Source organism: Kitasatospora sp. NPDC004272, from assembly GCF_053603035.1.
On the sequence record NZ_JBSGET010000058.1, the window covers coordinates 1 to 45,896 of the forward strand.

Genomic DNA, 45,896 nt, shown 5'->3' on the forward strand with positions numbered 1-45,896 from the left:
GGGGCCCCCGGAGCGGGAACCCGCTCCGGGGGCACCGTGCCGTCCCCCGCTACGCCGGCGCGCCGGCCCCCTCCCCGATCCCCTCCCCGGTCCCCTCCTCGGCCCCCTCCGGGGTCAGCCACTGGACGAACTGCACGACGATCCCGTTCGGGTCGGTGACCTGGAACAGCCGCTCGCCCCACGGCTCGTCCAGCAGCGGCATGGTGATCGCCACCCCCGCCGCCTTCAGCCGGGCCTCGGCGGCGGCCGCGTCGTCCACGGTGAAGGCCAGGATCAGCCCGGCCGCGTGCTGCTCGCGGAGGCCCTCCGGCAGCACCTCCAGGCCGCGGCGGAGCAGGACGACGTTCATTCCGGCGCTCGGGTGGCCGAGCGAGGCGAAGCCGTCGGCGGACATCTCCTCGCGGAAGCCGAGGTGGGTGGAGAGGAAGGCGGCGGAGGCCGTGACGTCCTCGACGTTCAGGGACACGGCGGAGCGGTTGATCTTCAAGGGGGGTCCTTCCGGGTCAGGAGGGTCGGGCTGCACCAGAATCTCCGTACGCCGTACACTATACACAGTACGGAGATTTTCGCGTGGAAGAATCCCCCGCATGGCCAGCAACCGGAGCAGCGCCGGAGACCCGGCGCACACCCTCGCCCTGCTCTGGGGCGTCCCCACCGCCCCCGCCACCGGACGGCGCGGGCCCCGGCAGGCCCAGTCACCCGCCGCGATCGCCGCCGCCGCGATCCGGGTCGCCGACGCCGAAGGGCTGGACGCCGTCACCATGCGCCGGGTCGCCCAGGAACTCGGCCTCTCCCCGATGGCGCTCTACACCTACGTCCCGGGCAAGGCCGAACTGCTCGACCTGATGCTCGACACCCTCTACGCCGCGATGCCCCGCAGCACCCCCGCCGACCCGGGCTGGCGCGCCCGCGCCGCCGCCGTCGCCGACGACAACCGCGCCCTCTACGCCGCCCACCCCTGGACCGCCGCCGTCCCCACCACCCGCCCGCCGCTCGGCCCCGGCCTGATGGCCAAGTACGAGTACGAGCTGCGCGCCCTGGAGGACACCGGCCTCGACGACGTCCGCCTCGACGCCGCCCTCACCCACCTGCTCGGCTTCGTCCACACCTGCGCCCGGATGGCCGCCGACGCCCGCGCCGCCCAGCAGGACAGCGCCATGAACGACCAGCAGTGGTGGGAAGCCAACGCCGACCTCCTCGCCCGCGTCCTCGACCCCGCCCGCTACCCCGTCGCCACCCGCGTGGGCACCGCCGCCGGCCAGGCCCAGGGCGCCGCCCACGACGCCGACCACGCCTACGAGTTCGGCCTCCCCCGCATCCTCGACGGCCTCGCCGCCCTGATCGAGCGGACCCCGCCGCGGTGAACCGCCCCGGCGGGCGGCACGGGGGGCGCGAACACGAGGAAGGCCCCGGAGCTGCTGCTCCGGGGCCTTCCTCACCAGCTGTGGCCAGGGCCGGGGTCGAACCGGCGACCTTCCGCTTTTCAGGCCAAGCCGGGGTGGTGAGATGCCCTGGTTTAGGTGATTCTGCCGTCCGTGGAAGGCTGCCGTCGGACGCCATCGTTCGGGCCGGTTGGCGTCAGCGTTGGCGTCAACCGGGGCGGGCTGGAAGCGCCAACAGGTAACAGACCGCTCCTTGATTCACACGAATCTCCGTGTCGGTGCCGCTGAAGAGGCGAGACTGGGTGGCATCTCTCGGGAGGGGACTGATGGGGATCAAGATCGTGCCGGCGTCCGGTACGCAGGAGGAACTGATCGAGGCGGCGATCGCGCTGGGGAATCGCTACACCAAGACACTGGGCCTGTTGACTCCACCCGTCTACCAGAACGCCGCAGACGAGGGGGGCCTGCTGATCGCTGTCGATGGTGACGAGGTGATCGGCTACGCGCTTTGCGGACTTCCCAAGCGGAGCCCACATGTCCGGTTGACTCACCTGTGTGTCGCCGAGGAACGCCGCGGTGAAGGTGTGGCCCGCCTGCTGGTGGAGACCATCCGGACCAGGTACTCGCAGCGACTCGGGATCAAGGTCAAGTGCCGACGCGACTATGGGCTCACGGAGATGTGGACGAGTCTCGGCTTCGTCCCGCGTGGCGAGGTGCGGGGCCGCAGCAAGAACGGCGATGACCTGGACGGATGGTGGCTTGACCACAGTCATCCGGACCTCTTCACCGACGTCGAGAGCGATGCGCTGACCATCGTGGTTGACCATGGAGTGTTTGCGGACCTGCGCGGGCTGACTCCTTCACCCGGAGCGCTGGAGTCAGAGGCACTGGAAGCCGGCTGGCTGGCGGATCTCGTGGAGCTGGCCTTCACCCCTCAGTTGTTCCGTGACGTCCGTGAGATCGCTGACGCGGCGGAGCGCAAGCATCAGCGGGCTGCCCTGTCTGGGCTGCGCCAGATCACTCCTGCTTCGGAACCCGTGGCTGCCAGAAGCCGTGAGTTGCTCGAGGCGGCCCGCGGCGCCGGGGTCGACCTGTCCGCAGGGTCCGAACTGGAGCGGTGCGTAAGGTACGTGGCCGAGACTTCGTGTGCGGGACTCCAGGTACTCGTCACACGTGATCCGCTGCTCACCGGGTTGGCGGATGTGGCATGGGACATCGCCGGAGTGCGGGTCGTCCATCCGTCGGTCGTCACGCTTCACGTGGACGAACTGCACCAGGCCCAGGTCTACAGGCCGGCTGATCTCATGGGCACCGAGTTTCGCGTTGGAGAGGTTCCTCCGGGCACCGAGGGCGAACTAGTCGCCTTCTTCGACCAGTCGAGCAGCGACAACGGCTCGGTGTTCGCACGGCGCCTTCGGGCGCTCGCCGAGGATGCTGTCGTGTGGCGCCGGGAGCTCCTCCGTGACGGAGACGGCAGACCGGTCGCTCTGTACGCATGGGCCATGGACGGCCGAACGTTGACCGTGCCCCTCCTGCGGACGGCTTCTCACCGGTTGGAGCAGACCCTGGCCCGACAGTTGCTCTTCGGGCTGAAGCGCCTGGGCCGTGAGCGGGGCGCTCGAGCCGTACACATCTCGGACGAATTCATCTCGCCCGTCGCAAAGGCTGCTGCCGGCAGTGATGGGTTCTTCGAGCACCAAGGAGGCCAAGCGGCCCTGCTCGTCGACGTGATCGGGACGGCCGATGCAGTCACGAAGTCCGCTGCGGAGGCCGCTCGTGCCCTGGGGCGTAACGCGACAGTCCTCCAGGCAGGGCTGTCGGCCGAGGTGACGGGAGCCGTGGAGCGGGCCTGGTGGCCGGCCAAGGTCACGGACTCTCTGATGCCCTCCTTCATGGCGCCCATCAAACCGCGGTGGTCCACGGAGCTGTTCAACGTTCCCGCGATGCTGCTGCCGCGGAGCAGCGAGTTGGGAATCAGTCGCGAGCATGTCTACTACCGGTCACCCGGGCACCGGAACGAGAGCGTCCCGGGCCGCCTGCTCTGGTACGTCAGCGAGGGATTGCCCGGCCAGGACGGGCAGATGGTGATCGGTTGTTCGCGCTTGGACGAGGTGGTGATCGACACAGCTGACACCCTGTTCGCTAGATTCGAACACCTGGGCGTATATGGTCGAGCCGAGGTCCGCGAGATCGCCCACGAGGGCTCAGGTCGAGCGATGGCCTTGCGATTCTCGGACACTGAGATCTTCCCCAAACCGGTGACGCTGCGACAGCTGAAGTCGTTTGCCGGTGACCTGGGCCTACCGTTGTCCCTGATCTCGCTGACGAAGATCGACAACAGGCTGTTCCAAGCGATCTACGAAGAAGGGCATCGAAGGACGTGAACGAGCCGGAGCGCGCGATGCTGCTGTCCGTCCACCCCCGTTTCGCCACCGCTATTCTCGCCGGCAGTAAGACCGTGGAGGTGCGTCGACAGCGCGTCGCCGTCCCGCCGGGCACGCCCGTCGTGCTCTACGCCACTGCTCCCACCATGGCCCTAGTCGGAGCGGCTCTGGTCGCTGCTGTCCATGTCGGCTCTCCTCGGGAGGTCTGGTCAGCACACCGCGCGCAAACGGGCATCAGCAGGCGCGAGTTCGACGAGTACATGAGCGGCGCTTCGCAGGCAAGCGGTCTCACACTTACGGAACCGGTTACCTTCGAGGAACCGGTTCCGCTCAGCGCGCTTCGGGCTGCCGGACCGTTCCACCCGCCGCAGAGCTACCGCTACCTCCACGGTGAGTCGCTCCGGCAGATGGTGGAAGCATCGTCTGCCGCAGGGGCTGTCCTGCAGGGCGTTTTGGGTACCCCGGTCCCTGTGTAACTCAAGCCTAAGCACTAGTGACGTGCACGATTCGGCGAGACCGGCGGATCAAACGCGCTCGTAGAGCTGGTCTTCGACCCGATAAATCGCTCGCTCGACGGACTCGGTCAGATTGGGGTTGTCGATGAGGACTCCGAACTCGACGTTGCCGTACTCCGCGCTCCAGGAGAAGTTGGCGCTGGTGACCAGGAGGAACCGGTGGTCGATAGCGAGGAACTTAGCGTGGTTGCGCACTGGTCCTCCATCGAACTCCCTCGTGCGTAGGACGATCCCTGGGCGAAGGTGCGCGGCCACCTCTGCTGTGGTCGGGGACCCGGGTTTGGAGTGCCGGTCGGCTGCTTGGGAATCGAGATAGACCCGCACATCGATCTCTGGACGGGTGGCCGCTCGGCGTAGTGCTCCCCAGAGCTCTGAGGACCGTTGGAAGTTGAAGGTCGAACAGGTGACGGATTGGCGGGCGCTGTCGACGAGGTGTGCGACGGAACTGGTCAGCGGACCGGACTGCGCGAGATGGCCGGGCATGGTCCAGAGCGGGTCGAGGGCGGTAGTGATCGACCGCGCTCCCTCCACGGCTCGGAGCACGGCCACGACCTGGCCTGTGCCGAGCGATCTTGGTCCAGAACCCCGTTCCAGCAGCGCTCGTATCTCGGGCCGGCGTCCGGCGGCGATCACCTTGAGGGCCGCCGTCAGGGTGTCGCCGTCGGTGAGCCGGTCGGCGAGCTCCCGGGCTTCGGTGCCGGTTAGGAGCCGCCCGAGCTGCCTTGCTGCTGCCGGGTCAATCGGCGTGGTCGAAGAAGCCAAGGTTGCTCCCAGGTAGGTCGACGAGGAAGCGCCGATCAAGAAAGCGGTTGGCCCGTTCGCAGGAGGTCTCGGAGGCCATGCCGCAGCAGTGGCAAGCGGCGCCGTGGAGGAAGTCCTCGGGGTCCTGCGGCGTGCGCGTGGCGCAGATCGGGTCGGAGGAGCACCGGGCGGCTCGATAAAGGGCGCGGGAGACGACCCCCTGCAGGCGCATGGGCTCGCTCAGCTGCACCAAGCCGCCGAGCGTGCCGTCGCTGTCCGAGGCGGTGGTGCAGATCAGCAGGCCAGCGGCGGCAGCCCGTCCCTCGGATGCCGGCCAGGCGTACAGGCGCTCGCTCAGGCTGGCTGCGGAGTAACCGCAGGTCATGGCCAGTTCGCGGATCAGCACGTGGGCGAGGGTGTGGACGAGCCAGTAGCGCGGCGGCCTCAGCCGGGTGTCGGGGTCGACCTCGACGGCCGTCTCGGAGAAACGACGGTGGAAGTTGCGCCGATGGGCGTCACGGTGCGCCCGCCAGATATCGCTGGTCGCGATCCGCTCCTCCCACGCAGCGACCGCTTGGTCGTCCAACTGCAGGAAGATGCCCTCCCCGCGGTCCTCGGTGGCGACGGTCCAGGCCGGATGGGCACTACGGGTCAATGGGACGAGCCGACGCGGCAGGTCCCCGACCCGGTCCATGGCGTCGATCCGGGTGAAGCCGATCAGGGCGTTGACCTTGCGCAGCTTTTCGACCGCGAGCACGCGGGCGATCTGCGGCGGCAGGCTGGGATCGCACTCTCGTTTCGAGAGCGTCAGCCCGCTGGCCGGGTCCTCAACCCCGGGTCCGAGCACGTCCTTTTGCAGGTAGAGCCATTCGGGAACGAGGAGGTCTACGGGATCCCAGCTGCGGATGCGCTCTTCCTGCTCCGCCTCGGAGGCCGCCGGCGCGTCAGCCGCCGCCACCGCCTCCGCCAGTTCGGCGTCCGACAGGTCGGTGACGTCGACCTTGCCGTCCAGCACGTCCCGCAGGGTCTCCAGGTCGTCGCGGTACTTCGCGAGCTTCTCGCCCAGAGCAGTGCGGACCTGGTCGGCGAGGTCGCTCTTACGCTCTTCCGAGGACTCCGGCATCACGATGATCGAGTGCGTCGCCGGGAACCACAGGTTGGAGGCACCGACGAGCATCAGCCGGGTGTCGTTTCCGCATCCGCTCGGCTCGAACGCGTCCAGGTGCGGGTGGCGCCCGCGGCAGCGCGGCAGCTTGGACCGTCCGGCTTCGCCCTGGGCCTCGTTCATCGGCCGCCGTGCGCCACAGGACTCGCAGTGGATCACGGCCGAGGCACCCTTGCCGGCCGTGCGGTCTACCATCTTCAGCGCCGGGAACTCTGCCTTGTCGCATTGCTGGCCCTGATGGACCCAACGCTCGTAGGGGAACTCGTCGAGATGACCGTCGACGCAGGCAAGCAGGTAGCGGGCCGGCACCGCCGGGCGCCGGGTCGGCCTGCGCATGCGGTCACCAGCTCGGCCGGTGCACCGGGTGTGCTCGAAGCAGGCCAGGTCGGTGCGGTAGGGGTGGGTGTTGCGGTAGTCGAACTGCGCGAGGCTGCCGAGCATGTCGCAGCCGGTGCATCGCAGCCACTGCGGGAACACGCGGGCTGGCACACCCAGGTCGTTGCCCTCGGTGGACAGGCTCATCTTCTTCGCCTGCCAGGGGAAGGGCCGCAGCTGGATATCCCGTGAGCGCAACAGCATCGCCACGGCCTGACGCAGCCGAGGTGCACGGATCTGCGGGACGCCGTCGCGGCGACGCCAGATCCGGTCCCAGTCGTCGAGTCCGGAAGGCATGACCGTGAACTGGGGAAGGTCCATGATCGCGCCCGGACCGTACGTGTACAGCAGGGAGGACGGGCGGCCCGAGCCGACCTTGGCCCTGTTGTGCTTGCGGCCCTCGTCTGACTCCCGCTCGGCGTCGCCCAGCGGGTCGACGGCGTTGGACGCGTCGTAGAGGAACCGTGTCTCGGCAAGGGGTGCGGTGGTCACGAGTCCTCCTTGGGCGGAGCGAAGTTCCAGCTTGGGCTGCCGGGCGGTTCCACGAAGATCAGGTTCTCCTTGATCGGGCTCACCAAGAGGTTGATCTCCGGCTGCACCTCGCGCATCGAGTTGGCCACGACGAATGGTGGAGCGTCCTTCTTGTCCGCCCCGGAGCGGGCGTTCTCGGCACTGATCATGAGTGGTCCGAAGTGGGCTTCGTCCGAAGTCCGCTCGTAGACCAGGCCCTTGCGCAAGCGCGCCAGCTGCGTGCGCCGGTTTTCCCACTGGTCGAGCCGGTTGCGCAGACGCTGACGCGCCCGTTCGGCTGCGTTCTCGTCGGATGCGCGCTGCACCCGCGCCACCAGCGCGTCGATCAGCGCCTCCGCGAAGTCGCGCTCGGCCGCGATCCGGCCCGCGTGTTGCTCGGGCGACAAGCCGTCAGGTCGGACGGCGTCGAGGACCCGGGCCGCACTGACCAGAACGCCGTCCAGTCCGCGCTCCAGTGAGGTGACCGAGAACGGTGTGACCGACAGCGCCTCCACCCGGGCGTAGAAGGTCTCGTGGTAGTGCCGGAACTGCTCGAAGTGCGCGAGATCGCGCGGCCGGGCCCAGTTGCCCAGCGTAACCACAAGCCCCGGCTTGTCTCCGGAACGTCCCACGCGCGAGGACGCCTGGATGTACTCCGCCGTGTTCTTCGGCTGTCCGACCACGAGCATCAGCCCGAGCCGGGTCACGTCCACGCCCACCTGCAGCATCGAGGTGGCCAGGATCGCGTCGTACGGGCTTACCTCGCGGGTAGGCATCGGCTTGCCCGCCTCGCGCAGCGCGCGCAACTCCCGCTTACCGGAGACGGAGTCGAAGGCCGGGTCGAACGGCACTGCCATCTGGTCCAGCGTGGTGGTGATGTCGGCACTGGCCACACGGGAGGTGAGCTCCGCGGTGTTGAGCGTTCCGTAGGCCGTGCCGGTGCGGCGGGGCAGCTTCGACCATGGTCGCCGCTTGAAGAGAGCGGTTTGGATGTCGTCGCCCATGTAGCGGGCCATGCCGGCCAGTTCGCGGGTGGCGCTGAAGTAGCCGACTAGGGTCATGTAGGGATCGGCGGCCGGTCCGGACCGGTCGAGCAGCAGCTGCGCGCCGGCCATGAGGACCTCGGCGACCCGGATCTCCGCCGTGGTCAACCGAACCCCGGTGGTGCTGATCCCCACGTAGCGCCGGCCGGGGAAGTGCTCCGAGACGGGCTCCTCCTTGGAGAAGAACGTCTTCCCGGCGTCGAGCACCTGTGGCGGGAAGATCGTCACATCCCGCCCGTAGAGGGCGCGCACCTGATCGGCCGCGTTGCGGGCAGTGGCGGTGGAGGCGACCAACAGCGGCCGGACCGCCCGGCCCTGCGCGTCTCGCCAGCCCGCCATGACGTCGATTGCCACCTCGAACAGGCCCACCGTGGTGCCGAGCGCCCCGGTGATCAGGTGCAGCTCGTCCTGGATGATCAGGTCCGGCGGGCGCAGCCGCCCCGCCGGGCGGAGCCCTGCGGCAGGCAGACCGTCCTTGGCCGGATGCCTGCCGTTGTCGGTCAGCTCGCAGTACCGGGAGTCCGGGTGCACGTAACCATGCCGCCCACAGAACCGGGATACGTAGCCGAACAGGGAGGCGGCCTCCCCTTCCCGTGCGAGCCGGGCGAACTTGTCTACGGTGGCGATGACGAATGCCGGGGTGAGCCGGTAGATCTCCTCATCCACGGTCAGCACCGGCAGCCCCTCGGTCACCTCACCACCCTCGGCGAACGGGCAACCCGCAAGCTCGTCCCCGCAGTACACGTGTACCCGACGGGACGCCTTGACCGCCTTGACCTCCCGTGCATCGATCTTGCTTCCGCACCAGGGGCACCGCTGGATCTGCAACACCGTCAGCCGGTAGCCCGACCGGTTGTTGGCCTTCTCCAGCTGCGTCGCCGCCTCCTCGAACCGCTTCGGGCTCACATCCGTGCCCACCCACAGCCCAATCCGGAACGGCTCCTCCCCCCACGTCTGCGGCTCCGCCTTGCGCGCCAACTCAGCCGCGCACACCAACGCCGTCGCCCGCTGGAACTGCTGCGCCGTCAGCAGCCGCAGCGTGTAACGCATCAGCACGGACACACCTGTACCACCGTCCAGCGCGCCGTCCGGAGTCACGACGGCGCCCTGGCGCCGCCGGATCGCGAAGGTGTAGGCAGCCAGACCCAAATACGCCTCGGTCTTGCCACCACCGGTCGGGAAGAACAGCAGCTGCGCCTTCGCCAGATCGCCGGAGCGCTTCTCCGCCGCCGGAACGGTGAGCAACGGCAGCTGCATGAGAATGAAGGCCAGCTGGAAAGTGCGCCACGAGTGCGCCTTTGCTCCCTTGTCCGCCAGCACGGCGGCGCGAGCCTGCTCGATGCTCACCTGCGGGTGCTTGGCTCGGTGCTCGGCCACCTGAGTATGGATGCGCTGGTTCGCCATCACTCGGTTCATGAACTGGAAGCAGCGCAACGCCTCGTCGTCGCCGAGGAGGTGCTCCAAGCCATCGGCGAGCTGGCGCTGGACCTTGCGCGCCTCGCTGACCGCATCGAGACCCTCGCCCCGCAGGTGCTCCGGCAGAGCCTCGGCACGACGCTCCTCGCCATCCAGCCAGGCCGCGTACTCGCGGACGATCGGCTCCAGGCCGGCCCGCAGCTCCTCCCCGCTCGCCGCGGCGAGCGCGGTCATGTCCAGCAGCGCCTTGCCGATCTCCTCTGCCGTGGTCTGTGGCGTCTGACAGGTCGGCAGCCAGGTCGTCCACACTTCGCTGGCCCGGCGCGCACCCGCCGCCATCTGCCAATCCACCGAACATGTACGCCCGACGGCGAACTCCAGCCTGTCCCGGTATTGGAGATTCAGCCGCCGCAGCTCGTCGTCCCGCTCGTGACGGGTGTCCTCCACGGGATCCGCGACTGGGAGGAACACCTCGGCGCCACCGGCGTCCACGATCAGCTTGGTCTGGTAAAGCCACGCCTCGACCGGGATCTTGCGCGGCGTCTCCCGGTCATTGCACAACGCCACCTCGACGATCAGGCAGCCCCGCGCCTCGTCATCGTGCCGGTCGACGCGCAGCACGACCTTGTCCTTCAGCGGGAACTTCGTCGTTGCCGCTGCTTTGAGGTCGGCGACGGCGACCTTCGTGACGATCTCGATGGGCGTGCGCTTGTAGCGGCGGACGCGCCCGCCATCAGTGGCCTCGGACTCCACCTTGACCGGCTCGTACAGCCCCCAGGAGGCGGTGACCGTGAACGAGTCGAGATCGGACGGGACCTGGCAGCGCAGACCCATTGACGCGGGGATCATCAGTCCGCGCTGCTGCGGCTGGTCCTCGACGCCGGCGTCCTCGTCGGCGCCCGAGCCGCTCTCATCGACGGCCGTGACGGGCACACCGCGGCCCTGGTCCGCGTCCACGGCGTCACCGACATCGGTGGCCGCCTCGTTCGCGTCGACGTCCTGCGGGTCGTCGCGGCTGACGGTCAGCTTGAATGGGGCGATCCGGCCGATGAGGTACGCAGCGTCCGGCGCCGCGTCCAGCACCTCCTCCGGACCGCCTGCTGGGCCGAGCAGCTCCCGTTCGAGGATGTCGACCAGGTTCTCCCGCGCAGTCCACGACCGTCCGTCAGGCTCACGCACGAGCCGGTACTCCGCCTGGTCCTCGGCCTTGGCAGCGGGTGGCGTCGCGGCCGGCTTCGAGCTGGGCTTGCTCACTCGTCCTCACCCTCGATCTCATCTTCGCCCTCAGACGGGGACGGTGTCTCACTCTGTCCAGCAGCGCGGCGGTGATTTTCCTCCAGCAACCGATCCAAAATCTCCAACCGCGCTGCCGGGCTGACCGTCCAGCGCTCCATCTGCCGGTACGTATGGAACCCATGGTTCAGCGGAATATCACCCCAGCCGTAGGCCTCCATGACTGCCTCGTCCAGCGCAACGTGGATTTGTCGCAGCTGCGCCACGTCTGGGTCCGCCGAATCGGCGATATCCGGGTCATTGACGCGGTTGTACAGTTTAGTCAGTCCGAGATTGCGGCGCACCATGATTTCCCGCCGCCTAATGTCGAGATCCGCGCCTACCTTGGCGAGGCGGTCTGTGAACTTTGGCTGCGGCAACGTCACGAACGAGTCCGATGGCGTATAGCTCAGGTCTTTGCGTAGAGATGAAGAGTACCTACGTGCCCACAAATAATGAACGGAAGAACTGAGAATAGCATGCAGGGCGAATGAATCGGTTGCGAAGACCACGGTCTTCTGGTCGAAGATTTGTCGAGCGGGCACAAGAACTGGCTGCAGAGTATTGCTGGTCTGGGCCATGGCGATTACCTTGTCAAGCCCAAAAATTGCCTTGCGCATGGCCGGGCGAGGGCGCAGGAAGAGCCACCACGGAGCCTCTCGCACTGCTTTCGCTTTCGTTGCGCGTTCGGGCTTTACCCGCTCAAGCAAACGCCTGTATGGCAGCTCGTAATTCTCGGCCTGGTATTCCGATCGATTATAAAAGTCGATGATCCATCGGGATGGCGTGGAGTCGGGGCGAGAGTTAAGATCTTCGCCGTTGAGATAGGGGAAGAGCACCTCTGAATTCCTGGGATCAGCCTTAAGCCAGGCATCGGCCTCTTCGATCCCTAGTACAAAGCCCATGCCTTGAACGAAGCATCCCTTGAAGGCGATACCCGAATTCTCGGCGAGGCGCACTGGAGGCCCATCCACGCGACCAGCAGGCTCCAAGAGCGTGAGTACTTGCTGCGCTTCGACGCCATCGGCCACTCGCGGCACATCCGAGGCGATCGCGCTGCGAGTTCCCCACACGGCGGCATATTCAAGATTTGCACTAGTTGCGGGCCAGGGTCGGCTCTGAATCGACCGTGCGATGGTAAAGTTGTTGGCGACCATCTGGTCCAGGCCGACTTCCCGAGTGTCGCCTTGGGCAACGGTGTTCGTCGCGATGAGGCCAAGATTTCCCGTCCCTGCCAGCAGGGACATAGCGCGCAGGAAGAAGAAGGCAACGAGGTCGGCATTTCCCCGTCGCCCGGAGGCAAGAACGTTGACGAACCAGTCACGCACATTGGTGCCCATTGCGCCGGTAATCTTCGAACCACCCAAAAACGGCGGGTTGCCGATGATCGCGTCGAAGCCACCTCGTTCCATCACATCTGGTACGGCGAGGATCCAGTGCAGCGGCTTCCATCGCGCGTAATCAGTCTCAACCGAAGGCGTAAGCCCAGTCGTGAGGATGCCGTCGAACATGGCCCGGTTGGGCCTGGCGCCGTCTGCGGGGTAGGCCAGGCCGACTGCGATGCGAAGCTTCTCGTAGGCCTCGGTCAGCACCTTGCCGGGCTTGCCGCCGAGTCGCAGTCCGGCGGCGATCACGCCGTCGGCGACTTCCGCGAGTTGGCGGGTCAAGTCCTGGTACTCGCGCCACTGTCGCCGCTTCGTGGCCGCCGAGCGCTGCGGGTCGTCGTCGTTGACCTCGCTCGCCAGGCTTCGACGCAGCCTCGTAGCGCGCGTGAGGACGCCCTCGATGTCGAGGTGGCGGATCGTTGTGGTTCCTTCGCCGATGTCGAAAAGCGGTGTCGCGGCTGCCTTGACCGGGGTGATGTGGAGCGCGCGGAGCTGCTCGGCATCGGTAAGGCCAAGTAGGGAGTTGCCGTGCAGCACCTTGTCGTCGACGAAGGAAAACGGCAGTTTGGGGTCGAGGGAGACCAGCCACAGCGAAAGCTTGCACATCTCCACGGCCATGGCGTTGATGTCCGCGCCATAGAGACACCTCGCGACCACCGTCCTTATCGCATGGACGTATAGGTCATGGGCGGTCCCGGTCGCCACGCCCTCTCGGCGCCATGCCTCAACCAGCCGGGCGGCCAGGTACCGCGCGGCAGCGACGAGGAACGCGCCCGAGCCGCAGGCGATATCGGCGATCTTGAGATCGAGGATGTCGTCGGACGACGCTGGTCGCCAGGCGTCGTGGTCGGCGGTCTGGTATGGCCCAGGGTTGAAGACCAGCGGCTCCAGGGCGTGCTGGACGACCTCTTCCGCCAGTTTGCGCGGAGTGTAATGGGCGCCTGCCGTGGCGCGGGACGGGGTTTCGATGAGCAGGACGCCGCCGGGCTCGACGACGAAGGGCCGGTTGCGCAGGTCCCGTCGGATGATGCCGATGAGGGGCCGCAGCCGGTCGCGTAGTGTCCCGTCGGTGGTGACGGCGCGCAGGGCGCGTTCGGCGTCCTCGACTTCTCCGCTGCCGCGGATCGCCTTGGCCAGCGCGGCCTTGGACGGCGGTTTGGCCGCGGGCTGGTCGTCCTTCACCCAGGCCAGGATGGCGTCGGCCAGCTTCGTGGGGTCACGGTACCGGGCGGCCATGTCCTCCAGCTCGGCCAGTGGCATCTCCGGCTCCTCACCGGACTTGCCGATGAGGCCGACGGTGACCTCGTTCGTCTCCTCGCTGGAGTAGCCGAGCAGGCCCTCGTAGATGTAGCCGATCTGCTCGACGTCGATGTCGCGGAAGGAGATTCGCCGGGCTGGTTCGCCACGCAGCTCGGCCATCTGTACTGCGCGCAGCACCTCCAGCATGACCCGATCGCTGACCGTGATGGCCAGGGTGCCGCGCGGGCTGTGGGCGGTGAGGAACGGGAACCGGTCGGGGTCGAACAGCGAGCCACCGTACGAGGGCAGTCGCAAGTCCTCGAACGACGCGCCGCGCGATAGTGCCTGAGATGTCGCCAGCAGCCGGTGCCAGGTCAGGTGGGTTCCGTCGAGGGTTTCGCTGCCCTCTTCGCGCTCGCGACGGTCGAGGGCGTCCAGCTCGTCGCTGATGCCGTAGCCCATGGCGAACAGCCGGCTCTGCGGAAGCAGGCCGCGTTCCTCGGCGAAGAGCAGGAAGACCACGCGCATCATCACCGTCACGGCGGCCTCGTAGACCTCCTCGCGGTCCGCCGGCAGAGGGTCGGGCTCGCCGTGGCGGACGGCGTCCAGGCCGGCCTCGGACAGGGCCTGGACGAGCAGCTCGACCGCGCGCCGCACCTGGACGCCGAGCGCTTCGGTGATCTCCTCGGCGGCGGCGACCGACTCGCCGAACAGCTCGGTCAGGCGGTCCTCTGGGCGTCCGCCGAGTAGCCGCCGTAGCCGGAGCAGTTCGACGAAGGCGTTGCGAGTCTGGGGTTCCTCGATCCAGGTCTGGGCGTCGATGATGCCGGAGGCGACCATGGTGTCCTTGCGGGCGCTAACGACGGCCCACCAGCGTCCGTCGGTGACGACGCCGATGGGGACCTTTCCGTGCCGCAGCAGTTCTTCCATGCGGTCGATCGGGCTGGTCGCCCAACCGTCGTCCAGCGGATCGCGTAGCGAGTCCACCGGGTCGACGACGAGGACGAGCGCGCCGATCGTCTCGCCGTGGGCGATCGCTCCGGTGGGCGTCACCGTCACGGTGTAGTTGGGCGACCGCACGCCGCCGGCGGCCTCGGCGAACAGCGCCCCAGTCAGATCGCTGGTGTAGTGGTCGCCCCAGCCGAGGATGTTCCGCAGAACCAGTTCGACCCAGGCGTCGCGGGCCTCGCGGTAGCGGTCGAGCGCGGACGGGTCGTCTCGGCGCAGGTCCCAGCCTTCCCATGCCTTCTCGAATGCCGGCTTGGCGTCCTTGAGCAGGGCCGCCTGGTCGGCACCGAGCTGGGGCATCCCCTGCTGCCAGACGCGCTTGAGGGCGGGAACGGACAGGAACGGCCCGTCGGCGTCCACCAGCTCCAGCCACGCGCGGTGGAGGTCGGCGGTGGAACGTGCTGACCCGGCGGACTTGCGCCTCATGACTGCGCCCTTCCTGCTTCAGCGTCGGCCGGGGTCAGTGCGAAGACCACGGCTGCGGCGGACACGTGCGGTTTGACATCGGCATACCGTTCACCGATCGCGGCGATCTCGCGCTGCTCCTCCTCATGGAGGTTTGCCAGCCGGTCCTCCATGGCCAGCAGGTCACGGCGGCGCTGTGCCTGCTGGTCGTCGGTGAACAGCAGTTCCTCCTGGGCCTGGATCTCCAGAGCCAGCCGCTGGCGGGACTCCTCCAGGTTGATCCGGAAGGCCCCGAAGATCTCCCGGGCACGGGAGACGTCGGACTCCTGGCGGGTGCGCAGCGCCTCCGTGACTCGCTCCTGGTGGGACTCGGCCCTGCGCGCCACGGTATTGAGTAGGCGGGTTCGCAGCCGGGAGTCCTCCGCGTCCCACAGCTGGGCGAGCGTGGCGCGCACGCCCTCGTCGGCCAGGATCAGGTGCTCCGCGTCGAGGGCCTGGTCGAGCACCTCCTCCACCTTGGCCTCGGCCATGGCCTGGCCCCGCAGACGCACGCCGGTGAGGAAGACCTCCTCGTGCAGCCGCAAGCCCCCGCGCCCGACGAGGACCAGCCGGGACACGGCGGCCACGCACGACTGCGGCAGGTCCTCGACCACGACTGCGGTAACCCGGTGCACTGGGGAGTCGACGCTGAACAGTGCGCTGCGCAGCAGCCGGGCCGAGCGTTGCATCAGCGCGTGGCCGAGGTGCACGTGCACCAGATCGGTGCGGTCCTGAGCAGCCTTGTCATCGAAGGTGATCAGGCGCAGGGCACCAGGGTTCAGGCGGGTGTCGAGCCCTTCGAGGGCGTGCTGCCACGCAGACCCGAGCGAGGGGATCTCGAACACCTTGGCGTCGGTGCGGTCGTCGCCGATCTCGATCAGCGGTGGCTGTGCAGTGAGCGCCAGAGCCGTGTCCACCACGCGACGGGCATTGCCTGGCGTCAGGTGCATCTCCAGCTTGCGCTGGTCGTAGGTGCGGGACAGCTCGGTGAGGCGGCGGTTTAGCTCGATGCCGCCCGCCAGTGCTCGGGTGATGATCGCGTCGCCGCTTTCGCGGTCGGTGGACCGGCTCTTGCGGGTGGCCGTGGTCGGGCTGAAATGCTCCTGCAGTTCGCCGTCGATGATCTGGTTGACCGAGCCGAGATCGTGGGCGACGTTGCCGACCTTCTCCGCGATGCGGCGCATGAAGTCCATGTCCGCGGCGTAGGTCGCCGAGGTCGAGTCGGGCGCGAAGTGGTAGATCTCGGGCGTGTGGTGCTGGCCGTAGCGGTCGATGCGCCCGATTCGCTGCTCCAACCGGGAGGGGTTGAACGGGACGTCGAAGTTGACCAGTCGGTGGCAGTACGTCTGCAGGTCGATGCCCTCGCCAGCCGAGTCGGTGGCGACGAGCACCCGCACGCGCTCCTTGCTCGGGTCCTCGGTGAAGCGGGCGCGGATCTCCTCCCGCTCCTCAGTGGGCGTGGATCCCTGGATAGTGGCCAGCACTTCGCCGTAGCCGCGTTGCGTGAGCACGTCGGCGATCCAGTCCAAGGTGGCGGCGTACTCGGTGAACACCACCACCCGCTCATTCGTCCAGGTCCTGCCGTCCGGACGGCAGATCGCGTCGAGGAAGCCGATCAGCGCCTTCAGACGCGAGTCCGGCCGGTGCTCGAAGCGCCGGCCCCATGAGACCAGGGCGGAAATCTCCTGGGGGCTCGCGGCTACCAGCGGATCGGAGCCCTTGCTCTGCCGCAGTGCGGTGAACTCCGGATGGTCTTCCCGGCCCTCCTCCTCGTCCGACTGCTGGCTGCCGAGGATCTCCTCGTAGTAGTCGTCCTCGTCATCCAGATCCGGCAGGCGACCCGTTGCGGCGGCCTGCTCGTAGAGCTCCAGCGTGCGGGCGAACGACCAGGGGCTGGACAGGAACCGCTTCTTCAGCAGCATCGCCACGATGTCGCCCGAGCGTTTCTTGCCGTTGGCGCGGGCGCTCTCGGCGAGGAGGCGCTCCAGAACCGCGAACTGCTGCTGCTCGTCGTCGTCCGGCGTGAACGGGATGGTCTTCAGCTGCCGGGTCTTGAAGCCCTTGTCCTTCAGCTCAGTCTTCAGCCGACGCACCGTCACCTCGCGCAGCGCTCGCTCGTCAAGGAGGGCGCCGCGGCTGAACCGCCGACCGTCGATCATCTCCAGTAGCGCGGTGAACGACTCCGGGTAGCCGTTGTGCGGGGTAGCGGACAGGAACAGGCGGTGCTCGCACCGCTCCGCCAGCTCGCGGGTGGCCACCGTGCGCTGGCTATCCACGGCGTACCCGCGGTGGCCGTCCGCTGCGCTCGGGCCGGCGGGCGCAACATGGTGGGCTTCATCGACGACGAGCACATCGAACGCGAACCGCCGGGCAGTGGCCGTGTCCCGGGCGTCGGCGTAGATCGAGCGCAGCAGACGCTGTGCGCGCACCGTCGGCAGCCACGACAGGCTCACGATGACCCGCGGGAAGAGCCGGAACGGATTCGCGTTCAGCCCGTGGCTGCGCCGCACCTGCGACATCAGCTCGCTGTTGACGATCACGAAGTCCAGGCCGAACTTCTCCCGCATCTCGTCCTGCCACTTCAGTGCAAGGCTCGGCGGGCAGACGATGACGACCGAGCGCGCCCGGTGCCGCAGCAGCAGCTCCTGGATTACCAGGCCGGCCTCGATGGTCTTGCCCAGGCCCACGTCGTCGGCAAGCAGCAGGTTGGTGCGGGAAGACTGCAGGGCGCGGCGCAGTGGCTCCAGCTGGTATGCCTCGACGTTGGCGCCGCTACGGAACGGTGCCTGGTACGAGTCGGCGTCAGCGGAGGTGACCGCACCCCAACGTACGGCGTCAACGAATGCCGCGAGCGTGTTCGGGTCGTCGAAGCCATCCACTGCGATGGTCTCTGGCAGCCCCTGATCGGGCGCGACGGTGTGCCCGACCTCCAGCTCCCAGACCACCGCGAGCTCCTCGCCCAGGCGGTCCTCTTCGAGGGACTGGAGACTGACCACGTGGGTGAGCTGCGCAGTGCCCTCGTCGGCGGGGCTGCGCGGCAAGCCCTGCTGGCGCACATCGGTCACAGCCCAGGTGGAGCCCCGGACATTGACGACCTGCCCCGGTTCGGGGACCTGCGGCAGGGCCGCAGGCTGCACGGTGCGCGGGCCCCGCTGCACCTGCTCGTCAGATACAACCGCCATCGGGTGCCCCTTCGCTACCACCGCTGCTTGCCACCTGATCATGCCCGAGCCGGGACCATCTCTGGAGCAAACCAGCGGAAGAGTACGACGGCCCATGTGTCCCATCATCCTCGCGCTGTTTTTCGATTTTCGCAAACGGCCCTGCTAGCATGGCTTGCATGCCGAACACCCCCGACCGCGTACGCGAGCTGATCCAGGCATCGGGGCTGAGTCAACGCGATTTCGGCCTCCGAATCGGGCTCGACGACTCCAAGCTGTCCAAGTCCCTGAGCGGCAGTCGCCGCTTCTCGTCGCTTGACCTGGCGCGTATCGCCGAGCTGTGCACCGTGACAGTCGACTGGCTGATCACCGGGGAGGAGCCTCCGCTGGCTCTGGCAGCGCGGACCACCGGCGGTAGCGCCGGCGAGGCGATCCGCGCCGCGAGGCGATACAGCACGCTCAGATCAGACATGGCAGCTGTTGGTTTCCCGCAGCCGTGGCAGCCTGTGCTCCAGGGGCCCGCTGCAGGGAACTGGACGGAGCGGGGTCGCCGTCTGGCCACGAACGCACTGGGTGCTGTAGCTCGCCGCGGCCTGTCTGTACAACAGGAGGACCTCCCGAAGCTGGTGGAGGAGGTGTTCGGAGTCGACGTGGCGGTCGTCGAGGTGGGCCCCGACTTCGACGGGCTTGCTGCCGCGTCAAGCGAGGCGAAGATCATTGTGCTCGCTACCTGCCACCTCCCCTCTCGGCAGCGGTTCACTCTGGCCCACGAACTTGGTCACTTGCTGGCAGGTGACAACCAAGAGCTGCACCTCGACAACGACGTATTCGACAAGGCGTACGCGAAGGAGCCGAGCGAGATCCAAGCCAACGCCTTCGCTGCAGCCTTCCTCACGCCAGAAGAGGACATGCGCCAGGCTGTCGGCACGACCGGTCTCACCGAGGCATCTTTTGCCGCTCTAGCCTGCGACTGGATGGTGACCCCTTCGGCTCTCGCGTATCGGTTGCTGAACCTTCGTCTGATCGATGCCGGCGCCTGCGAGCGCTACAAGGCCATCACCTCGGCCAATGCGGCTGCCCTGGCTGGCCGTGGTGAGGAGCTCGCCCGACGGACCGTCATCACAAGCAGCTCTCGACCCCCAGGACTCCTCGTGCGCGACACCTATGCAGCCTACGAGGCGGGCGAGGCCACGCTCCGCCCGTACGCTGGCCTTCTTGGCAGGGACGTTGACGCGCTGAGGCGCGATCTGGAAACGGGAAGCGAGGCTTCCAGCTCCTCGTGAACGCCTACTTCTTCCCTGACAACACGGTGCTGTGCAATTTTGCCTCGGTGGAGCGACTCGATCTGCTCAAGGCAGTACTCGACGATCGCGGACGGTGGACCGCCGCAGTCGCCTACGAAGCGCACCGGTCAGCATCCGTCCTGCCCTCCCTCGGCAACGTCGCAGCTGACGGCTGGCTCGGCGAGCCAATCGAGATCACCAGTGACGTCGATGTCCAACAGATCAACCGCATCCGCCGCACGGTCTTCGGCGGCACCGACGACGAGCCGCTGAAGCACCTCGGCGAAGCGGAGACCTGCCACGTCATTCTGAACCTCGGGGAGTTCGCGGGCTCGTGGTGGATCTCGGATGACAACGAGGCGCTCAGATACGCACGACTCAAGGGCATCACCACCCGCGAGACAATTGATCTCATGGCCATCGCGGCTGTGAACGGGGATATCAGTGCACAGGACGCCTACGCGTTAATGCGGGCAATGGCCGCCCAGGGGCGGCATTTGCGGCTGCCCTCGTCCGCGGCTGACCTTCTGAACTGACGACCGGCACGTGTACCTGGCTCGTATGCGGGCCTGGCCCAGCGGGTGGTGGCGTGGCCAGCGGGTCCTGGGACGCCACTCTTGGCATCGTGGTGTTCGGGGCCGCACTTGCGTTTCGCGTGGCGCTTCGGCGGAGCAGCGCTGTACTTGTCAGGTGCGGGTCGGTAGCCAGGGCGCTCAAGAAGTGTTCGCCAGGAGAAGTCAGGCTGTTGGAGGCCGAGTTGGGCATTCTGAGGACGCCCCGGGCACCTGGTCAGAGGCGAGGCGTTCCGTGCTCCAGGTAGGAGGTCGCCGAGCGAGATCGGGCGTCAAGGCCGGCGTGGACCCGCCGGGCCAGACGAGGGATGAGGAGCTCGTCGATCTGGTCGGCGGTGTGGAAGGCGTACTCGCCGATCTCCACCCCGTCCAGGTTGATCTGAGCTCGCTCCTCTGCGGGGAGGATGCCACCGTCGAAGACGAAGAGCAGCTTGTCGCCCTCGGTCGGGTGGGGTGCCCAGTCCGCGACGAGGAGGCGGCCGATGGGCGGGGTGATACCGAGCTCCTCCTTGACCTCTCGGGCCGCGCCCTCGCTCGGGGTCTCGCCGGGGTGGAGGTAGCCGCCCGGGATCTCCCAGCCCGGCTTGTACGTGGGCTTCACCAGGAGCACGCGGTCAGCTTGGTCGAAGAACAGCACCCCGGCGGCGGTGCGCGGCTGGGCAACGGCCTCGGGTGCGTCGGAGTCGCTCATGACCATGACTGTATCCGTCCCCGCCGGACTACCCCACGATGCGCAGCCGCTGGGCCACGCCCGCAAGCTGGTGGCTCGGCTTGCCGCGCTGCTGCCGGACCCAGGTGGTCACCAGGTGTCGTGGGATGAAGTGGTAGCGGGCCTGCTCCGGAGCCAGTTCCTCGGCGTCGAGTATCAGGGCGAGGGCCTCGTCCATCCGGTTCTGCGCGCTGTAGGCGCGGGCCACTTCGAGGGTGTGCCGGACACGCCGCTCGAGCGGCAGGGTGGAGGAGTCCACGCGCGGCCCCTGGTCCGCGGCGACCTGGACATCGCCCAGTTCCATGGCCGTTGAGATGCGGTGGATGGCGACGTTGGTCGGCCCGAAGGCCGTCCACATGTGGTTGGCGTCGTGACCCAGGCGCTGTGCGGCCTGGTCCGCTTCGGCGAGGAAGGTGCTCACCGTGGCCCGGTCGTCGAGCCGGGCGGCGGTCACCGCGCCGACGAGGAAGAGCGTCCCGTAGATCGACAGGTACGCGGGCGAGGCGTCCGCAAGGCCACTCTCCAGATAGCCCGCTGAGTCCGCCACCAGATCCCGCGCTGCGGTGAGACGGCCGCTGGCAAGGAGGCAGTGGGAGACCGATCGGAAGAGCGAACCGGTGACGACGAGGTCGCCCGACTCCTGCGCGGCAGCCAGACCGCGATCAGCGGCCATCCAGGCGAGATCGGCTTCCCCTATCTTCGTCAGGACCATGGCCGCGCCCTGGTACGCCATCGCGAGCAGGGCCTTGGCTTTCAGCCGGTCGTCGCCGTCGTAGGTACGGACAGCGCGCTGGGCCTGGGCGAGGATGTCGGGGACGAGCCTGGTCGCCCGCGAGTACCTGGCGTCCTTGTCGGCGGACAAGGTGGAGCCGACTTCGACGCGCAGGATGTCGAGGTCGGGTGGGTTGCTCGATTCCCGGCGCTCCTCCGGGAAGGGCATCGTTGCTCCAGGCCAGAACAACCGTCTTTGCCCGCAGTAGAGTTGCCGCCGTGCAGCGACTCGCCTTCTTCGATCTGGACGACACCCTCGTCGATCGCACGCAGGGGTTCCGGGTGTGCATTCGCAGCTTCTGCTCCGACCTCGGCTTCGCCGAGGACATCGAGGAGTGGCTGCTGGACGCGATGTACGAGCGCGCCTACCGGAGCGACTTCGACCGCCTGCGCAGTGAGTTCGCCCTCTCCGCTCCGACCGAGGAGTTGTGGCAGCACTACTGCAGCGGCATGGCAGCCGCCGTGACCTGCCCACCTGCGGTTCTGTCCGGCCTGGAGGAACTGCGCGCGGCCGGTTGGCGGCTGGCGGTCGTGACCAACGGTGCCGGCGACATACAGCGGGCCAAGCTCGCGAGGACCGGGATCGATCGGAGGGTGGACGCTGTGTGCGTCTCGGAGGAGGTGGGCATCCGCAAGCCGGAGATCGGCATCTTCACGGAGGCGGCCCGCCTCCTGGGAGCCGACGGGCTCTCCGGCGGGTGGATGGTCGGCGACAGCCCCGAGAAGGACGTGGCCGGCGGGCGGGCTGCCGGTCTGAGGACGATCTGGGTGTCCGGTGGTAACGGCAACGCTGTCGAAGCGGATCACGTCGTCTCGGACGCCGGCGAAGCCATCGAGCTGTTGCTCGGGATGAACGGGGTTCACGCATGAATAGCGGTCGACCGGTAGTCGGAATGCTGCACCCGGGCAGCATGGGTGCAGCAGTCGCGGCCCAGATCCGCCAGGCAGGGACGACTGTCCTCTGGTGCTCGGCGGGTCGGAGCGAGGCCACCCGGAGTCGCGCGGTCGAGGCCGGCCTCACCGAGGTTCCGAGCCTCGACGAGTTGGTTCCGCGGTGCGAGGTCCTGCTCTCCGTCTGCCCGCCTGCCGTTGCCGAACAGCTTGCCGCCGAGGTCGCGGAGCACGGCTACGGAGGGGTCTACGTCGAAGCGAACGCCGTGACCCCGGAACGGGTCAAGCGGATCGCGTCGGCGCTGCCTGAAGCGACGGTCGTGGACGGCTCGGTGGTGGGTTCGCCTCCGCGTGGCGGCAAGCAGCCCCGCCTGTTCCTGTCCGGCCCCGAGCAGGCGGTCGACCAGGTGGTGCGGCTCTTCGCCGGTACCGACGTACGCGCCCGTGTCCTCGGCACCGAGCTCGGACAGGCCAGCGCGCTCAAGCTCTCGTACACGAGCTATCAGAAGGCGTCCCGGGTGCTCGCGGCGCTGTCGTACGCGCTGGCGGCCGACCACGGTGTCGAGGGCGAGCTGCTGGAGATCGCCGCCGGTCGCTCGGGGAGCTACCTGGTGGAGACCGGCTACATTCCCAAGACAGCTGGCCGGGCCTGGCGTTGGGTGCCCGAGCTGGTGGAGGCCGCCGAACTGCTGGAGGAGTGCGGGCTGCCGGGTGAACCGATGCGCGGCGCGGCCGAGGCATTGCTTCGTTGGGAGGGCGCGCGGGATGCGGAACTCAACCTGGTGGACGCACTGGCCCGTCTCCACGAGCGCCGTTAAAAGGCCAGCTCATCGGCTGGCCTCAGCGCCTCGATGATGACCTGCGCGGACTCCTCGATCGACCGCCGGTCAGTCCGCAGATGGAGGTCCCACCCTACGGAGGGGTGGGCCAGGACGTCGGCTTCGGTGGCGTCCCAGGCGGCGAGGCGGGCCGGGGTGTCGGTGTCGCCGCGCAGGGCGGACCGCTGCTCGGTCACGTGCCGTGGGCACGAGAGCTGCACGGTGAGCCAGGATGCCGGGTAGCCCGTCGTGAGGGCGTCGATGCCGGCGATCTGGCCGAGGTGGATGATCGGGGTTCGACCGGCGGTGAAGACGGCGTCGAGGCCCGGTCGGTCGATCAGGTAGGTGTTGTTGTAGCGGTCGTTGCGGTAGATGACGCCGCCGCTGGCTTCGAGCTGGTGGAGTTGGTCGGGGGTGCCCATCCGGTAGCCCTGGCTGCGGCCGCCGCCGATCTTGAGCCGCGCGAACTGGTCCAGCCGTGGGTCCTGCTCGATGAGGGCCGCGGTGATGGTGTCCTTGCCGCTGGCCGGCGGTCCGTACAGGATGATCCCGGTCTTCATGCGCGTGCCACTCCCAGGGCGTATCGGGCTTGGTCGGCGACCGCGATGGCCGATCCGTAGCGGTTGTCGACGACGAGGTGCGGGACGACCGGGCGGAGGTCGAGGTCGATCCCGTCGACGTAGTCCGTCCAGTTGCTGAGCTTCCAGGCGTCGCGGGCGGCGGAACGGAAGGCGATGTACTCGCGCATGGAGTCCGCGTCGCACTCCAGCCAGATCGGTGTGACCTCCACCTGGTGCGCCGCACAGCGGTTGGTCAGGCGCCGCATCCACACCGGATCGGTCATCTCGCTGATGAACGGGGCGGTGGCCACCGTGGAGATGCCGCACTCGACGTTGGCGAGGATCGACTCCATGAGGCACTGGTACTCCAGCGGCCGGACCTCGGTCCGGTAGGTCTCGGACTGCCGGTCGTTGGGGTCGCAACCGAGCTCGGTCAGCAGGCGCTCCACCAGCGGCCGGGTGAGCGGGTCCTTGTCGAGGAGCGGCCAACCGGTCAACTGGGATATGAACTTGGCGAATTCGGACTTACCGCTTCCAGCGAATCCACCGATCAGCAGGAGTGAGGGCTGGTTCGGGTCGCCACCGGTGTGCCGACGGCGCCAGGCGTCGAGGATTCGCTGTTGGGCGCCCTGGATGCCGCCCTTCGCCGAAGCGGGCACCAGGTGCTTGAGCGCCCGGGTGACAGCCTGGACGTGCTCGCTCTCCAACTGCTCTTTCGAGTGGGCGACTTGATGACCGACCTGCTCGGCCGGGAGCGCCTTGCGGAAGCCGAGCTCGGGCTCGGTCGCCCGGTAGAGCAGGCAGTACGCGCGCCGGTAGTGCGGCCCGGGAAAGACTTCGCCCTGTTCGTGCTGCCACAGCGTCTGGAAGTTGGCGGCGGGCGCGGAGAGTCCTGCGCGACGCGCGGTCTCACGAAGCCGTTCGCCGGCCGCCTCCAGGGTGAGCCCGTGGGCTTCTCGCATCTCCCGCAGTTTCTCGGGCCGCCAGCCCGATCGGTCCCTGCTCAAGTCCCCCACCAGCTCACGGTTCGTCAGCATGATTCCGAGCCTAGGTCCGAGGTCGGCGATCCCATGTGTAAGCGGATGTTGAAGTCACGTTGAGCGGGACGGCGAACGGCCTCGACAACTCGGAGTGATACAGCGATCACGCTAGGCCCGCTGTGATGTCCGTGGCAACAGTGCCCACCGGTACGAACGAACTGGAGGCCGCACCATGTTCCATCCCGCATCACGCTCAGATGTACAGTCAACTCCCTTCATTCCACGTCAGGTTCGCAGGACGACCACCCCTCCCGGAGCCTCCGACGGCTCCTGCTCGGTGGACACACAGCAGTTCGCGGAGGCCCTTCGCGGTGAGGGGGACGAGGCCGACGAGAGCTGGCGCGACTGGGCCCGCCGCCTGCTCGACGGCGACGGCCTCACCCCGGCCCTGCTCACCCAGGTCTGGGCCGAGGTCGTCGCGTTCGACGACACGCTCGCCGAGTACCTGGCCAAGCCGGTGGTCGTGCCGGACGGCACGGTGACCGTATCGGGCAGCGGGAAGGAGACCTTCAAGACTTTCAACGTCTCCACGGCCGCCGCCCTGCTGGCCGCCGCCAGCGGTGCGAACGTCGTCAAGGGCACCTCGTCGTCGGTCTCGGCCGTCTCGGGCGCGTCCGACGTCCTGGCCGCGCTCGGCGTGCCCTCGCTGACCGATCCCGCCCGCATCCCCGAGTTCACGGCCAGGTACGGCATCGCCTTCGTCGACTACGCGTCCTTCTGCCCGCGTTACGCGGCCCGCTACGACGGCCGGTTCGACTTCCTCAGCCCGATGAGCTTCTTCATGCCAGCCGCGACCCTGGTCGTGTCGGCCGACGCGTTCCTCCACGGGCTGGCCCACGACGACGTGCGGACCGCCGCGTTGGGCATCCATTCGGCGCGCCCGGACATCGCCCGCGGCCGGGTTGTGACGACCTGGATCGGGCCCGGGCAACGGATCGACGAACTCGCCTCGTTCGGGACGAGCACCAGCGCGGTACTGCAACACGGAGCTGTCCAACTCGTCAGTCAGCACAGCGACGGTGCCACCGGTCCGTGGCGGCGGGCCGTGAGGCACCGCACCGACCACGCCACCAACGCGGCTGCCCTGGTCGAGTCCCTCCGCCCGGACGGCGACCCGGCCGTCACGGACTTGGTCGAGCGCAACGCCGCCGCGATCCTCGCCGCCGCGCACCCGGGAGTCGCTGACGACGAGGCCCTCCAACTGGTCCGGGAGGCCCGCCTGGACGGCCGCGCCGAGCGGCTCCTTCCCCGTCTCCGCTCCGCCGCCTCGAAGGGCCTCCGATGACTCCGCAACCGTTGCCCGTCAACGAGAACTGGGTCGGCAGGACGCTCGGCCCCCTCACCCGCCGGTTCACCCACCACGACCGGCTGCAGGACGTCCTTCCCCTCGACCCCGACCGTCCGCTGGCCGTCGTGACCGGATTCGGACCGACCAACGCCCCGACCGCCGGCACCCTGTCGGTGATGCTCGGAGTGATCGAGCTGCAGCGCCACCTGCGGGTGCCGATGACCGTGGTCGTCTCCGAGCTGGGCGCGTGGAACTCCCGCAACGTGCCGTGGAACCAGCTCACCGCCGTCCGCGACCAGATGTTCAGCTTCATGCAGGCGATCGGCCTGGACTCGCAGGCCGAGTTCGCGCCGGTCCGGATGCGCTCGCACACCGACACCGCCAACCTCGTGCGGTGCGGGCGCATCGCCCGGTTCCTCAGCCGCCAGGACTTCCTCGACCACCACGAGGACCTGGTCGAGCTCTACCAGGACCACGGTCTGCTCGGGAGCGAGGTCGGTCTCACCGTGGACGCGCTCTACACTGTCGCGGACATCCTCGGCCCCGCCGAGGAAGGCGCCGCCCGCGTGTTGATGCTCTCGGGTCTGGAGGAGAGCTACTTCACCGAGCTGTCCCGACTCGTCCTCGACCGACAGCGGGAGGCCGGCGAGCTGAGCCTCGGCTGGCAGGTCGAGCTCGGGGCGCTCTACTTCCGCGTCCTGGAGGGCCTGGGCGGCTACCCCAAGATGTCCAAGAGCATCCCTGCTTCGGGCATCCACCTCGGCATGGCGGACGAGGAGATCGCCGCCCGTGTCCTCGCCGACGACGAGGCCAGCCAGCGTCCCCTGCTCTCGGCGATCGAACTCAGCAGCGGCTGGACCATGGTGGAGATCGACCAGGCGCGGGCGGCATTCCGGCGCAGGCGACAGGAGGCCGCCGGGTGGGAGCTGGCCAAGCACCGGTTCGCCGAGACGTTCTCCACCTTCGCCAGGATCTGGCGGGAGTGCGGCCGGTGACCGCAGGTCAGACGTTCGTCGTACTGGGAGGTGCCGGCCGTCTCGGTCGGCACCTCCTGCCGATGCTCCGCGCGCAGGGGCACCGAGTCATCGGCGTTTCCCGAAGCCCTGCCGATGACCCGCCGCCGGACGGCTGGGTCTGCGCGGACCTGACTACGGCTGCCCAGTGGGCATCGGTGCAGGACCGGCTGCTGGACCTGCTGGGCGGTGAGGGGGAGGTCGTCCTCGTCGATCTCGTCCTCGACCGGACGAGCGTCGCCTCGATGCGACGGTCGATCTCTGCCGCCACCACCTTCACGGTACGAACCCGTCGACTGCTGACCGCCGAGGGACATGCGGTCCGGATCCTGGCCGCAGGCACGACGGCCGCGCTGGCACCGCTGGGTTTCCAAACGCCCTACGGCAGGGCCAAGCGCCAACAGGCTCTCCACTACGCGCGGTTGGAATGCGTCGACCTCGTTCTGCTGCCCCAGCTCGTCGACACCGTCCAGCCCGACCGGTCCGGGGACCGTCCCGGCGCGGTCGTCGGCAACAACTGCACCTACGAGGCTGCCGCGGCAGCTCTGCAAGCCATCCGCCACCACCCGGCGCGACGCTCGCTGTGGGTCGTTCGAGGAGGTGATCCGCAACCGTACGTCCACCGCGGGATCGCCGGCTTGCCCGGCGCGCTGGGCTCACTCGTCCTCTCCCACACGGTGGGCCGGAACAGCCCGACCGCGCACCGGCGTGCCAGCCGCGAACGGCTCGCGCTCCTGCCGCCCCATATCCGCGCCGGGGTGGACCACCACGGTGCGCCCGAACGGCTCGTCCGCGCCTTCGAGAGGTACCTGGACATGCCCCGCGCCCGGACCGTCATCGCGGGTGATCAGCCCGCCCGATCGAAGGAAGACGATGAGTAGTACCCCTGACACCGTCGTTCTCGGCACCGGCTTCGCCGGACTCACCGCCGCCACCCGGCTGGCCGAGGAAGGACATCACGTCCGCTGCCACGGCGACGGCGCCGCCGGCGCGTCCCTGCAGAACTTCGGCCAGCTCCACTCGGGAGCCGTCTACGCCCCCGTGCTCCCCGAGGTTGCGGCCGCCTGCTGGCAGCACCGCTCCCGCTGGTCCGGTCTGATCGACGAGGACGTCCGACTCGCGCCGGGCTTGGCCCTCTTCGGCTCGCCCGGCGAAGTCGAGCGCTACGCGCAGGCGTGGTCCGACCTCGGGATTCCCGCACGGCCGCTGTCTGCCGCAGAACTGGACGGCTACGGAGTTCAGCCGTCCGTTGCCCCTGCCGCCGCCTTCGCCCTGCCCGACCTCTCGGTGGACGTGGCCGCCGTGCACTCCAAGACCATCGCGCACGCGGCGACCCGCGGGGTTGGCTTTGCCCGTCCGGCGTCGTGCGCGCCGGTCCTCTCCGGGACCGAAGTGGTCCTGTGGAGCGCGGATGCCGGGTACTACCGGCCCGACACCCTCGTACTGGCGGCCGGCCACCGCACGGTTCATCTGCTCGACCTGCTAGGCATCCAGCACCCGTTGGCGATCGGCAACCTGCCGTACGGCGTCCTGGAGGGACCGGTCCCCCGACTCCCGCTCACCTACTGGCTCGACGGCGACCTGCTCGCCGTAAGCCCCCAGCGCAACGAACTCCGTGTCGCACTTCCCGGACGTCCCGGCGGTCCTGCCGACGACGCCGTCGAGCACTACCGGATCGCGGCGGCCCTGTCGGCGCGGTGGCCGAGTCTGCCCGCAGAGCGGGTCCGTCTGCAATGGGGCCAGGTCGCGGAGCCGATAGGTACCGGACCCGACCCGTCGGCGGTCGTGGTCGATCTCCGTCATCCGCCTGCCGGCTGGGGGCAGGTCGCGAACCTGGTCGTCTGTCTGCCGGGCAAGTGGACCACCGCCTGGCACGCAGCCGACCAGGTCGCTCAGACCGTGGCCTCCAGAAGCTGACAGACCCGGGGGATCAGCCGCCGATCCCGATCGCCTTCCGCACCTGCTCCAGCACCGGCTGGGCCCGCCTGCGCGCCTTGGCCGCGCCGATCGCCAGCAGTTCCTCCAACTCGCTGCCCGGCTGCATCAGCGCGTCGTACCGCTCGCGCAGCGGGCCCAGCTGCTCGTTCAGGACGATGTACAGCTTGTCCTTCAGCTCGCCCCAGCCCATGCCACCAGCCTCCAGCCGCGCGCGGACCTCGGCCGTCGTCGCCGGATCGGCGAAGTGGGAGAGCAGCTGGAACACCGAGGAGGCGTCAGGATCCTTGGGCGCCTCAACCGGCGTGCTGTCCGTCGGAATCCGGCGCACGGTCTTCCGCAGCTCCGCCTCCGGCGCGAACAGCGGGATCGTGTTGCCGTACGACTTGCTCATCTTCCGGCCGTCGGTACCGGGCAGGGTGCGGCCGCTGTCCTCGGTCGGCACGACGGCCTTCGGGATCTTCAGCCGGAAGGCGTCTCCGTAGACGGCGTTGAACGCGCCGGCGATGTCCGCCGCGTACTCCACGTGCTGCAACTGGTCCTTGCCGACCGGGACGAGGTCCGCCTCCATGATCAGGATGTCCACGGCCATCAGCACGGGGTAGTTGAACAGCCCCATGTTGACCCCGGCGTCCAGATCCTCGACCCCGGCCTCGCGGTTGCGGTCCCGCGCCGCCTTGTACGCGTGGGCGCGGTTCATCAGTCCCTTGGCGCTGAAGCACGAGAGCACCCAGTGGAGTTCGAAGATCTCCGGGACGTCGGACTGGCGGTAGAAGATCGTGCGCTCGGGGTCCAGCCCCGCCGCGAGCCAGGTGGCTGCCACCGAACGGGTCCACCGGCCGAGCAACTCCGGATCGCGTACCGACGTCAGCGCGTGGTAGTCGGCGATGAAGTAGATCGACTCGGCCCCACCGGCCAGCTCCAGGGCCGGCTTGATGGCCCCGATGTAGTTGCCGAGGTGCGGTTCTCCGGTCGGCTTGATGCCCGTGAGCGACACCTTCGGTTCAGCAGTCACCATGCAGAGAGCCTACCGGCGCGAGCACCACGAGGACGGCGATTCGCGACAGCGCCGACCTGCAGTTCGTCTACCAAGATGCCCGGGCGCACCTGCGCCGTAGAGTCATGCGGCTGTTCGAGGATGAAGGAGATCAGATGAGCTGGACCGCTGTCCGGGCAACCACGGGAAGCTGGGCGACAGGGAGGGCGGTGACGCGGCGCCGCAGCCAGGAACTGCTCTCGGTGATGAGGATGGCGCGGGCCCTGGTCCCATTGGTGGGCACCTCGGCCTCCGACCGGGACGCTTTCTCCCCGGTCCGAACCGCGATCGAAAAACGTGTCGCGGTCGGGCACCGTCTCTACTACCAGTGGCTATCCCCCTGGCTCGTCCCTATCGCCCTGCCGCCGCTGCTCGTCGTGATGGGAGGCAACCCGCGCGCCTCAGCCTTGATCGTCGCCTTGGTCTGGACGTTCGGAGCTGCGCTGTGGCTGCCCAGCGTTCGCTACCGGGTTCTCACGGCCCGGATCGCCGTCGCCTTGGCCACCGGCCTGACCACCTTCACCTGGGTCATGGTGTTCAGAGCGCCGAAGCAGTGGGTGTCACCGTGGCTGTTTCCGCAGATCGGCCGCGCCGCGCTCGTGATCGTCATAGTCGTCGAACTTCCCCTGCTGATATGGCGCCTGATCGTTCATCGGCGCAAGGTCAGTCAGGAGTGCCATTCGTACGACGCCCTGGTCGTTCGGATCGTTTGGGTCGCTCACCGGCTCCACAGCGAGCGCAGCATGTGGCGCTCGTCGGCTGCTTGCCGCCGATGGGCCGAGGCTGTGGAGACACTTGCGGTCGACGCCGCTCGCTGTCTCGCCCTCACCGATCGGACCGATGCCGCGGACGGGCAGCTTCGCAAAGAGTTGCGTGTTGAGGCCGACCGCATCGCCGAAGGAATCCGGCTGTTGAAGTCCGACCTGGTGAGGGCGAGGTCCGAAGCAGAGGTGACAGCCGTGGTCGAGTCCCTGGTGCGAGGCATGCTGCTGGTCGCACGCGGTGACCGGGCCGCGCTGCTGGCGACGGCTCCTCCACCTGCCGCCGCTCCCGACCTCGTGTCTCGTGTACGGGCCAGGGTCGTCCCGGCCGCCCTGTGGTTCGCCGCGGCCTGGCTGGTCCCCCTGATTCCTCCCATCGCGCGCCACCCCGCCTTGGCGCAGACCGCGATGTGGTCCCTCATCGTCTCCGGCGCGACGGCTCTGGCAACTGCCAACCCCGAAGTACGCTCGCGGATTCAGGAGGTCGTGGCGAAGGCACTCCCACCGGCGTAGGCGGCGCTCCGGCCGACGAGCGAGTCAGCCGGAGCACCCGCCTCCGGTGTTCTCGTCAGCAGTCTGTCGGCCAGATCGTCCCGGCGAGGAGTCCGTCGAAGGCGAGTGCGCGCATGGCGGTGTCGAAGTCGTCCCACTCGTGTTCGGGTTCGGTGTAGTGCTGGTCGAAGTAGGCGCGGGTGAGGTCGGGTTCCTCCCACTCGTGTGCGCAGCGGCAGCGGACGAAGACCTGGTGGAGGACGTTGAGCAGGAGCCAGTCGCGGCGGGCGTGGCAGTGGGCGCAGGTGATGGGGATGCCGCGGGCGTCGAGCTCGCCGGGGTGGGGGACAGCGCGGACGACGGGGCGATGGCCGGGGGTGGGGGAGTCGGGATCGTAGTCGGTCATGTGGTCCCTTCCGACACGGTGGCGTGATGCAAGGGAGCACAAGACGTGCGGTGGTCGGGAAGTTCCCGACCACCGCCGAAGACATCACATCGACACCTTGACCAAGCTGGCACCTGAGCAAGGGCGTTGGAGGTCAGTCCTCGCCGTGGGCGAGGAGGTCTCCGGGTTCGGGCGCGAGGACGTGGACGAGGCTTTCGTACTCGGCGCGGTCCTCGTCGGTCATGGCGGCGCCGGGGTCGGGGATCAGGGTGCCATAGGGGAGGTGGCCGTAGTACTTGGTGAGCAGGGCGTCGAGGACGCGGGGTGCATCGGCTTCCTGTTCGGTGTCGAAGTCGCGTTCGAGCTTGATCTGTGCGAGGACGGCTTCGGTCTCCCGGTCCGTGCAGGTGCTGACGAGGATCTGTTCGGCCTGGGTGAAGGGGCGGCCGTCGCGGTGGGTCAAGGTCTTGGTGGCGATCAACGAGGGAAGGTCGGCGTCGAGCAGCAGCGCGACGACCTCGGGACGGACGCCGGTGCGGGCCCAGTAGCTCAGGCGCTCGTACTCGGCGCGGTCCTCGTCCGTCATGGCGGCGACGATGTCCTCGCGGGCGGTGCCGCCGGGGAGGCTGCGCGCGTACCGGTGCAGAAGGACACGGGCAGTGCGGGCCGGGTCGCCGCCGAGGCCCTGGGCGAGGCCGATCCTGTACGCGAGGATCAGGGTTTCGAGTTCCTCGTCGGTGGCCTGGTGGGCGAGGGTCTGTTCGGTCTCGGTGAAGGGGCGGCCGTCGTGGTGGGACCAGGTGTCGGTGTCGGGGCGGACGGTGAAGTCGGCGTCGTTGAGCAGGCGGAGGATGTCGAGGGGGCGGTCGGGCTGGGTCAAGGTGGTGAATCTCCTTCGGAGAGGCTCGTGTTAAGGGCGTGATGGGGCGGGGGTGTTCCGGGCTCCTTGGCCGGTTTCAGGGGCGGTGGGCGGGTCGATGCGGTGCGGTCGTCGGCCCTCCCGGTGCAGGGGCGGCCGGTCGTGACGGGTCACCGGGCTTGCTGGGCTGGAGAGTTGGCGGGGCGGGGCGGGCGGCGGTGCTCCTGGACAGCGCCGCTGTGGTGCGGTGGTCTTCGGGCGTGATGGCCGGTGTGGGCGTTGGGAGGTGGGCGTCGCGGCGGATGCGCCAGGTGAGGACGGCGGCGGGTGAGTCGGCGCTGGCGAGTTCCCGGCGGCCAGCGGCGTGGGTGAGCAGGATGGTGGGGTCGTGGCCTGCTGCTTCGGCTTCGACGAGGGTGGCGGCGAGCGCAGCCCAGCCGTCCCGGTCGCCGAGCAGCCGGGCGGCCTGGTCGGCGGGGAGCACCTGCCGGACGGCGGTCTCCTGCTGGTCGCGGACCGGCTCCGGGAGCTGGCGGCCCCGGGTGTCGAGCAGAGCGATCGGTCGTCCGGCGTGCCTGCCGTAGGCGGTGCGCAGGTGGCCTGCCGCGGTGCGGGCGGCGTCGGCCTGGTGCCGGTGGCCCTGGGCGGCGTGCCACTTGGCGATGGCGATCGCGAGCAGGATCAGGCTGGACAGGACCGTGGCGGCCGCCGTGCCTTCCTCTCCTCGGCCGCCGGTGGGGCCGGCGTAGAGGAGTTCGCGGGCGGCGGAGCGCATCGCCCGCAGGTCGGCTCGGGCGGCGCGAGTGCGGCCGATAGCGGTGTATTCGAGGGCGCGGGCGGCCTGGTTGATCTCCTTCCTGGACAGGACGGGACTGGTGAGGGCGAGAGCGTCGAGGGCTTCGATGCCGCCGCTGATCACCGTGGCGACCTGGGCGGTGTCCGGGGCGTCGTCGAGGATGCGGGTGGCGCGGTCGGCGGTGGTGCTGGCCCGGTAGCGGACCGCGGCCGGACGACCCGGGTCGCCCGGGTGGTTGGGTGCGGGCTGGTCGAGGCCGGCGGCGAAGCGCTCGTGGATCTTGGGCAGGGTGAGGTCGGCGGCGAGCTGGCTGCCGGAGAACCACACCGGAGGGCCCGGGTCGCCGGTGGGTAGGGCGAACTTGTAGCCCTTGGCGTCGCCGGAGGGCAGGCGGCGGACCTCGAAGGCGATGCCCTGCGCGGTGAGGCGGGCGAGGAACTCCTCCTCGTCGGCTGCACCGGCAAGGGCCCGGCGAACACCGGTCCGAAGGCGCTCCCGCCCGCTCTCCGCCTGGCCGAGGCGCTCGGCTTTGCGCAGTTCCGGGCTCTTGGCGCGCTTGGGGATACCGGCCCGGTATTCGCGGGTGCGGGTGCCGGACCAGTCCGTGAGCCCGTACTGCTTCTCGATCTCGGTGAGCTCGGCTTCCGTCCGGTACTGGTCGCCCCGCAGACGGGCCTGGGTCAGGTCGGCGCGCACCGTGGTGGCGAGGATGTGGATGTGGTTGTCCCCGTGGTGCACGGCGACCCACCGGCAGCCGTCCGGATCGCCGTCGGGGGCGATGCCGGCGGCGGCCACGACCCGGCGGGCGACCTGGCCCCACTCTTCGTCGCTCAGGTTCCGGTCGGTGGGGTCGGCGCGGACCATGCGGTGGTAGACGTGCTTGGCGACCGGCCTGCCGTAGCGGACGACGTGCAGGTCGAGGGCGTCCCGCAGCTGGGCCAGGGTGGCCTCCCGGTCGCGGCCGGGGTCGGGGGCGAGGCCGTCCCAGGACGCGACGAGGTGCGGGTCGGTGTGCTCGTTGCGCCGGCCCGGACCGTACAGGTACTTGAGCGCCTTCAGCGTGTTCGTGCCGGAGCGGACGGTGCTGATCACCGGCGGACGGCCTTCGCCACCCGCATCGCCACAACGTCGACCTCGGCCACTGCTCGGCGCGCCTCGACCACCAGCGTTGTGGCCGCGGCAAGGGTGGCCTGCGCCGGGCCGTGCTCGATGCCGAGCTGGGCGTTGAGCTGGAAGGCGATCTGGTTGGCGTTCACGCCCACCCGGGCGACCTGGAACCGCACCGCATCCAGTGCCCGCACGGCCTCGTCCAACTGCTCGTCCCGGGACACCGTGCCGGCGCCGCCGACGGTCAGCGCCTGGCGCTCCAGGTAGTCGGCCACGTTCAGGCCGGTCTCCCGCGCGAGCCGCTTGATCTGCGCTGCGCGCTCCGCGGTGCAGCGGAAGCCGAGCTTCTTCGTCTTCGGGTTCTCGTTGTCACGGCGGCGGCGCTTGGGACCGCGGACGCTCGCGCGCTCAGCACGATCGGCAGAGCGTGCGGGCACGGTCAGCTCGACGGCGGGCGTCTCCTCCTGCTTCGCCGCGCCCTCGCGGTGAAGCCCCGGTGCTGCCGCCCCCGGCAGCACCGGCCCGTCCACGCCCCCCTGGGCGGGGACGCCCGCGTGCGTGGCCCCGTAGGGGCCCCGCACGCACTCGCTTGCTCCGCTGTTGACCTGGAGGTGGTCAACTTCGTTGCGGTTCAGGGAGCTTACAGGGTTGCCGGGCTGGTCGTTGAGGGTCTGGCGGGTGGTGTTCACGGGTGTGCTCCCTGGTGGTGGTGGCGGTGCGGGCGGGAGGTTTCCGGGCAGGTGCCGGTTCGGCCGCACCGGACTTCGCAGGCATGGGCGGCGCGTCGGGCAGAACGAGCCGGGCGTGGACCGGTGCGCGGGAGGGCGGTCCACGGCGCGGGCGAGTTCTGCCGGGTGCGGTAGCGGGGTGGTGGACTTCTGCCGACTGCGCGTGCGAGTCGGCAGAAGCCGGTGTCCGGCCGACCGCATCGGTCGGCCGAACAGGCGGGCGGGCGGTCAGCCCGTTCCGGGGGCCTTGCGGCCGTGCTCGGCGTTCCAGACGAGGCGGAGCCTCTTCATCAGCTCCGTGAAGCGGGTACTGCCGAGCGGCAGGTCGGCTTCCCGGATGGCCTGTTCGACGATCGCGCGGGTGAGTCGGCCATGGGCGATGGCAGCCTTGAGGCCGATCTCCACCAGTTGCTCCATGGATGCCCCCGGCGGGCGGCCGATCGGCTTGCCCTGTGCGGTGGTGGCAGGCTTCCCGACGCGGGGTTCGTCGGACGGCTCGGCGGGTTGGGCCTGCTCGTCGGCTGTGGCGTCCCGAGTGTCGTTCGGCTGGTCGTCGGGTTCTGCCGACTGGGGACCGGGGAGTGCGCCGCTCCACTCGTCGGGCAGAAGGCCGGCCGCAGACAGCAGCGTCAGCAGGGCGTTGTCGTCGCTGCGGTCCTCCGCCTGCTTCGGCCAGGACTCCACTTCGTGGTCGGCGGCCACCGCATCGGTAGAGGTCGTGGCGTTCGGCGGGTCGTTCTGCTCACCGTGGCGGGCGATGAGGATGTAGAGGTGGACGGCGCCGGCGAGGGCGAGCGGGGCGAGGGTGGACAGGACGCCGACGACGGTGTTGCTGAGCCTGAGCCCGCTTTCGGCGGCGGGCATCTGGTTGAGGCGGACGGCGTGTAGGGCGTTGGCCCAGATGCTGGTGGCGGTGGCCCCGGCGAAGAGGGTCCAGGCGTAGGCGCGGGCGGGCCAGCGGGCGTCCCGCAGGACGAGCAGCGCCCGGACGCCGTACGCGATGAACCCGTCGATGATGACCGGGAAGAGGTAGGTGAGCGGGCCGCGGATGTGGGTCGCGGCGGCCATCTGTCGCAGGGCGTCGTAGGACAGGACGAAGCCGAGGACGCCGAGCAGGGCGACGGCGAGGCGGTCGAAGACCGTGGCCCGGACGGACGGCGTGGGGGTAGGGGGGATCGCAACGGTGGTCACGTGTGGTGCTCCAGGGGTGGCCTCGCCGAGCGCGGGCGCGGCGATGCGGCGAGGCGACGGTGGGGTGAGCGTGTGGGAGGGGAGCGCCCCGGCTGGACCCGCGCCGGTGATGGTGTGCGGGCACGGGCGTCAGGGACGTCGGCCGGTCAGGTGGCGCTTCTCCGGCGGCGGTCGGTGCCGGTGAGGATGGCGCGCTCGCACATCTCCGCGAGGCGGGAGGCGGTCCGGTCGCCGAGGGCGGCCTTGATCTCGCCGAGCGGCAGGTTGGTGGTGAAGAGCGTCGGGAGCATGTACTCGTAGCGGTGGTTGACCAGCCGCAGGGTCAGCTCCTCGGTCCACTCGGACGCCTTCGCGGCGCCGATGTCGTCGAGGAACAGCAGCGGGCTGGCCATCAGCTCGCGCATCTCCCGCTCGGTGTCGACGCCCTGGCGGGGACGCTGGGAGGCGTACAGCTCGGTGGCGGTGATCTTCGCCCACCGCAGACGCACACCGGCCGCGAGCAGGCTGCGGATCGCTCCGTACGCCTGGTGGGTCTTGCCCGAGCCGGTGGGTCCGGCGATCAGGAGCGACGGGCCCTGGGCGATGCCCGGGGTGCCGCCGGGGCCGGGTCGGCAGGCCAGGGTGACCTGCTGGACCCAGGTGGCGACCTCAAGGTGGTCGGCTTCGGCGAGGCGGTAGCGCGGCGGGATGCGGCGGTCGGCGAGCTCCAGCGCGGTGGAGGGCTGGTCGGTGTCGGGCAGCGGCCGGTCGGGGTCGATGCCCTTGGCGGCCAGCATCCGCTCCAGGCGCAGGACGGCACCGGAGGCTGGCTGCGGCTCGCAGCGCTCGTCCGTGCGGCGGGGGTTGGGCAGGCTGGTCACAGGTCCCCCTCGTAGTAGGCGCGGGTGTCGGCCGGGTTGGCGAAGGGCTGGTAGGGCGCGCGGGCGGCGCTGTGCCCGGCACGGATGGCCCCGGCGGGCTGGGCGTTGATCGCCTCGTGGACCATGCTCGGCAGCACGCTCGGGCTCATCGGCTTCGCCGAGTACAGCCGCAGCCCGGCGCGGATGTCGTCGGCGCTGGTGCCGCCGTCGAGCAGGCCCTTGATGACCTTGCCGAGGTGGCCCCGCACGCTGGCCGGTACCGGCTTCGGGCAGGTGGCGACGTACTCGGCCACCAGGTCGCCCGCGTTCACCGACGGCTTGCCAGTGGGCGCGGCGACCAGGACCACACCGTCCCGGTCGGGTGCTGGCGACGAGGGTGTCGGGGTGGGCGCGGCATCGCCGCCCCCTTCAGGGACAGATCCATGGTCCAAGGTCCATGGTCCAGGCACGACGTTCTCCGGAGCCCTCCGGAGAGACTCCGGAGAAGCCGTCTGACCTTCACTTTCGCTCGGACCTGCCGCAGCTGGCACCGGCAGGGCGACTGCGGGGGCGGACTCGGCGTCGGCCGTGAAGGGCCGCTGGGCGGGGACGGCCTCCGCGAGGGGCGCGAGCGGTTCCGGAAGGCTCCGGAAGTTTTCCGGAGCCGGGCGCGCGCAGCCCTGGCCCTTGGCCTTGCACTTGCCGCACCAGCCCGCGGGCTCGTGGACGGGGCAGGCGGGCAGGCGCGAAGGGGTGGGGTGGGAGATCTTCTGGTGCTCGTGCCACTTGGTGACGTGCAGGTACTGGCGGCCGTCGCAGCCGGTGTAACGGCAGATCAGGCCGGTCTCGGCGAGCTGGCACAGCTCGTCCTCGGTGTCGAGCGCGGTGTGCTCGGGCCGCAGCGGCCAGAGCGCGCCGTTGAGGACGGCCGCGTTGTCGCGCTGGCGTCCCTCGTCGTCGGCCTGGGTGAGCAGGCAGACGAAGGTGCGCTCGGCGGTCAGGGAGACCGAGGCGAGGTCCTCGGAGACGGGGTACTCGGGCTTGATGGTGCGGATGCGCGCCATGGCCTACCGCCCCGCCTTCGGGGCGAACGGGCGCGAGACAGGTGCGCCGCACAGGGGCGACGCCGTACGCTGGAGCACGCTGGTCCTTCCTCGGTGCGCATGGGCTGCAACCCTGCACCGTGGTCGATCGTCATGGATGGGCGGTTTTGGGACCTTTCAGGCCCTCGGTGTTGGTAGCACCGGGGGCCTTCGGCCTTTTCAGGGCGAGGCGCAGGTCGTTGTCCGCGATGCGGTTCGACTTGACATGCGTTTCGCTATGCATGACTATGGCACCCCGGCGGCCGTTATGCAAGTCGCCTCGGAAATAGATGCGAGGTGAATCGAATGCCCGGGCAGGACAAGGCCGCGGAGGCCCCCTCCGGCGCACTGGTGCGGGAGGAGCCGGAAGGCGGTTCGACCGGTGAAGCCGCTGTCGCCGGCCTGAGCGAGGAGAACGCTGCCGAACGGGTCCGGCTGGAGCGTGAGCTCCGCGGATGGAGCACCGGCGAGCTGGCCAAGCGCATGACCGAGGCCGGCTACCCGATCAACCAGTCCTCGGTCTGGCGCATCGAGAGCGGCGAACCCCGGCGGCGGATCAACCTCGACGAGGCGATCGGCTTCGCCAAGGTCTTCGACCTGACTCTGGAGGACTTCCTCGGCCCCTCGACCTCGCCCGAGGAGAAGATCATGCAGCAGCTCGCCGACCACGTGATCTTCGGGTACCGGACGACCGCGCAGGGCGCCGAGTTCACGACCAAGGCCCTGGCCGCCGCCGAGAAGTACTGCCAGGACTTCCCCCACAACCGCAAGCGGCTGCGCGGGAAGATCGCGATCGGCCTCTCCTTCGAGTACCGCAGATACGCCCCGACCCCACTGGTCCAGGAGTTCCTCAAGGGCGGCAAGATGCCGACCGAGCCGGTCCATACCGACGAGTGACCGGACGGGGTCTCTGTGCTGGCTGTTGCAGACTGCCCACGAGGCTCCGGCCAAGATCTTTTTAGGTAAACGGCCGGACCGTTCCTACTGTGCTCACCGAGCTCGCCGGCCATTTGGCGCGGCCGGAATCCAGAGCTAACGTCACACCCCACGCGGCCACCAACCGCGCAACGCCCATCCATGACGATCGACCACGGTGCAGGGTTGCAGCCCACCAGCCACCGAGGAAGGAACCGCGTGCTGTCCACGCTCCGCCATACCGCCGACCAGGCTGCCGCCGACCTGGCCCAAGTCGAGGCGGTTCCTGGCCGCCTTGCCGCCGCTGCCGCCGTGCCCGCTGCCGTCGCGGCCCATAGACCGATCTGACGGTCCATCAACGCTGTCGCCGGTGACCACTTCCCGGTGTCGCCTTCGGGCCGACAGCTTCTTCCCAGTCACCTGCCGCCCCGCATCGGGCCGGCTGGGACTTCTCCCCCTGCTCCCGGCAGAAGCGTCCAGTCGCCAAACCTTCGCCCCTGCCGGGCCAGATCCCTCAGCACCTGGGCGCTCGCGCGCCCGTCAACAGAAGGGTCCTGTCCCCAGCATGGCACTCCCGATCCCTGCCTCGCCGAAGGTCCCGGCGAAGAAGCCGCCGCTCACCTCCGCCGAAGCCGCTGGCGCCCTCGGCGGTTCGGTCCTCGTCTCGATCCCCGTCGCCGCTCCGGCGGATGTGGCTGGCTCCTTGGCCCCGCACGAGCAACTCCTGCTGACCATCCCGGACGTCATGGCCCAGCTCCAGCTCGGTCGCTCCACCGTCTACGACCTCATCCGCACCCGCCGCCTGCCCTCGGTCACCATCGGCCGCTCCCGCCGCGTCCCGGCCGCCGCCGTCCGTACGTTCGTCGCCGAGCTTGCGGAGGTGGCGGCCTGATGGCCAAGCGCAACCCCAACGGCGCGGGCAGCATCACCCTGCGCAAGGACGGCCGCTACCACGGCCGTGCCTACGTGATCACCACCTCTGGCCTCCGCAAGCGGGTCTCCATCTACGGCAAGACCTGGGACGAGGTCCACAACGCTCTCGTCGAACTGCAGGCTGACGCCATCAACGGCATCCCGCTGCCCGACACCGACTCCAACGTCGGCCAGTACCTCAACTACTGGCTCGCCGAGGAGGTCTTGCCCAACCGCCGGCCCAAGACCTACCAGGGCTACGAGAGCGTGGTCCGCGTCCACCTCATACCCGGCCTCGGCACCAAGCGGCTGCGCGACCTGCGCGCCCAGGAGGTCCGCGTCTGGCTGAACCGGGTGCGCGCCGAGTGCCAGTGCTGCAAGGGCGGCTGGGACGCGCAGCGGCCCAAGCCGATCTGCTGTGCTGCAGGCGAGTGCTGCAAGCGGCTGCTGTCCGCGCGGATGATCCAGTCCGTGCACGCCGTGCTCCGCAACGCGCTGGAGCACGCCGTCCGAGAGGAGCTGATCCACAAGAACGTGGCCAAGCTCGTGAAGGTCCCCGCACCCGACTACCGGATCGGCAAGGGCCTGACCACCGCTCAGGCCAAGCTCGTGCTCAAGGAGCTGAGCGGCCACCGCCTGCACACCCTGTACGTGCTCGCGCTGATGCTCGGCCTGCGCCGGGGCGAACTGCTCGGCCTTCGCTGGAGCTCCGTCGACCTGGAGCGCGGGACCCTCACCGTGAGCACCAACCTCCAGCGGGTCGACGGTGAGCTGCGGCTCGTCTTGCCCAAGACGCTGTCCTCCGAGCGCACCCTGCCGCTGCCCGCGCCGGTCCTCGCCGCCCTGGTCGACCACCGGGAGCGTCAGGCCGTCGAGCGCGCCGCCGCCGGCATGGACTGGCAGGAGAACGACCTCGTTTTCCCCTCCCGGATCGGCACCCCGTACGAGCCGGACAACCTGCGCCGCAGCTGGCACGCGGTCCGCGGACGCCTCGGCCTGGACGACCTCCGCTTCCACGACCTCCGCCACACCTGCATCACCCTGCTGCTCGACCTCGGCGTCCCCCCGCACATCGTCCGGGAGATCGCTGGCCACAGCGACGTCGGGGTGACCATGAAGGTCTACGCGCACGCCTCCCTCGCCGAGCGCCTCAAGGCCCTGAGCCGTCTCGGGGAGGCGCTTTCCTGAGTCTGTTCGACTGATGATCGTTCAGCGCTGGCCTGGTCGGCCGAGCGACGAGCGGCAACACGTTGGGTCCGGCTCCGCTGTGCGTGGGCCGGACCCAACGGTCGCAGTTCTAGAGGAACTGGTTTTTGGCCAGCTGGCTGGATGCGGCCTTGGGGTGGGCTGGGCAGGGCACGTGGGTGACTGTGGGACTCCGCAAGCCTTTGAACCGAAAAGGACGAAATCCTGACGTGCTCTGATGGCATGGGGGAGACTGGCGGGCACCTCCGGCACGCGACTTTGAGAGAGCCCTTGTGACCAGCGAGAACCAGCCCATGGCATCACCGGCAGACCTGGCTCGCCTGAAGCAGCATTTCGGCGACGCGACGCCGCCGCCTGGGGCGCGATCGCCCCGGCCGTCGGGACTCTCGGGCAACGCGCTCTTCGACTACGCGCATATGGGATATGTGCGATCGAGCGTGAATCTCCGTGAGGGCACCGGTGATCCAGACCTCTTCGACCGCTTGGCCAGCGATTTCGCCGAACCAGAGAGCTGGGACGGTCGAGAGGAGGAGGCACCAGGCGGCAACCGCATCCTGCGTAACTACATCCGGTGGACCTTCGAACGGGCGCACCAGCAGGGAAAGATCTCGACGAGCGGCGACGGCTCCTACTCGGCCTTCAACACGGGACTGGCAACTCGTCGGCAGGAGACGATCTACGGGCTCTTCCGTCGCAACGACCGACCCGGCAGTCAGCCGTGGGTCTTCGTCGACTGGCGAGTGGAGAGCAAGCGTGACTTCATGGAGCACTTCCCTCCCTCCCTGCGCCCCGAGTTCGTGACCTACACCGACAATCCAGCGGACTACATCTACGACTGGCGCCGGGAACTCGTCGTGAGCGTGGACCACATCCTCGACGACCAGGGAAACCTTGCCCGGTTTCCTGCAGCGCTCCAAGGGAGCCCTCACCTTGCGAGTATGGCGCTGAAGGGTGCCGTCGCCGGAGCAGAGGATCGAGTCCGCCGGAACTACAAGGCGGCGGTCCCCACGTGGTACCCGGCTCAGGACATGGTCCAGCTCCTACTCCCGCTGTCTCTCCTCGACGCCAGCGTGGTGGACCTTGCCCTGGTGGTTTCCCGGCAAGGCGAGTTCTACCGTGGGCACACCGTTCTCACTACCGCGATGGCGTACAGCAACGCCCGACTTCTTGCCCGCCCCGACAGCGACTGGCTGCAACCTGCTGCTGACGACGAAGCCTTGTAGGCATCGTGGCTCGTACCTCCGGCACGCGACAATGGGCAGACGGTCCTAGCCGGCAGGGTCGTCCGCGCTCAACCTGGACCGCTCCGGCCAGCGACCTCCTCGCCATGGGTCGAGACTCGACCAAGCGAGGAGGCGACCGTCGGCGCGCGTCATGCTCCGGCAAATGTGCTACTGAACTTGATTGGGTGATGTCGGAGCTGTTCGCCTGACAGTGGTGGGTGGGCTCCGGTAGCTCTAGGTTCGTGAGGTACGCGCAGGGCGGCGGGCTGACCGACGCCGAGAGGGCCGCGCGGGAGCGGATCCGGTTGCAGGCCGTGGAACGCTTCGAGGGCGGGCAGAAGAACCGGGAGATCGCTGTCGCGCTGCGGGTGAGCGAGCGGTCGGTGGAGCGGTGGCGCCGGGCCTGGCGCGAGCATGGAGAGGTGGGCATCCAGTCGAAGGGATCGCCGGGTCGCCCGAGGCTCGGTCCGGACCAGATTGCCAGGCTGGAAAGGGAGTTGGAGCGTGGCCCGCTCGCCCACGGCTGGGCGGATCAGCGGTGGACGCTCGCGCGAATCAAGACGCTGATCGGTCGGCTGTTCCACGTTTCCTACACGGTCGAGGGCACGTGGCAGTTGCTCAAGCGGCACGGCTGGTCGTGGCAACAGCCGGCCCGCCGGGCGATCGAGCGCGACGACGCGGCGGTCGAGGTATGGAAGAAGGAGACTTGGCCGCGGGTAAGAGCGCCGCGGCGGCCCTCGGAGCCTGGATCGTCTTCGAGGACGAAGCAGGGCAGTCGATGACGCCGCCGCGCGCCAGGACCTGGGGCCGGATCGGCCGGACCCCCGTCGTTCGAGTGCGGGGGCGGGGATCCGGTCGGGTCTCGATGGCGGGCATGACCTGTTACAAACCCGGCGAACGGTCCCGGCTGATCTACCGCATCCGCGAGTATCGGGGCCGCAAGGGCGAGCCGAAGGGCTTCGGCTGGCGCGACTTCCGGGACCTGATCGTCCGCGCCCGGATCCAGCTCGGCGGCCCGATCGTGCTGGTCTGGGACAACGTCCGCCTCCACCTGACCAAGCCGCTGCGGGAGTTCATCACTGCGAACGCCGACTGGCTCACCGTCTTCCAGCTGCCCACCTACGCGCCGGACCTCAACCCGCAGGAGGGCATCTGGTCGCTGGTCAAACGCGACATCGGCAACCTCGCCGCAGCCGACCTCGGCCAGATCACCCGAGCCGTGAAGCACCGACTCAAACAGATCCAGCACCACCCCGACCTCGTCGACGGCTGCCTCACCGGCACTGGCCTGATCATGGACGGCTGACCGACATCACCCAATCAAGTTCAGTAGCAGTCACATTTTCGTCGTTCGGGGCGGTTGTGGCTGCTTCGGATTGGGGCGATTCGGAGCCGTTGGCGTCAGCGTTGGCGTCAACAGGTACGAAAATGCCCCCGAAGCGAGCTGCTTCGAGGGCATCGTGCCTGGTCAGGCAATGTGGCCAGGGCCGGGGTCGAACCGGCGACCTTCCGCTTTTCAGGCGGACGCTCGTACCAACTGAGCTACCTGGCCGTACTGCACCGTCTCTTGCGAGACGAGCGATCCCGACGGGACTTGAACCCGCGACCTCCACCTTGACAGGGTGGCGAGCTAACCAACTGCTCCACGGGACCTCATGCGGATCGCTCCGCACAGGACCTTACTACGGTACTGCGTACCCCCAACGGGATTCGAACCCGTGCTACCGCCTTGAAAGGGCGGCGTCCTGGGCCACTAGACGATGAGGGCTTGCGGCCCTTCCGGCCGGATCATCCGGCGTTCGGGGACGTCGAGAAGCATATGGGATGCCGGGCGGGAACGCCAAAACGGTTTCCGGTGGTCGGCGCGGCGGGGCCGGTGGCGGGGGCGGGGGTCAGGACCAGCCGAGTTCGTGGAGCTCGTCGTCGTCGAAGCCGAAGTGGTGGGCGACCTCGTGGATGACGGTGGTGCGGACCTCCTCGACGGCCTCCTCGCGGGTCTCGCAGTAGCGGAGGGTCGGGCCCATGTAGACCATGATCCGGTCGGGGAGGACGCCGGCGTACCACTCGCCGCGCTCGGTGAGCGGGATGCCCTCGTAGAGGCCGAGCAGGTCGGGGGTGGCGGGGTCGGGCTCGTCCTCGACGAACACCGCGACGTTGTCCATCATCGCGGCCAGCCGCGGCGGAATCCGGTCCAGCGCGTCGGACACCAGCGCCTCGAACTCGTCCCTGGTCATCTCCACGCGCCCCATTGTCGGAGTTCCGCTGACGGGGCGCCAGGCCATCCGGGCGGTGGCGGGTGCTTGACTTGGCGGCATGGCGACGAGGGAACCGGTGCTGCGCGGGCAGGGGCGGGTGGTGGCGGTGGTCTCCGCGGGCGGGGTGCTCGGGGCGAGCGCCCGGTACGGGGCGGGGCTGCTGTGGCCGACCGCGAGGGACGCCTTCCCGTGGACCACGCTGCTCGTCAACCTGGTCGGCTGCGCGCTCATCGGGGTGGTGCTGGTGGTGCTGACCGAGGGCCGGCGCACGCCGCACCCGCTGCTGCGGCCGTTCCTGGCCACCGGGATCCTCGGCGGCTTCACCACCTTCTCGACGTACGCGGTGGACGCCCAGCAGTTGTTCGACCACGCGCTGCCCGGCAGGGCGCTGCTCTACCTGGCCGGGACGCTGCTGGCCGCGCTGGTCGCCGTGTGGGCGGCCGCGAGCGCGACCCGGGCGGTGCTGCTGGGCCGGAGCGAACGGGCCGGGGGCGTGGCGGAGGGCACGGACGCGGCCGGGCGGGAGGCGGCGGAGTGAACTGGCTGCTGGTGGTGGTGGGCGCCGCGGTCGGCGCGCCGCTGCGCTACCTGACCGACCGGACGGTGCACTCCCGGGTCGGCTTCGGCTTCCCGTGGGGCACGCTGACCGTCAACGTCTCCGGCTGCGCGCTGCTCGGCCTGCTCACCGCGGTCGCCCCGCCGGACGTCCGGCTGCTGCTCGGGACCGGCCTGTGCGGGGCGCTCAGCACGTACTCGACCTTCTCGTTCGAGACGCTGAAGCTGGCCCAGAACGGCTCGCGCGGCGCGGCGCTGGGCAACGTGGCGCTGTCGCTGGGGGCGGGCCTGGCGGCGGTGTACGCGGGGGCGGGCGTCGGGCACGCGATCTGGGGGTGAGCGGGGCGCTACCCGTGTCCCGGTGGGCGGCCGCGCGTTGGGCACCGGAAATGGTGGCGGCCCGGGTCGGGCCGTGCGGGAGGTGGCTCGATGGTGGCGGGTTCGGCGGGCTGGTCGACGGGTCGGTCGACGCGGCGGCGGACGGCGGCGGGTTCGGTGGCGGCGGCGCTGGCCCTGCTCGGACTGAGCGGGTGCATGTCGGTGGGCGCGGACGCCCCCGGTGGGACGGTCCGGGTGAAGCCGTCCGGGACGGGCGCCGCCGCGGCCAGCGCCAAGCCGGGCGGCGCGCCGGCGG

Annotated in this window: 39 protein-coding genes, 3 tRNA genes and 1 pseudogene; 21 read left to right on the top strand and 22 right to left on the bottom strand. The window is 69.2% G+C overall.

The features are described 5' to 3' along the window. Nucleotides 1-49: 49 nt before the first annotated feature. Nucleotides 50-487 carry a VOC family protein gene (locus ACWEO5_RS19135; protein WP_452163482.1) on the bottom strand — a complete coding sequence of 146 codons (438 nt, stop codon included), beginning with the start codon at nucleotides 485-487 and terminating at the stop codon, nucleotides 50-52. A gap of 100 nt (nucleotides 488-587) precedes the next feature. Between ACWEO5_RS19135 and ACWEO5_RS19140 the strand changes: the two genes are divergently transcribed. From ACWEO5_RS19140 to ACWEO5_RS19150, 3 genes are all read left to right on the top strand, one after another. Then, nucleotides 588-1,364, top strand: coding sequence for a TetR/AcrR family transcriptional regulator (locus tag ACWEO5_RS19140; protein WP_452163483.1), 777 nt, complete (start codon nucleotides 588-590; stop codon nucleotides 1,362-1,364). A 344-nt stretch (nucleotides 1,365-1,708) separates the two neighbouring features. Beyond that, nucleotides 1,709-3,766: a GNAT family N-acetyltransferase gene (locus tag ACWEO5_RS19145; RefSeq protein ID WP_452163484.1), complete on the top strand. Its 2,058-nt coding sequence runs from the start codon at nucleotides 1,709-1,711 to the stop codon at nucleotides 3,764-3,766. Further along, a complete protein-coding gene (locus ACWEO5_RS19150; protein WP_232794894.1) occupies nucleotides 3,763-4,242 on the top strand; it encodes an ASCH domain-containing protein in 480 nt (159 codons plus the stop codon). The genes ACWEO5_RS19145 and ACWEO5_RS19150 overlap by 4 nt, the downstream gene beginning before the upstream one ends. A 48-nt stretch (nucleotides 4,243-4,290) precedes the next feature. Here the strand turns inward: ACWEO5_RS19150 and drmC are convergent, their stop codons facing one another. The 5 genes from drmC to drmD are packed head-to-tail and all read right to left on the bottom strand — an operon-like array spanning nucleotide 4,291 to nucleotide 18,061. After that, nucleotides 4,291-5,043: a DISARM system phospholipase D-like protein DrmC gene (gene drmC, locus ACWEO5_RS19155; protein ID WP_037600995.1), complete on the bottom strand. Its 753-nt coding sequence runs from the start codon at nucleotides 5,041-5,043 to the stop codon at nucleotides 4,291-4,293. Then, nucleotides 5,018-7,054, bottom strand: a complete 2,037-nt coding sequence (gene drmB / locus ACWEO5_RS19160) for a DrmB family protein (RefSeq protein ID WP_452163485.1) — start codon at nucleotides 7,052-7,054, stop codon at nucleotides 5,018-5,020. Before drmB ends, drmC begins: the two co-directional genes overlap by 26 nt. Further along, nucleotides 7,051-10,785, bottom strand: a complete 3,735-nt coding sequence (gene drmA / locus ACWEO5_RS19165) for a DISARM system helicase DrmA (RefSeq protein ID WP_452163486.1) — start codon at nucleotides 10,783-10,785, stop codon at nucleotides 7,051-7,053. The genes drmB and drmA overlap by 4 nt, the downstream gene beginning before the upstream one ends. Further along, nucleotides 10,782-14,861: an Eco57I restriction-modification methylase domain-containing protein gene (locus tag ACWEO5_RS19170; RefSeq protein WP_452163487.1), complete on the bottom strand. Its 4,080-nt coding sequence runs from the start codon at nucleotides 14,859-14,861 to the stop codon at nucleotides 10,782-10,784. Before ACWEO5_RS19170 ends, drmA begins: the two co-directional genes overlap by 4 nt. Beyond that, complete coding sequence (gene drmD, locus ACWEO5_RS19175) at nucleotides 14,858-18,061, bottom strand: DISARM system SNF2-like helicase DrmD (protein ID WP_452163488.1); 3,204 nt, start codon at nucleotides 18,059-18,061, stop codon at nucleotides 14,858-14,860. The genes ACWEO5_RS19170 and drmD overlap by 4 nt, the downstream gene beginning before the upstream one ends. Nucleotides 18,062-18,219: 158 nt before the next feature. Here drmD and ACWEO5_RS19180 point away from each other — a divergent pair, with 158 nt between their 5' ends. After that, nucleotides 18,220-19,323 (top strand): ImmA/IrrE family metallo-endopeptidase, encoded by a 1,104-nt coding sequence (locus ACWEO5_RS19180; RefSeq protein ID WP_037600983.1) that lies wholly within the window; start codon nucleotides 18,220-18,222, stop codon nucleotides 19,321-19,323. Further along, a complete protein-coding gene (locus tag ACWEO5_RS19185) occupies nucleotides 19,320-19,859 on the top strand; it encodes a hypothetical protein (RefSeq protein WP_030459225.1) in 540 nt (179 codons plus the stop codon). Before ACWEO5_RS19180 ends, ACWEO5_RS19185 begins: the two co-directional genes overlap by 4 nt. A 253-nt stretch (nucleotides 19,860-20,112) precedes the next feature. On the opposite strand, the gene ACWEO5_RS19190 is transcribed toward ACWEO5_RS19185, so the two are convergent. Both ACWEO5_RS19190 and ACWEO5_RS19195 read right to left on the bottom strand, forming a co-directional pair. Then, entirely contained in the window at nucleotides 20,113-20,586 is a 474-nt protein-coding gene (locus ACWEO5_RS19190) for an NUDIX domain-containing protein (protein ID WP_452163489.1), read from the bottom strand. A gap of 28 nt (nucleotides 20,587-20,614) precedes the next feature. Then, entirely contained in the window at nucleotides 20,615-21,544 is a 930-nt protein-coding gene (locus ACWEO5_RS19195) for a helix-turn-helix domain-containing protein (RefSeq protein ID WP_452163490.1), read from the bottom strand. A gap of 50 nt (nucleotides 21,545-21,594) precedes the next feature. Between ACWEO5_RS19195 and ACWEO5_RS19200 the strand changes: the two genes are divergently transcribed. Next, entirely contained in the window at nucleotides 21,595-22,245 is a 651-nt protein-coding gene (locus ACWEO5_RS19200) for an HAD family hydrolase (RefSeq protein ID WP_452163491.1), read from the top strand. A 23-nt stretch (nucleotides 22,246-22,268) separates the two neighbouring features. Then, nucleotides 22,269-23,084, top strand: coding sequence for a DUF1932 domain-containing protein (locus tag ACWEO5_RS19205; protein WP_452163492.1), 816 nt, complete (start codon nucleotides 22,269-22,271; stop codon nucleotides 23,082-23,084). On the opposite strand, the gene ACWEO5_RS19210 is transcribed toward ACWEO5_RS19205, so the two are convergent. Then, nucleotides 23,081-23,644 (bottom strand): guanylate kinase, encoded by a 564-nt coding sequence (locus ACWEO5_RS19210; protein WP_452163493.1) that lies wholly within the window; start codon nucleotides 23,642-23,644, stop codon nucleotides 23,081-23,083. The two genes, ACWEO5_RS19205 and ACWEO5_RS19210, sit on opposite strands and share 4 nt — an antisense overlap. Then, nucleotides 23,641-24,606 (bottom strand): AAA family ATPase, encoded by a 966-nt coding sequence (locus ACWEO5_RS19215; RefSeq protein ID WP_452163494.1) that lies wholly within the window; start codon nucleotides 24,604-24,606, stop codon nucleotides 23,641-23,643. The genes ACWEO5_RS19210 and ACWEO5_RS19215 overlap by 4 nt, the downstream gene beginning before the upstream one ends. Nucleotides 24,607-24,961: 355 nt before the next feature. Here ACWEO5_RS19215 and ACWEO5_RS19220 point away from each other — a divergent pair, with 355 nt between their 5' ends. The 4 genes from ACWEO5_RS19220 to ACWEO5_RS19235 are packed head-to-tail and all read left to right on the top strand — an operon-like array spanning nucleotide 24,962 to nucleotide 28,902. After that, complete coding sequence (locus ACWEO5_RS19220; protein ID WP_452163495.1) at nucleotides 24,962-25,969, top strand: hypothetical protein; 1,008 nt, start codon at nucleotides 24,962-24,964, stop codon at nucleotides 25,967-25,969. Continuing rightward, complete coding sequence (locus ACWEO5_RS19225; RefSeq protein ID WP_452163496.1) at nucleotides 25,966-26,967, top strand: hypothetical protein; 1,002 nt, start codon at nucleotides 25,966-25,968, stop codon at nucleotides 26,965-26,967. Before ACWEO5_RS19220 ends, ACWEO5_RS19225 begins: the two co-directional genes overlap by 4 nt. Further along, nucleotides 26,964-27,866, top strand: coding sequence for an NAD-dependent epimerase/dehydratase family protein (locus ACWEO5_RS19230; protein WP_452163497.1), 903 nt, complete (start codon nucleotides 26,964-26,966; stop codon nucleotides 27,864-27,866). The genes ACWEO5_RS19225 and ACWEO5_RS19230 overlap by 4 nt, the downstream gene beginning before the upstream one ends. Further along, complete coding sequence (locus ACWEO5_RS19235; protein ID WP_452163498.1) at nucleotides 27,829-28,902, top strand: NAD(P)/FAD-dependent oxidoreductase; 1,074 nt, start codon at nucleotides 27,829-27,831, stop codon at nucleotides 28,900-28,902. Before ACWEO5_RS19230 ends, ACWEO5_RS19235 begins: the two co-directional genes overlap by 38 nt. Before the next feature lie 13 nt (nucleotides 28,903-28,915). Here the strand turns inward: ACWEO5_RS19235 and ACWEO5_RS19240 are convergent, their stop codons facing one another. Beyond that, a complete protein-coding gene (locus ACWEO5_RS19240) occupies nucleotides 28,916-29,938 on the bottom strand; it encodes a tryptophan--tRNA ligase (protein ID WP_452163499.1) in 1,023 nt (340 codons plus the stop codon). A gap of 134 nt (nucleotides 29,939-30,072) precedes the next feature. On the opposite strand from ACWEO5_RS19240, the gene ACWEO5_RS19245 reads away from it, so the two are divergent. Continuing rightward, a complete protein-coding gene (locus tag ACWEO5_RS19245) occupies nucleotides 30,073-31,230 on the top strand; it encodes a hypothetical protein (RefSeq protein WP_452163500.1) in 1,158 nt (385 codons plus the stop codon). A 55-nt stretch (nucleotides 31,231-31,285) separates the two neighbouring features. Here the strand turns inward: ACWEO5_RS19245 and ACWEO5_RS19250 are convergent, their stop codons facing one another. The 7 genes from ACWEO5_RS19250 to ACWEO5_RS19280 all read right to left on the bottom strand — a co-directional run bounded on the left by ACWEO5_RS19250 (nucleotide 31,286) and on the right by ACWEO5_RS19280 (nucleotide 38,178). Further along, a complete protein-coding gene (locus tag ACWEO5_RS19250; protein ID WP_452163501.1) occupies nucleotides 31,286-31,615 on the bottom strand; it encodes a hypothetical protein in 330 nt (109 codons plus the stop codon). Between the two features lie 133 nt (nucleotides 31,616-31,748). Further along, a complete protein-coding gene (locus ACWEO5_RS19255; protein ID WP_452163502.1) occupies nucleotides 31,749-32,474 on the bottom strand; it encodes a hypothetical protein in 726 nt (241 codons plus the stop codon). Between the two features lie 76 nt (nucleotides 32,475-32,550). Continuing rightward, nucleotides 32,551-34,341 (bottom strand): relaxase/mobilization nuclease domain-containing protein, encoded by a 1,791-nt coding sequence (locus ACWEO5_RS19260; protein ID WP_452163503.1) that lies wholly within the window; start codon nucleotides 34,339-34,341, stop codon nucleotides 32,551-32,553. After that, nucleotides 34,338-35,045, bottom strand: coding sequence for a plasmid mobilization protein (locus tag ACWEO5_RS19265; RefSeq protein ID WP_452163504.1), 708 nt, complete (start codon nucleotides 35,043-35,045; stop codon nucleotides 34,338-34,340). The genes ACWEO5_RS19260 and ACWEO5_RS19265 overlap by 4 nt, the downstream gene beginning before the upstream one ends. 267 nt (nucleotides 35,046-35,312) lie before the next feature. Beyond that, a complete protein-coding gene (locus ACWEO5_RS19270; RefSeq protein ID WP_452163505.1) occupies nucleotides 35,313-36,275 on the bottom strand; it encodes a DUF2637 domain-containing protein in 963 nt (320 codons plus the stop codon). A 146-nt stretch (nucleotides 36,276-36,421) separates the two neighbouring features. Further along, the gene (locus ACWEO5_RS19275; RefSeq protein WP_452163511.1) at nucleotides 36,422-37,051 is read right to left on the bottom strand and encodes an ATP-binding protein; all 630 of its coding nucleotides are present in this window, start codon (nucleotides 37,049-37,051) and stop codon (nucleotides 36,422-36,424) included. A gap of 80 nt (nucleotides 37,052-37,131) precedes the next feature. After that, nucleotides 37,132-38,178 (bottom strand): hypothetical protein, encoded by a 1,047-nt coding sequence (locus tag ACWEO5_RS19280; protein WP_452163506.1) that lies wholly within the window; start codon nucleotides 38,176-38,178, stop codon nucleotides 37,132-37,134. 324 nt (nucleotides 38,179-38,502) lie between these two features. On the opposite strand from ACWEO5_RS19280, the gene ACWEO5_RS19285 reads away from it, so the two are divergent. The 6 genes from ACWEO5_RS19285 to ACWEO5_RS19310 all read left to right on the top strand — a co-directional run bounded on the left by ACWEO5_RS19285 (nucleotide 38,503) and on the right by ACWEO5_RS19310 (nucleotide 43,758). Next, nucleotides 38,503-39,093: a helix-turn-helix domain-containing protein gene (locus ACWEO5_RS19285; RefSeq protein WP_051816744.1), complete on the top strand. Its 591-nt coding sequence runs from the start codon at nucleotides 38,503-38,505 to the stop codon at nucleotides 39,091-39,093. Nucleotides 39,094-39,330: 237 nt separating this feature from the next. Then, on the top strand, nucleotides 39,331-39,459 hold the full coding sequence (locus ACWEO5_RS19290) for a hypothetical protein (protein WP_452163507.1): 129 nt from the start codon (nucleotides 39,331-39,333) through the stop codon (nucleotides 39,457-39,459). Between the two features lie 355 nt (nucleotides 39,460-39,814). Continuing rightward, nucleotides 39,815-40,003, top strand: coding sequence for a helix-turn-helix domain-containing protein (locus ACWEO5_RS19295; protein WP_030459204.1), 189 nt, complete (start codon nucleotides 39,815-39,817; stop codon nucleotides 40,001-40,003). Continuing rightward, nucleotides 40,003-41,211, top strand: coding sequence for a tyrosine-type recombinase/integrase (locus ACWEO5_RS19300; protein WP_030459203.1), 1,209 nt, complete (start codon nucleotides 40,003-40,005; stop codon nucleotides 41,209-41,211). Before ACWEO5_RS19295 ends, ACWEO5_RS19300 begins: the two co-directional genes overlap by 1 nt. A 290-nt stretch (nucleotides 41,212-41,501) precedes the next feature. After that, nucleotides 41,502-42,452, top strand: coding sequence for a DUF3825 domain-containing protein (locus tag ACWEO5_RS19305; RefSeq protein ID WP_452163508.1), 951 nt, complete (start codon nucleotides 41,502-41,504; stop codon nucleotides 42,450-42,452). A 242-nt stretch (nucleotides 42,453-42,694) separates the two neighbouring features. Beyond that, nucleotides 42,695-43,758 (top strand): IS630 family transposase gene (locus ACWEO5_RS19310; protein WP_452163509.1). Its coding sequence is split into 2 segments (ribosomal slippage): nucleotides 42,695-43,142 and nucleotides 43,142-43,758, totalling 1,065 coding nucleotides; the frame shifts between segments, so codons are not numbered across the junction. Nucleotides 43,759-43,930: 172 nt separating this feature from the next. Here ACWEO5_RS19310 and ACWEO5_RS19315 read toward each other — a convergent pair. The 4 genes from ACWEO5_RS19315 to ACWEO5_RS19330 all read right to left on the bottom strand — a co-directional run bounded on the left by ACWEO5_RS19315 (nucleotide 43,931) and on the right by ACWEO5_RS19330 (nucleotide 44,686). Continuing rightward, a tRNA-Phe gene (locus ACWEO5_RS19315) sits at nucleotides 43,931-44,004 on the bottom strand. Between the two features lie 27 nt (nucleotides 44,005-44,031). Continuing rightward, nucleotides 44,032-44,105 (bottom strand) — tRNA-Asp (locus tag ACWEO5_RS19320). A 42-nt stretch (nucleotides 44,106-44,147) separates the two neighbouring features. Next, nucleotides 44,148-44,220: transfer RNA gene (locus ACWEO5_RS19325), tRNA-Glu, on the bottom strand. Between the two features lie 124 nt (nucleotides 44,221-44,344). Beyond that, nucleotides 44,345-44,686 carry a metallopeptidase family protein gene (locus tag ACWEO5_RS19330; RefSeq protein WP_344558663.1) on the bottom strand — a complete coding sequence of 114 codons (342 nt, stop codon included), beginning with the start codon at nucleotides 44,684-44,686 and terminating at the stop codon, nucleotides 44,345-44,347. A gap of 79 nt (nucleotides 44,687-44,765) precedes the next feature. On the opposite strand from ACWEO5_RS19330, the gene crcB (ACWEO5_RS19335) reads away from it, so the two are divergent. From crcB (ACWEO5_RS19335) to ACWEO5_RS19345, 3 genes and pseudogenes are all read left to right on the top strand, one after another. After that, a complete protein-coding gene (crcB, locus tag ACWEO5_RS19335) occupies nucleotides 44,766-45,245 on the top strand; it encodes a fluoride efflux transporter CrcB (protein WP_452163510.1) in 480 nt (159 codons plus the stop codon). Next, nucleotides 45,242-45,601, top strand: coding sequence for a fluoride efflux transporter CrcB (crcB, locus tag ACWEO5_RS19340; protein WP_344558629.1), 360 nt, complete (start codon nucleotides 45,242-45,244; stop codon nucleotides 45,599-45,601). The genes crcB (ACWEO5_RS19335) and crcB (ACWEO5_RS19340) overlap by 4 nt, the downstream gene beginning before the upstream one ends. 90 nt (nucleotides 45,602-45,691) lie before the next feature. Continuing rightward, nucleotides 45,692-45,896: pseudogene (locus tag ACWEO5_RS19345) on the top strand (hypothetical protein); the annotation flags it as partial.

Coding starts and splice junctions, on each gene's coding strand:
- ACWEO5_RS19140 (WP_452163483.1), top strand. CDS start 588: ATGGCCAGCAACCGGAGCAGCGCCGGAGACCCGGCGCACACCCTCGCC.
- ACWEO5_RS19145 (WP_452163484.1), top strand. CDS start 1,709: ATGGGGATCAAGATCGTGCCGGCGTCCGGTACGCAGGAGGAACTGATC.
- ACWEO5_RS19170 (WP_452163487.1), bottom strand. CDS start 14,861: ATGAGGCGCAAGTCCGCCGGGTCAGCACGTTCCACCGCCGACCTCCAC.
- drmD (WP_452163488.1), bottom strand. CDS start 18,061: ATGGCGGTTGTATCTGACGAGCAGGTGCAGCGGGGCCCGCGCACCGTG.
- ACWEO5_RS19180 (WP_037600983.1), top strand. CDS start 18,220: ATGCCGAACACCCCCGACCGCGTACGCGAGCTGATCCAGGCATCGGGG.
- ACWEO5_RS19190 (WP_452163489.1), bottom strand. CDS start 20,586: ATGAGCGACTCCGACGCACCCGAGGCCGTTGCCCAGCCGCGCACCGCC.
- ACWEO5_RS19195 (WP_452163490.1), bottom strand. CDS start 21,544: ATGCCCTTCCCGGAGGAGCGCCGGGAATCGAGCAACCCACCCGACCTC.
- ACWEO5_RS19205 (WP_452163492.1), top strand. CDS start 22,269: ATGCTGCACCCGGGCAGCATGGGTGCAGCAGTCGCGGCCCAGATCCGC.
- ACWEO5_RS19210 (WP_452163493.1), bottom strand. CDS start 23,644: ATGAAGACCGGGATCATCCTGTACGGACCGCCGGCCAGCGGCAAGGAC.
- ACWEO5_RS19215 (WP_452163494.1), bottom strand. CDS start 24,606: ATGCGAGAAGCCCACGGGCTCACCCTGGAGGCGGCCGGCGAACGGCTT.
- ACWEO5_RS19225 (WP_452163496.1), top strand. CDS start 25,966: ATGACTCCGCAACCGTTGCCCGTCAACGAGAACTGGGTCGGCAGGACG.
- ACWEO5_RS19240 (WP_452163499.1), bottom strand. CDS start 29,938: ATGGTGACTGCTGAACCGAAGGTGTCGCTCACGGGCATCAAGCCGACC.
- ACWEO5_RS19245 (WP_452163500.1), top strand. CDS start 30,073: ATGAGCTGGACCGCTGTCCGGGCAACCACGGGAAGCTGGGCGACAGGG.
- ACWEO5_RS19250 (WP_452163501.1), bottom strand. CDS start 31,615: ATGACCGACTACGATCCCGACTCCCCCACCCCCGGCCATCGCCCCGTC.
- ACWEO5_RS19275 (WP_452163511.1), bottom strand. CDS start 37,051: ATGCTGGCCGCCAAGGGCATCGACCCCGACCGGCCGCTGCCCGACACC.
- ACWEO5_RS19280 (WP_452163506.1), bottom strand. CDS start 38,178: ATGGCGCGCATCCGCACCATCAAGCCCGAGTACCCCGTCTCCGAGGAC.
- ACWEO5_RS19285 (WP_051816744.1), top strand. CDS start 38,503: ATGCCCGGGCAGGACAAGGCCGCGGAGGCCCCCTCCGGCGCACTGGTG.
- ACWEO5_RS19300 (WP_030459203.1), top strand. CDS start 40,003: ATGGCCAAGCGCAACCCCAACGGCGCGGGCAGCATCACCCTGCGCAAG.
- ACWEO5_RS19330 (WP_344558663.1), bottom strand. CDS start 44,686: ATGACCAGGGACGAGTTCGAGGCGCTGGTGTCCGACGCGCTGGACCGG.
- crcB (WP_452163510.1), top strand. CDS start 44,766: ATGGCGACGAGGGAACCGGTGCTGCGCGGGCAGGGGCGGGTGGTGGCG.